The organism is Mesorhizobium sp. NPDC059054 (assembly GCF_042739215.1).
Taxonomy (GTDB): domain Bacteria; phylum Pseudomonadota; class Alphaproteobacteria; order Rhizobiales; family Rhizobiaceae; genus Mesorhizobium.
The window spans coordinates 718,249-773,663 of record NZ_JBHYHV010000003.1 but is presented as its reverse complement, the minus strand read 5'-3'; the positions used below and the strand labels follow the sequence as shown (position 1 = coordinate 773,663).

At 61.5% G+C, this 55,415-nt stretch carries 58 protein-coding genes, 1 pseudogene and 1 riboswitch (2 of these 60 only partly in view); of the genes and pseudogenes, 27 read left to right on the top strand and 32 right to left on the bottom strand.

Annotated features, from left to right (window positions below):
- Positions 1–1,227, top strand: the 3' portion of a protein-coding gene (locus ACFWXH_RS17100; RefSeq protein ID WP_379122173.1) for a thioredoxin domain-containing protein. It extends 792 nt beyond the left edge of the window; only the last 1,227 of its 2,019 coding nucleotides appear in the window; its start codon lies beyond the left edge, outside the window; it ends in the stop codon at positions 1,225–1,227.
- A 168-nt stretch (positions 1,228–1,395) separates the two neighbouring features.
- Here ACFWXH_RS17100 and rho read toward each other — a convergent pair whose 3' ends face one another.
- The 3 genes from rho to hemE form a co-directional block, all read right to left on the bottom strand.
- Positions 1,396–2,658: a transcription termination factor Rho gene (gene rho / locus ACFWXH_RS17095; protein ID WP_152979904.1), complete on the bottom strand. Its 1,263-nt coding sequence runs from the start codon at positions 2,656–2,658 to the stop codon at positions 1,396–1,398.
- A 172-nt stretch (positions 2,659–2,830) separates the two neighbouring features.
- Positions 2,831–3,367 carry a protoporphyrinogen oxidase HemJ gene (gene hemJ, locus ACFWXH_RS17090; protein WP_054311937.1) on the bottom strand — a complete coding sequence of 179 codons (537 nt, stop codon included), beginning with the start codon at positions 3,365–3,367 and terminating at the stop codon, positions 2,831–2,833.
- Positions 3,364–4,392 (bottom strand): uroporphyrinogen decarboxylase, encoded by a 1,029-nt coding sequence (gene hemE, locus ACFWXH_RS17085; RefSeq protein ID WP_379122167.1) that lies wholly within the window; start codon positions 4,390–4,392, stop codon positions 3,364–3,366. The genes hemJ and hemE overlap by 4 nt, the downstream gene beginning before the upstream one ends.
- Before the next feature lie 398 nt (positions 4,393–4,790).
- On the opposite strand from hemE, the gene ACFWXH_RS17080 reads away from it, so the two are divergent.
- From ACFWXH_RS17080 to ACFWXH_RS17060, 5 genes are all read left to right on the top strand, one after another.
- Entirely contained in the window at positions 4,791–5,615 is an 825-nt protein-coding gene (locus ACFWXH_RS17080; protein WP_054311935.1) for a pyruvate, water dikinase regulatory protein, read from the top strand.
- A 109-nt stretch (positions 5,616–5,724) separates the two neighbouring features.
- Complete coding sequence (locus tag ACFWXH_RS17075) at positions 5,725–6,825, top strand: DNA alkylation repair protein (protein ID WP_379122165.1); 1,101 nt, start codon at positions 5,725–5,727, stop codon at positions 6,823–6,825.
- Between the two features lie 79 nt (positions 6,826–6,904).
- A complete protein-coding gene (locus ACFWXH_RS17070; protein ID WP_379122163.1) occupies positions 6,905–7,702 on the top strand; it encodes a MerR family transcriptional regulator in 798 nt (265 codons plus the stop codon).
- 15 nt (positions 7,703–7,717) lie between these two features.
- Positions 7,718–8,632: a hypothetical protein gene (locus ACFWXH_RS17065; RefSeq protein WP_379122161.1), complete on the top strand. Its 915-nt coding sequence runs from the start codon at positions 7,718–7,720 to the stop codon at positions 8,630–8,632.
- A 71-nt stretch (positions 8,633–8,703) separates the two neighbouring features.
- Positions 8,704–10,296: a peptide chain release factor 3 gene (locus ACFWXH_RS17060; protein WP_379122159.1), complete on the top strand. Its 1,593-nt coding sequence runs from the start codon at positions 8,704–8,706 to the stop codon at positions 10,294–10,296.
- Positions 10,297–10,303: 7 nt separating this feature from the next.
- Here the strand turns inward: ACFWXH_RS17060 and ACFWXH_RS17055 are convergent, their stop codons facing one another.
- From ACFWXH_RS17055 to ACFWXH_RS17040, 4 genes are read right to left on the bottom strand one after another with little or no spacing between them, the layout of a single operon-like run.
- Positions 10,304–10,669, bottom strand: a complete 366-nt coding sequence (locus ACFWXH_RS17055; protein WP_379122157.1) for a helix-turn-helix domain-containing protein — start codon at positions 10,667–10,669, stop codon at positions 10,304–10,306.
- Positions 10,666–11,196, bottom strand: coding sequence for a Smr/MutS family protein (locus ACFWXH_RS17050; RefSeq protein WP_379122155.1), 531 nt, complete (start codon positions 11,194–11,196; stop codon positions 10,666–10,668). The genes ACFWXH_RS17055 and ACFWXH_RS17050 overlap by 4 nt, the downstream gene beginning before the upstream one ends.
- Positions 11,193–12,296, bottom strand: a complete 1,104-nt coding sequence (locus tag ACFWXH_RS17045; RefSeq protein WP_379122153.1) for a murein transglycosylase A — start codon at positions 12,294–12,296, stop codon at positions 11,193–11,195. Before ACFWXH_RS17045 ends, ACFWXH_RS17050 begins: the two co-directional genes overlap by 4 nt.
- Positions 12,297–12,305: 9 nt before the next feature.
- Positions 12,306–13,016 (bottom strand): Tim44/TimA family putative adaptor protein, encoded by a 711-nt coding sequence (locus ACFWXH_RS17040; RefSeq protein ID WP_054311927.1) that lies wholly within the window; start codon positions 13,014–13,016, stop codon positions 12,306–12,308.
- A 194-nt stretch (positions 13,017–13,210) separates the two neighbouring features.
- On the opposite strand from ACFWXH_RS17040, the gene ACFWXH_RS17035 reads away from it, so the two are divergent.
- Both ACFWXH_RS17035 and secB read left to right on the top strand, forming a co-directional pair.
- Positions 13,211–13,693 (top strand): FxsA family protein, encoded by a 483-nt coding sequence (locus ACFWXH_RS17035; protein WP_054311926.1) that lies wholly within the window; start codon positions 13,211–13,213, stop codon positions 13,691–13,693.
- 93 nt (positions 13,694–13,786) lie between these two features.
- The gene (secB, locus tag ACFWXH_RS17030; RefSeq protein ID WP_054311925.1) at positions 13,787–14,275 is read left to right on the top strand and encodes a protein-export chaperone SecB; all 489 of its coding nucleotides are present in this window, start codon (positions 13,787–13,789) and stop codon (positions 14,273–14,275) included.
- Positions 14,276–14,348: 73 nt separating this feature from the next.
- Here the strand turns inward: secB and dnaQ are convergent, their stop codons facing one another.
- The 6 genes from dnaQ to ACFWXH_RS17000 form a co-directional block, all read right to left on the bottom strand.
- The gene (gene dnaQ / locus ACFWXH_RS17025; protein WP_379122150.1) at positions 14,349–15,068 is read right to left on the bottom strand and encodes a DNA polymerase III subunit epsilon; all 720 of its coding nucleotides are present in this window, start codon (positions 15,066–15,068) and stop codon (positions 14,349–14,351) included.
- Between the two features lie 96 nt (positions 15,069–15,164).
- Positions 15,165–15,770, bottom strand: coding sequence for a dephospho-CoA kinase (gene coaE / locus ACFWXH_RS17020; protein ID WP_379122148.1), 606 nt, complete (start codon positions 15,768–15,770; stop codon positions 15,165–15,167).
- Entirely contained in the window at positions 15,767–16,606 is an 840-nt protein-coding gene (locus ACFWXH_RS17015; protein ID WP_379122146.1) for a shikimate dehydrogenase, read from the bottom strand. The genes coaE and ACFWXH_RS17015 overlap by 4 nt, the downstream gene beginning before the upstream one ends.
- Positions 16,599–17,198, bottom strand: coding sequence for a Maf-like protein (locus ACFWXH_RS17010; RefSeq protein WP_379122144.1), 600 nt, complete (start codon positions 17,196–17,198; stop codon positions 16,599–16,601). The genes ACFWXH_RS17015 and ACFWXH_RS17010 overlap by 8 nt, the downstream gene beginning before the upstream one ends.
- A 101-nt stretch (positions 17,199–17,299) precedes the next feature.
- A complete protein-coding gene (locus ACFWXH_RS17005; RefSeq protein ID WP_379122142.1) occupies positions 17,300–18,094 on the bottom strand; it encodes a class II glutamine amidotransferase in 795 nt (264 codons plus the stop codon).
- 54 nt (positions 18,095–18,148) lie between these two features.
- Positions 18,149–18,370, bottom strand: a complete 222-nt coding sequence (locus ACFWXH_RS17000) for a DUF6356 family protein (RefSeq protein ID WP_054311919.1) — start codon at positions 18,368–18,370, stop codon at positions 18,149–18,151.
- A 101-nt stretch (positions 18,371–18,471) separates the two neighbouring features.
- Between ACFWXH_RS17000 and ACFWXH_RS16995 the strand changes: the two genes are divergently transcribed.
- The 6 genes from ACFWXH_RS16995 to ACFWXH_RS16970 all read left to right on the top strand — a co-directional run bounded on the left by ACFWXH_RS16995 (position 18,472) and on the right by ACFWXH_RS16970 (position 22,921).
- On the top strand, positions 18,472–18,942 hold the full coding sequence (locus ACFWXH_RS16995; RefSeq protein WP_379122139.1) for an Lrp/AsnC family transcriptional regulator: 471 nt from the start codon (positions 18,472–18,474) through the stop codon (positions 18,940–18,942).
- 3 nt (positions 18,943–18,945) lie between these two features.
- Positions 18,946–20,160: an MFS transporter gene (locus ACFWXH_RS16990; protein WP_379122137.1), complete on the top strand. Its 1,215-nt coding sequence runs from the start codon at positions 18,946–18,948 to the stop codon at positions 20,158–20,160.
- Positions 20,161–20,226: 66 nt separating this feature from the next.
- The gene (dut, locus tag ACFWXH_RS16985; RefSeq protein WP_379122135.1) at positions 20,227–20,712 is read left to right on the top strand and encodes a dUTP diphosphatase; all 486 of its coding nucleotides are present in this window, start codon (positions 20,227–20,229) and stop codon (positions 20,710–20,712) included.
- Positions 20,712–21,371, top strand: coding sequence for an HAD family hydrolase (locus tag ACFWXH_RS16980; protein ID WP_379122133.1), 660 nt, complete (start codon positions 20,712–20,714; stop codon positions 21,369–21,371). Before dut ends, ACFWXH_RS16980 begins: the two co-directional genes overlap by 1 nt.
- Before the next feature lie 245 nt (positions 21,372–21,616).
- Complete coding sequence (locus ACFWXH_RS16975) at positions 21,617–22,432, top strand: isocitrate lyase/phosphoenolpyruvate mutase family protein (protein WP_379122131.1); 816 nt, start codon at positions 21,617–21,619, stop codon at positions 22,430–22,432.
- Positions 22,433–22,540: 108 nt separating this feature from the next.
- A complete protein-coding gene (locus ACFWXH_RS16970; RefSeq protein ID WP_379122129.1) occupies positions 22,541–22,921 on the top strand; it encodes a hypothetical protein in 381 nt (126 codons plus the stop codon).
- A 37-nt stretch (positions 22,922–22,958) separates the two neighbouring features.
- Here ACFWXH_RS16970 and ACFWXH_RS16965 read toward each other — a convergent pair whose 3' ends face one another.
- Entirely contained in the window at positions 22,959–23,201 is a 243-nt protein-coding gene (locus tag ACFWXH_RS16965) for a hypothetical protein (RefSeq protein ID WP_379122127.1), read from the bottom strand.
- A 358-nt stretch (positions 23,202–23,559) separates the two neighbouring features.
- Between ACFWXH_RS16965 and ACFWXH_RS16960 the strand changes: the two genes are divergently transcribed.
- Both ACFWXH_RS16960 and ACFWXH_RS16955 read left to right on the top strand, forming a co-directional pair.
- A complete protein-coding gene (locus ACFWXH_RS16960; RefSeq protein ID WP_054311912.1) occupies positions 23,560–24,552 on the top strand; it encodes an adenosine kinase in 993 nt (330 codons plus the stop codon).
- A gap of 114 nt (positions 24,553–24,666) precedes the next feature.
- The gene (locus ACFWXH_RS16955) at positions 24,667–25,245 is read left to right on the top strand and encodes a histidine phosphatase family protein (RefSeq protein ID WP_379122125.1); all 579 of its coding nucleotides are present in this window, start codon (positions 24,667–24,669) and stop codon (positions 25,243–25,245) included.
- Between the two features lie 14 nt (positions 25,246–25,259).
- Here ACFWXH_RS16955 and ACFWXH_RS16950 read toward each other — a convergent pair whose 3' ends face one another.
- Positions 25,260–26,189: a LysR family transcriptional regulator gene (locus ACFWXH_RS16950; protein WP_379122247.1), complete on the bottom strand. Its 930-nt coding sequence runs from the start codon at positions 26,187–26,189 to the stop codon at positions 25,260–25,262.
- 155 nt (positions 26,190–26,344) lie between these two features.
- On the opposite strand from ACFWXH_RS16950, the pseudogene ACFWXH_RS16945 reads away from it, so the two are divergent.
- A pseudogene (locus tag ACFWXH_RS16945) lies at positions 26,345–27,562 on the top strand (MFS transporter); the annotation flags it as partial.
- A gap of 327 nt (positions 27,563–27,889) precedes the next feature.
- Here the strand turns inward: ACFWXH_RS16945 and ACFWXH_RS16940 are convergent.
- Positions 27,890–28,357, bottom strand: a complete 468-nt coding sequence (locus tag ACFWXH_RS16940) for a hypothetical protein (protein WP_379122123.1) — start codon at positions 28,355–28,357, stop codon at positions 27,890–27,892.
- A gap of 269 nt (positions 28,358–28,626) precedes the next feature.
- On the opposite strand from ACFWXH_RS16940, the gene ACFWXH_RS16935 reads away from it, so the two are divergent.
- Positions 28,627–30,267, top strand: a complete 1,641-nt coding sequence (locus ACFWXH_RS16935; protein ID WP_379122121.1) for an RNA-directed DNA polymerase — start codon at positions 28,627–28,629, stop codon at positions 30,265–30,267.
- A gap of 763 nt (positions 30,268–31,030) precedes the next feature.
- Here the strand turns inward: ACFWXH_RS16935 and ACFWXH_RS16930 are convergent.
- Positions 31,031–33,316 carry an NADP-dependent malic enzyme gene (locus tag ACFWXH_RS16930; protein ID WP_054311909.1) on the bottom strand — a complete coding sequence of 762 codons (2,286 nt, stop codon included), beginning with the start codon at positions 33,314–33,316 and terminating at the stop codon, positions 31,031–31,033.
- Between the two features lie 129 nt (positions 33,317–33,445).
- Between ACFWXH_RS16930 and mutS the strand changes: the two genes are divergently transcribed.
- Positions 33,446–36,187 (top strand): DNA mismatch repair protein MutS, encoded by a 2,742-nt coding sequence (gene mutS, locus ACFWXH_RS16925; RefSeq protein WP_379122119.1) that lies wholly within the window; start codon positions 33,446–33,448, stop codon positions 36,185–36,187.
- A gap of 27 nt (positions 36,188–36,214) precedes the next feature.
- The gene (locus ACFWXH_RS16920; protein ID WP_379122117.1) at positions 36,215–36,676 is read left to right on the top strand and encodes a hypothetical protein; all 462 of its coding nucleotides are present in this window, start codon (positions 36,215–36,217) and stop codon (positions 36,674–36,676) included.
- A gap of 531 nt (positions 36,677–37,207) precedes the next feature.
- Here ACFWXH_RS16920 and ACFWXH_RS16915 read toward each other — a convergent pair.
- Together ACFWXH_RS16915 and ACFWXH_RS16910 are read right to left on the bottom strand one after the other, a co-directional pair.
- Complete coding sequence (locus ACFWXH_RS16915) at positions 37,208–39,115, bottom strand: EAL domain-containing protein (RefSeq protein WP_379122115.1); 1,908 nt, start codon at positions 39,113–39,115, stop codon at positions 37,208–37,210.
- A gap of 309 nt (positions 39,116–39,424) precedes the next feature.
- The gene (locus ACFWXH_RS16910; RefSeq protein WP_379122245.1) at positions 39,425–39,958 is read right to left on the bottom strand and encodes a TetR/AcrR family transcriptional regulator; all 534 of its coding nucleotides are present in this window, start codon (positions 39,956–39,958) and stop codon (positions 39,425–39,427) included.
- A gap of 108 nt (positions 39,959–40,066) precedes the next feature.
- On the opposite strand from ACFWXH_RS16910, the gene ACFWXH_RS16905 reads away from it, so the two are divergent.
- Together ACFWXH_RS16905 and ACFWXH_RS16900 are read left to right on the top strand one after the other, a co-directional pair.
- Positions 40,067–40,936 carry an NAD(P)-dependent oxidoreductase gene (locus tag ACFWXH_RS16905; protein ID WP_379122113.1) on the top strand — a complete coding sequence of 290 codons (870 nt, stop codon included), beginning with the start codon at positions 40,067–40,069 and terminating at the stop codon, positions 40,934–40,936.
- Positions 40,937–41,031: 95 nt separating this feature from the next.
- Positions 41,032–41,418 carry an ester cyclase gene (locus ACFWXH_RS16900; RefSeq protein ID WP_379122111.1) on the top strand — a complete coding sequence of 129 codons (387 nt, stop codon included), beginning with the start codon at positions 41,032–41,034 and terminating at the stop codon, positions 41,416–41,418.
- A 113-nt stretch (positions 41,419–41,531) separates the two neighbouring features.
- On the opposite strand, the gene ACFWXH_RS16895 is transcribed toward ACFWXH_RS16900, so the two are convergent.
- The 7 genes from ACFWXH_RS16895 to ACFWXH_RS16865 all read right to left on the bottom strand — a co-directional run bounded on the left by ACFWXH_RS16895 (position 41,532) and on the right by ACFWXH_RS16865 (position 48,259).
- A complete protein-coding gene (locus tag ACFWXH_RS16895) occupies positions 41,532–41,861 on the bottom strand; it encodes a hypothetical protein (protein ID WP_379122109.1) in 330 nt (109 codons plus the stop codon).
- Positions 41,858–42,643 carry a DUF899 domain-containing protein gene (locus tag ACFWXH_RS16890; RefSeq protein ID WP_379122107.1) on the bottom strand — a complete coding sequence of 262 codons (786 nt, stop codon included), beginning with the start codon at positions 42,641–42,643 and terminating at the stop codon, positions 41,858–41,860. Before ACFWXH_RS16890 ends, ACFWXH_RS16895 begins: the two co-directional genes overlap by 4 nt.
- Positions 42,644–42,806: 163 nt before the next feature.
- Entirely contained in the window at positions 42,807–43,820 is a 1,014-nt protein-coding gene (locus ACFWXH_RS16885; RefSeq protein ID WP_379122105.1) for a FecCD family ABC transporter permease, read from the bottom strand.
- Positions 43,821–43,822: 2 nt separating this feature from the next.
- Entirely contained in the window at positions 43,823–44,749 is a 927-nt protein-coding gene (locus ACFWXH_RS16880) for an ABC transporter substrate-binding protein (protein WP_379122103.1), read from the bottom strand.
- Positions 44,750–44,896: 147 nt separating this feature from the next.
- Positions 44,897–45,685 carry an ABC transporter ATP-binding protein gene (locus ACFWXH_RS16875; protein WP_379122101.1) on the bottom strand — a complete coding sequence of 263 codons (789 nt, stop codon included), beginning with the start codon at positions 45,683–45,685 and terminating at the stop codon, positions 44,897–44,899.
- A gap of 162 nt (positions 45,686–45,847) precedes the next feature.
- Positions 45,848–46,053: riboswitch (cobalamin riboswitch) on the bottom strand.
- A 152-nt stretch (positions 46,054–46,205) separates the two neighbouring features.
- Positions 46,206–47,423, bottom strand: a complete 1,218-nt coding sequence (gene zigA, locus ACFWXH_RS16870; protein WP_379122099.1) for a zinc metallochaperone GTPase ZigA — start codon at positions 47,421–47,423, stop codon at positions 46,206–46,208.
- A gap of 227 nt (positions 47,424–47,650) precedes the next feature.
- The gene (locus ACFWXH_RS16865) at positions 47,651–48,259 is read right to left on the bottom strand and encodes an NAD(P)H-dependent oxidoreductase (protein WP_379122097.1); all 609 of its coding nucleotides are present in this window, start codon (positions 48,257–48,259) and stop codon (positions 47,651–47,653) included.
- Between the two features lie 75 nt (positions 48,260–48,334).
- Between ACFWXH_RS16865 and ACFWXH_RS16860 the strand changes: the two genes are divergently transcribed.
- Complete coding sequence (locus ACFWXH_RS16860) at positions 48,335–48,946, top strand: TetR/AcrR family transcriptional regulator (protein ID WP_379122095.1); 612 nt, start codon at positions 48,335–48,337, stop codon at positions 48,944–48,946.
- A 134-nt stretch (positions 48,947–49,080) separates the two neighbouring features.
- Positions 49,081–49,821 carry an SDR family oxidoreductase gene (locus tag ACFWXH_RS16855; RefSeq protein ID WP_379122093.1) on the top strand — a complete coding sequence of 247 codons (741 nt, stop codon included), beginning with the start codon at positions 49,081–49,083 and terminating at the stop codon, positions 49,819–49,821.
- On the opposite strand, the gene ACFWXH_RS16850 is transcribed toward ACFWXH_RS16855, so the two are convergent.
- Positions 49,775–50,695 (bottom strand): LysR family transcriptional regulator, encoded by a 921-nt coding sequence (locus tag ACFWXH_RS16850; RefSeq protein WP_379122091.1) that lies wholly within the window; start codon positions 50,693–50,695, stop codon positions 49,775–49,777. The genes ACFWXH_RS16855 and ACFWXH_RS16850 overlap by 47 nt on opposite strands.
- A gap of 138 nt (positions 50,696–50,833) precedes the next feature.
- On the opposite strand from ACFWXH_RS16850, the gene ACFWXH_RS16845 reads away from it, so the two are divergent.
- Complete coding sequence (locus ACFWXH_RS16845; RefSeq protein WP_379122089.1) at positions 50,834–51,298, top strand: DUF1348 family protein; 465 nt, start codon at positions 50,834–50,836, stop codon at positions 51,296–51,298.
- 11 nt (positions 51,299–51,309) lie between these two features.
- A complete protein-coding gene (locus ACFWXH_RS16840; RefSeq protein WP_379122087.1) occupies positions 51,310–51,876 on the top strand; it encodes a TetR/AcrR family transcriptional regulator in 567 nt (188 codons plus the stop codon).
- A gap of 18 nt (positions 51,877–51,894) precedes the next feature.
- Here the strand turns inward: ACFWXH_RS16840 and ACFWXH_RS16835 are convergent, their stop codons facing one another.
- From ACFWXH_RS16835 to cueR, 5 genes are all read right to left on the bottom strand, one after another.
- Positions 51,895–52,815: an NAD(P)/FAD-dependent oxidoreductase gene (locus tag ACFWXH_RS16835; RefSeq protein WP_379122085.1), complete on the bottom strand. Its 921-nt coding sequence runs from the start codon at positions 52,813–52,815 to the stop codon at positions 51,895–51,897.
- A gap of 7 nt (positions 52,816–52,822) precedes the next feature.
- A complete protein-coding gene (locus ACFWXH_RS16830) occupies positions 52,823–53,281 on the bottom strand; it encodes an Rrf2 family transcriptional regulator (RefSeq protein WP_379122083.1) in 459 nt (152 codons plus the stop codon).
- Positions 53,282–53,371: 90 nt separating this feature from the next.
- On the bottom strand, positions 53,372–53,872 hold the full coding sequence (locus tag ACFWXH_RS16825; protein WP_379122081.1) for an MmcB family DNA repair protein: 501 nt from the start codon (positions 53,870–53,872) through the stop codon (positions 53,372–53,374).
- 90 nt (positions 53,873–53,962) lie between these two features.
- A complete protein-coding gene (locus tag ACFWXH_RS16820) occupies positions 53,963–54,367 on the bottom strand; it encodes an OsmC family protein (RefSeq protein WP_379122079.1) in 405 nt (134 codons plus the stop codon).
- A gap of 45 nt (positions 54,368–54,412) precedes the next feature.
- Positions 54,413–54,814: a Cu(I)-responsive transcriptional regulator gene (gene cueR / locus ACFWXH_RS16815; protein ID WP_054311969.1), complete on the bottom strand. Its 402-nt coding sequence runs from the start codon at positions 54,812–54,814 to the stop codon at positions 54,413–54,415.
- A 235-nt stretch (positions 54,815–55,049) separates the two neighbouring features.
- Here cueR and ACFWXH_RS16810 point away from each other — a divergent pair, with 235 nt between their 5' ends.
- Positions 55,050–55,415, top strand: the 5' portion of a protein-coding gene (locus tag ACFWXH_RS16810) for a L,D-transpeptidase (protein WP_054311890.1). 246 nt of this gene lie beyond the right edge of the window; 366 of the gene's 612 nt are visible here — the first part of the coding sequence; the start codon lies at positions 55,050–55,052; its stop codon lies beyond the right edge, outside the window.

The following is a 55,415-nucleotide window of genomic DNA, read 5'->3' as shown; positions in this document are numbered from 1 at the left end:
GTGCCACATTTCGAGAAGATGCTTTACGACAACGCCCAGCTTCTGCGGATGGCTAACTGGGCCTATTCAGCAACCGGCGACGAACTGTTCCGGATACGAATCGAAGAAACGATCGCGTGGCTTTCCCGTGAGATGCGCACCGAACACGGAGCGTTCGCTTCCTCCTTGGACGCAGACAGCGACGGCGAAGAGGGTCTTTTCTACACCTGGAACGACCAGGAGCTTGCCAAGGCTCTTGAGACCGACCTCCCTGCCTTTGCCGATCATTACGGTTTGGCCGCTCCAGCCAACTGGGAAGGCAAGCCGATACTGCGGCAGAACGACGAACAGCGTGAACGAGAAGTCGCCAACCATTCAACCGTAGCCGACTTGAAGGCAAAGCTCCTCGCCGAGCGGGCCCGGCGTATCCGCCCGGGACGGGACGACAAGGTATTGGCCGACTGGAACGGGCTGCTCATCACAGCGCTGGCCGAATGCGGTCGAAGCTTTGGGCGAGACGACTGGATCGATCAGGCTGCCAAGGCCTTTGCCGGCATCCTTGCCGCCGCTGAAGGCGGCCGCCTGCCGCACTCCATCCTTGGCGACAAGAAGCTGTTCCCTGCCTTGTCCAGCGACTATGGCGCCATGATCACCGCCGCCGTGGCGCTGTTCGAAGCAACAGGCGACACCAACTATATCGGCACCGCCAAGGAACTGACCGAGCAACTCGGCCGCTGGCATGGCGATGCGGACCATGCCGGCTACTTCCTTTCCGCCGCGGACAGCAATGACGTTCCGGTCCGCATCCGGGGTGATGTCGACGAAGCCATACCGTCCGCGACCGGACAGATCATCGAAGCCTTGGCGCGGCTCGCAACCGCAACTGGCGATCTCGCGCTCCATGAAAAAGCGCTCTCGGTAGCTGAACACGCCATGGGCCGAACGAGTCAGCAGACCTACGGCCAGGTCGGCACCGTCAATTCCTGCGCGCTGGTGCTGGAACCGTTGAAGCTGGTTATTGTGGAAAATCCAGACCAGGCAAACCTCGTTGCGGTGGCGAATCGAAATCCCGACATCCGTCGGATCGATATCGTCGTTCCACTCGGCGGCTCGGCACCATCCTTGCCCGGCGACGTGGTTCCTCCGACGGACAAGGCCGGTGCCTATCTCTGCACGGCTCAGACCTGTCTGCCCGCCGTCACGGAACCAGACGAACTGCAGCGCCTTCTACGCCCGAAAACGGATTGATGTCTCGTTTCTCCGGTAAGGCCTATAGAAGTATAATAAATACAATATGTTAGTAGATTTCGTCTTAATGGGCGGTCCCGAAGTGGTGCCTAGTCACCAGAAACGAAAAGGCGCGCCTTGTTCGGGCACGCCTTTTTAGCTGTATCGATCTCCTTGGAGACAGACCGGTCAGGTGTTCATCGAATCGAAGAAGTCGCCGTTGGTCTTCGTCTGCTTCAGCTTGTCGATGAGGAACTCGATCGCGTCGGTCGTGCCCATCGGCGCGAGGATACGGCGCAACACGAAGATCTTCTGCAGGTCCTGCCGTGCGACCAGCAGGTCTTCCTTACGCGTGCCGGACTTGAGGATATCCATGGCCGGATAGATGCGCTTGTCGGCCACTTTGCGGTCGAGGTGCATTTCCGAATTGCCGGTACCCTTGAACTCTTCGAAGATGACTTCGTCCATGCGGCTGCCGGTATCGATCAGCGCGGTCGCAATGATGGTCAGCGAACCGCCTTCTTCGATGTTGCGGGCGGCACCGAAGAAGCGCTTCGGGCGCTGCAGGGCATTGGCATCAACACCACCGGTCAACACCTTGCCGGATGACGGCACAACGGTGTTGTAGGCGCGGCCGAGGCGCGTGATCGAATCGAGCAGGATAACGACGTCACGGCCATGCTCGACCAGGCGCTTGGCCTTCTCGATGACCATTTCAGCGACCTGCACGTGGCGGGCGGCCGGCTCGTCGAATGTCGACGACACCACCTCGCCCTTCACCGAGCGCTGCATATCCGTCACTTCTTCCGGACGTTCGTCAATCAGAAGCACGATCAGATAGCATTCCGGGTGGTTGGCGGTGATCGAATGCGCGATGTTCTGCAGCAGCACCGTCTTACCGGTGCGCGGCGGCGCCACGATCAGCGCGCGTTGGCCTTTGCCGATCGGCGCCACCAGATCGATGACACGCGCCGACAGATCCTTGGACGGCACTTCGATCTCCATCTTCAGCCGCTCATTGGGATAGAGCGGGGTCAGATTGTCGAAATGGATCTTGTGCCGGATCTTCTCCGGGTCGTCGAAATTGATGGTGTTGACCTTGAGCAGCGCGAAATAGCGCTCGCCTTCCTTCGGACTGCGGATCGGTCCCTCGACCGTATCGCCGGTCTTCAGCGAGAAGCGGCGGATCTGAGAGGGCGAGATGTAGATATCGTCCGGACCCGGAAGATAGTTGGCGTTGGCCGAACGCAGAAAGCCGAAGCCGTCCTGCAGAACCTCGACGACGCCGTCACCGATGATCTCGATATCCTGCGCAGCCAGCTTCTTGAGGATCGCGAACATCAGCTCCTGCTTGCGCATCACGCTGGCGTTCTCGACCTCGAGCGATTCGGCAAACGCGATCAGATCGGTCGGTTTCTTGTTCTTGAATTCTTGGAGTTTCATTTCCTGCATGAGAGGAGCCTAAGTGTAAAAATGGGAAAATGGGCCGGCGAGAGAAAAAGCCGAACGCGACCGAAAGGTAGGAAACTGAATGGGGCGCGTGACGAGGAGAGACCCGTCTTTTACCGTCACACCAAACAAAGAGCAAGGCGCGAAATCACAGGTTCCGCCTCGCTTTCGCCGCTTAGAACGGCTTTACGATCACCAGCACAACAATGATGATCATCAGCAATGTGGGGATCTCGTTGACCATCCGCCAGTGCCTGGCCGGTTTTTCATTGCGATCTTCGGCGAATTTACGCACGGCAGCCGATAGATAGCCATGCACGGCCGACAGCGCGACAACGGCGGCAAGCTTGGCGTGCAGCCAGCCACCCTGGAAGCCGAAGCCCTTCCAAGCCAGCCACAGACCGAAAGCCCAGCTGATTACCATCGCCGGATTGATAATGCCGCGCAGCAGGCGCCGCTCCATCACCTTGAAGGTCTCCGACTGCTGGGAGCCGCGCTCGGTTTCGGCGTGATAGACGAACAGCCTTGGCAGATAGAGCATGCCGGCCATCCAGGAAATCACTGCAATCACGTGGACAGCCTTGGCCCAGGGATAGAAGTCCTCCGGAGCCACCAGGTAAAGCAGCGCCGTCAGAAACAGGAAGACGGCGATCGCGATCGCCGCCCGCCGCAAGGCTTGCCCACCGCTGGCTGCATTGTTGGTATCGGTCATCGGCGGCTCCTCACCTGCTTCACCATCGCCTCGACATGCGCGATCGGCGTCTCCGGCGTGATGCCGTGGCCAAGATTGAAGATCAGCGGCCCGTCGCTCAGCGCATCGAGAATGACATCGACACCTTCCTCGAGAGCCCGTCCGCCGGCAACGAGGCGCAAAGGGTCCAGATTGCCTTGCACGGCACCGCCCTTCTGCAGCGCCTTGGCAGCGGTCAACGGCACGGTCCAATCAAGCCCGAGGCCTGATATACCGGTCCTGGAGCGATAGGAGGCGTAGTTGGCGCCTGCGCCCTTGGGAAAGCCGATGACCGGGACCCCGGGGTGCGCGGCATGCACCTGCCGCACGATTTCGGCCACCGGCTCCACGCAGAAGGCCTGGAACGATGTCTCATCCAGAACTCCCGACCAGGAATCGAATATCTGCACGACATCCGCCCCGGCCTCGATCTGGCGGATGAGGTAGGTTGCCGACTGATCGGCCAGCGTCTTCAAGAGCCTCCTGAAGGCTTCCGGCTCGCGATAGGCAAACAGCCTTGCTGGCGCCTGATCCGGTGTGCCGTGGCCAGCGATCATATAGGTCGCCACGGTCCAGGGCGCCCCGCAGAAGCCAATCAGCGTGGTTTCATCCGGCAGTTTTCGGCGCAGTTGGCGCACTGTCTCGTAAACCGGCGCCAGATTCACGTGAAACATCTCTGTGTTCAACGCATCGATCTCATTGGCCTGGATCGGCGTCAGAAGCGGCCCGCAGCCTTCCTCGAAGCGCAGATCGCGGCCAAGTGCATGCGGCACCACCAGGATATCGGAGAACAGGATCGAGGCATCGAAACCAAAGCGCTCAATCGGTTGCAATGTCACTTCGACCGCGAGGTCCGGATTGTAGCAGAGATCGAGAAAGCTGCCCGCTCGTTTCCTGGTTTCTCGATACTCAGGCAGATAACGGCCAGCCTGGCGCATCATCCATAGTGGAGGCGGTGAAACCGTCTCCCCTTTCAGCACTTCCAGCACAGTCCGTTTGGCAGTCATGAGCCCGCTTTCGAAAGCCTATTTATAACTAAAAAGGATTCTTAAAGAATCTTCTGATTCTACGAGTCTGTTTGAATCGGGGATGCCGAGCTGTCCATCATCGGGCGCCGGAACGCCAGTCTCCATAATGTCGCGCGCTTTTCATCGCGGCTTTGGGAACAGTGGGGAAAACCAGAATCCATATTTGGAATCAAAGCGCTGACTGTCGCGATCTTTTGTCTCGGCTGTGAGCGGCATCCGGTCAGATTCCGTCCTCCCCAGATTTGTCCCCAGCCGGCGAAAAAAGCTGACAGCGACATCAATTGTGGACAAGCGGCCATCTGATACAGTCGCTTTTGCACACCCGCCGGATTGGTCCCAACTTTTCCACACTCACCCACAGCATCGCGCGAGCCCTTGTGAACAAACCGCAAAGCTTCTTTCACCTGCACCTGATTTCCGACGCCACTGGAGAGACCTTGCTGGCTGCCGGCCGCGCGGCTTCGGCGCAATACAAGGATGCGCGCGCCATCGAGCACATCTATCCGCTCATCCGCACCGACAAGCAGCTGATGAAGGTGTTCGACGATATCGAGGAGGAACCGGGCATCGTGCTCTATACGGTCGTGGATCAGGCGCTTGCCCACCGTATCGATGAGCGTTGTGCGACCATGGGTCTGCCTTGCGTGTCGGTGCTGGAGCCGGTGCTTTCGGTGTTCCAATCCTACCTCGGTACACCGGCGGGCCGGCGCGTCGGTGCCCAGCATGTGCTGGACGCTGAATATTTCCGCCGCATTGACGCGTTGAACTTCACAATGGAGCATGACGACGGGCAGTTGCCGCTCGACATGGAACAGGCCGATGTCGTGCTGATCGGCATTTCCCGCACATCGAAAACGCCGACCTCGATCTATCTGGCCAATCGCGGCATCAAGACAGCCAACATACCGATCGTGCTTGGCGTCCCGGTGCCCCAGGCGTTGATCGAAGCCAAAACCCCTCTGGTGATTGGCCTTGTGGCGACAGCCGAGCGCATTTCGCATGTCAGGCAGAACCGCCTGCTGGGTTCGACCACCGGCTTCGATTCCACCGCCTATGTCGATCGCGCCGCGATCAATGAGGAGCTGACCTATGCCCGCCAGCTCTGCGGGCGTCATGGCTGGCCGACCATCGATGTCAGCCGCCGCTCGATCGAGGAAACGGCGGCCGCCATCGTTGCGCTGCTGCGCGAAAAGACGCGGTAAGTTTCCGGATCGCCAGAGGTTCTCCTGCCATTACGTGTCAGCAGGCTTAATGGCGTACCACCGCAATTCAGATTAGGAGCGGATGGTTCGGAAGCCGAGGCAAACAGGCATGACAGAAGCACAGGCAGCGCCGGCGCTGAAGGAAATCTTCGATCGCGCACGGCTTGGCCGATTCGCAAGTGAGACCGCGGCGATCGCACCGGGCTTCGATGCCGAGCGCTTCCTGCTGCTTGCGACCGACAATCTCGACGCCCTCGGCATCATGCAGCGGCTGCGCCAGACCGCTGTCAGTTTCCAGGCAACCCTGCCGACCAACTACGGCGAGGCGCTGGAAGTCCTTCATGCACTCGCTCCACGCATCAATCATGGCTTCGCTTCGATCGTCCTGCCGGAATTCGTCGCGCTTTACGGGCAGGAGCACTTCGACCTTTCCATGCGGGCGTTGCACAGTTTCACCCGCTACGGCTCGGCCGAGTTCGCCATCCGTCATTTTCTGCTGCGCGACTTCGAACGCACGCTGGCCGTGATGGTGAACTGGGCGGAAGATGACAACGAACATGTGAGGCGGCTGGCCAGCGAAGGCTCGCGGCCACGTCTGCCGTGGTCGTTCAACCTGAAAACCCTGATCGCCGATCCCTCGCCAACGGCACCGATCCTTGAAACGCTTAAGAGCGACACCAGCCTCTATGTTCGCAAGTCAGTGGCCAACCATCTCAACGACATCACCAAGGACAATCCGGACAAGGTCATTGAGCGCGTTGGCGACTGGGACATGCAAAACGCCCACACCGCCTGGATCGTCAAACATGCGCTGCGCACACTGGTCAAGAAAGGTGATGCGCGGGCCCTCCACCTTATCGGCAGCACAGGCACGCCGCAGGTAAGCGTCGAACATTTCGCGGTGAAGCCGGCAAGGATTCACCTCGGCGAGCGCATCACGCTCGATGCGCGGATTGCCTCCACGGCAAGCAGCAGCCAGAAGCTCGTGATCGATTATGCTGTCCACTATGTGAAGAAGGCGGGATCGGCTTCGAAGAAGGTGTTCAAGCTCAAGGAAATCGAACTGGCGCCATCGGCAAGGGCAGAGCTTTCCATCAGCCAGGTCGTGCGCGACTTCACCACTCGCAAGCACCATGCCGGCCATCACCGCGTCGAACTGATCGTCAATGGCGAGATTCTGGCCACGAGCGGATTCGATCTCGCACTCTAAGGCCCGAAAAAAGCGACCGACAGGACAGCGCCATTCGGTCGCTTGACCTCGCCCTTGGGGCAGGCCTTAGACAGGCGCCATGACACGGTTTCATCTGCTCGCCGGTCGCTTCAGCGCGGCCACCCGGCTTTCACCCAAAGCGCTGCGGCTCTACGCCGAGCAGGGTCTGCTTGTGCCGGCCCATGTCGATCCGCAGACCGGCTACCGCTATTATGCGGCGGAGCAGGCGCCGCGCGCGCGGCTGATTGCGAGGCTACGCCAGCTCGGTCTGCCGGTGGCACGTATCGCGGCCTTGCTGGAACTGTCACCCCCGGCGCGTGCAATCGAATTGCGTACATGGCTGGAAGCGCAAAGCGAACGCCTTGCCGGTCATGTGGAACTGGTCGAGGCGATGGCGTGCCAGACTGATGCCCCAACCCCACCGCTCTCGATCGCGCTGCGCGATGTTGCCGCCACCAAGATCGTCAGCCGGCGACGAATGGTGACCGTAGTCGATCTCGACGCTTACATGGCGGAGGCGGAAGCAGACATCCGCGCGCATCTTGCCGCTTCGGGCCTTGCCCATGATGGGCCGATGAGTGTCCACCACCACGATCTCACCACGCGCGACAATGAAGGTCCGGTCGAGGTCGCGATTGCCTGTGCGGGTCCGGTCGAACCGGTGGGCGACCTGGTGATCCGCCTGTTGCCGGCCCGCCGCGAAGCGTTCGTTCCGGTGCCTGCGGACCATCAGAACTTCCCGCTGGTGCTTTCCATCTACGACGCACTCGAAGCCTGGATCGATAGGCAAGGCCTGATCGCCATTGACAGCCCGTATGAAATCTATGCCGGCAGCGGCGGCGCCGATTTCGACATCGCCTATCCGGTCAATTTCTGAAGGAAGCTCTCAGCCATGCACATTTCCTATACCGGCTCCGGCCCCTATTGCTATGCCAACGCCTTCACCATGATGTTCGGCGCGGCGGCGCCCTCGACAGCGGTGATAGAGTTCGCCACGTCGAGCCCTTTCGGCATGCAATTGATCGGCGGCAAGCTGCCCTTTTTCGACCCCTATGGCTGGGACCCCGAGCTCAGCTTCGAAGACACGCTTGCCGCGCTTGGCTGGACATCCGAGGCGGTCAAAGGCGGCACGGCGGAAGAGGCCCTGCTCCGGCTCAAGGCTGCGCTTGTCGACGGTCCGGTCTGGGTCGGTCCGGTCGAGATGGGGCATCTCAGACATCAGCCGGGCATGTCCGGTCCGATCGAGGCCGACCACTATGTCGTGGTGCTGGAACTGGACGGCGAAAGGGTACTGATGCACGACCCGCAAGGCTATCCCTATGCCACGTTGCCGCTGGCGGATTTCATGGCCGCCTGGTCTGCCAAGACATTGAGCTACGGAACGCCCTACACGATGCGCACAGGCTTTGTCAGACAGCGGGAGGTTTCCGAACGTGACGCCATAAGCGCCTCCATTCCAGCGGCGCACCGCTGGCTCTCCATGGCAGGTGTGTCGGGCATGCCCGAGGGCAGCCTTGGAAATGGCGCCGCGGCTGAAGCATTGGCTGGATTGGTTGGCCGTGGCTGCGACGAAAGCCTGCGCGCCCATCTCATCCATTTCGCAGTCCGGGTCGGCGCGCGTCGCGCCAACGATGCCGCGGCATGCCTTGCGCGCATCGGGCATGAGGAGGCAGCGCGCATCATGGCCAGTCAAGCCCGCCTGATTGGCTCGTTGCAGCATTCGCTGGTGGTTGGAGATGATGAGCGCGCTGCTGCCGCACTGAGGACGCTAGGGCCGACCTATGGCGAGCTGCTGGCGGTGCTTTAAGGCCGCGTTTCCGTTCGACAGGCGGGTTTGTCGCTGCTAGAAGCCGGCGCAACGAACGGAATTCCTGGAAAATGACCGAAACCATCGAGAAGGCGGTTGCCCGCCGCCGCACTTTCGCGATCATCGCGCACCCGGACGCCGGCAAGACCACGTTGACCGAAAAGCTGCTGCTGTTCGGCGGCGCGATCCAACTTGCCGGAGAGGTCAAGGCCAAGAAGGACCGCATCCAGACCCGCTCGGACTGGATGAAGATCGAGCGCGAACGCGGCATTTCCGTCGTCACCTCGGTAATGACTTTCGAATATGGCGACAACGTCTTCAACCTGCTCGACACGCCTGGTCACGAAGACTTCGCCGACGATACCTATCGCACGCTCTCGGCTGTGGACTCGGCCGTCATGGTCATCGACGCCGCCAAGGGTATCGAGCCGCGCACGCTGAAGCTGTTCGAGGTGTGCCGCCTGCGCGATATCCCGATCATCACCTTCGTCAACAAGATGGACCGCGAGGCGCGCGACACGTTCGAAATCCTCGACGAGATCGAACAGAAGCTGGCGCTCGACACCGCACCGATCACCTGGCCGATCGGCCAGGGCAAGACCTTTGCCGGCACCTATCACCTGGCTGAAAACGCCGTGCGCCGTCACGACGAGGAGGTCGAGCGCACACCCGTGCACGGGCCGGATTCCAACCGCGCTGCAGGCCTGCTGCCCGACAATGATCGTCCCGCCTTCATCGAGGAACTGGAACTCGCGCGAGAGGCATGCCGGCCATTCGATCTTGATGCCTTCCGCCAGGGCCATCTCACCCCGGTCTATTTTGGCTCAGCGCTGCGCAATTTCGGCGTGCGCGACCTGATCGAGGCGCTCGGCGCCTTCGGCCCGGCGCCGCGGGCCCAGGAAGCCGATACCCGCAAGGTGGAGGCGACGGAGCAGAAGATGACGTCGTTCGTCTTCAAGATCCAGGCCAATATGGATCCCAACCATCGCGACCGCATCGCTTTCGTCCGCGTCTGCTCCGGCACGTTGCAGCGTGGCATGAAGGCGAAACTCGTGCGCACCGGCAAGCCGATGTCGCTGAGCGCGCCGCAGTTCTTCTTCGCACGCTCGCGCATCACCGCCGACGAAGCCTATGCCGGCGACGTTGTCGGCATCCCCAACCACGGTACGCTGCGCATCGGCGACACGCTGACCGAAGGCGAGGACATCCTGTTTCGCGGCGTGCCCAATTTCGCGCCGGAAATCCTGCGCCGCGTTCGCCTCGGCGATGCCATGAAAGCCAAGAAGCTGAAGGAAGCCCTGCAGCAGATGGCTGAGGAAGGTGTGGTTCAATTGTTCCAACCGGAAGACGGCTCGCCGGCCATCGTCGGTGTCGTCGGCGCGCTGCAGATCGACGTGCTGAAGGAACGCCTCAACATCGAATATTCGCTGCCCGTCGATTTCGAGATGTCGCGGTTTTCGATCTGCCGCTGGATCGACGCCGACGACAAGCTCGACCTGCAGCGTTTCGTCGAGGCACATCGTGGCGATATCGCCCGCGACCTCGACAACGATCCGGTCTTCCTTGCGCAGCACGAATTTTCGTTGAACTACGAGGCCGAGCGCTGGAAAGCCATCCGCTTCGCCGCCATCAAGGATTATCAGGTGCGCGACAAGGCGGCCTAGAGCGCCGTCATTTCGCGGATGGGATCTCGCGCAGCAGCGCGGTCACGCGCTGGATATCCGTCTCGCTTATCCTGCCGATCTTTTCGGCAAGAAGGTTGGCAAGCTCGGTCGCGGCCGGCGACAGGCCGGCCGTGTCGATCTTCACCTTGGGATGCGAATTCTCGGCCAGCCGCTGCAGGTCTTCCGCATCATCCCAGATGATGTTGAAATAGCCGATGATCTTCTGGATCAGCGGCCAGCTCGGCACGCCGCGCTTGCCGTGCTCGAGTGCTGACAGGTAGGCGGCGCTCACCCCGATCGCTGCGGCCATCTGCTTCTGGCTCACCCCGCGTTCTTCGCGCAGCACGCGGATGCGTTCACCGAGCGGGGTCACGGCCGTGTCCGCCGCAGGCGCACGTAAAGCGCGCCGCCGCCGCCATGATGGCGGGCGGCATGATCGTGGCTGGAAACCAGCATCCGGAAAGCGGGTGTGGAAAGCCAGGCCGGCACGGAGCGTTTCAGGATACCGTCACCGCCGGAGGACGAACCCTTGCCGGTGATGACCAGCACATAGCGCACGCCATTGGCGTGGGCGCGATGCAGGAAGGAAAACAGCAGCGAATAGGCTTCGTCCTGCGTCATGCCGTGCAGATCGACGCGGCCTTCGATCTGCAGCCGTCCCTTGGACAGCTTGTCCAGCGTCGGTTCGTCGAGCGTATGGCGCACCGGCTGCGCCTTCGGCTTGGCGGACGATACGGTGACGATGCTGGCAGGCGCCGGTTCCTTCTGCGGTGGCTTTGGCTCGATCAGATCCGGCAGTTCCGGCGCTGGCTTGCCCTTGAGCGGCTTGGCCGATCGCGCAACGAGGTTCCACAGCACGCGATCTTCTTCGGACAGGTCTTGGTCGCGGCGCCGGCTCATCTTGGCGCCTCATCGAACAGCGAGCGCGGCACCAGGGCGTAGAAATCGGCCACGTTGCGGACCACGCCGGCGATTTCCCCCGCGGCATCGCCGGAACCAGCAAACAGATCTCCTCGTGCCGAACCGGTGATGGCGGAGCCGGTATCCTGCGCGATCATCAATCGTCGGAACGGTTTGTCGTCGAAAGCCGTCAGCGTCGGCGAGTCGATGTAGAAAGGCGTGCCGAATGTGTGCAGCAACCGATCCACCGCCATGGAACGACCAGCCGAGAGCGGCACTTTCGCCGCCGCGATCGGCCCCAGTTCCGGATCTTCCACTGCCGCCAGCCGGAAAAAGATGAAGGAGCGGTTCTGCCAGAGGATCTCGTCGACGCGATCCGGGTTCGCTTTGAACCAGGCGCGGATCGACTGCATCGTCACCTTTTCCAGCGGAATCTCACCTGTATCGACCAGAATACGGCCCGGTCCGGTGAACCGCTGTCCGGATTTTGCGGCATAGGTGACGCGCAACTGCCGGCCGTCGGTCATGTCGAGCCTGGCGGCACCTTGCACGTGAATGAAGAAGACGTCGACCTTGTCGGCGAACCAGGCGATTTCCAGCCCCTGCCCGGCAAGTGCGCCGCGTTCGATGGCGGCGCGGTCGTGATATTCCACGGGGCCCTCCATCGTCTGACGGGCGAATGCAAGGTAAGCGTCCATGCCGGCTGGCCGGTTGGCATCGTCGATGTCGATCAGATCTGCCGGGCGCGACAGCAACGGCCAGCGATAGCGTTCGCTGCGCACAGGCGAAGCCTCGACCACGGGCTCGTAAAAGCCTGTGACCAGACCGGCATCCTTGTCGGGGGAAACATGGGCCGGAGCGAAATGGCGCTCGAAGAACTTCCGCGCCTCGACCCCATTCGCCGGCGCTGCCGTTCTTGCAGCCTCATAGGCCGGCTGGAAGGCCGTGAAATCGATGCCGAGCGAGCCGGTGCGATATGGTTTTACCGGAGCGTGGAAGGCAGAGCGGCGGAAAGCCTCGAAGGCGGCAAGGTGGTCGTCGTCGGCCCAACCGGGCAGATCATCATAGGATCGCGCCGAAAGGAGTGGCGACAGCGGCACCTGCGCGGCTCAATCTTCTTCCTCGGTGGCGACAAGCTTCCAGTTCGGATCGCGCGAACGGGTGTCGCGCGCGAAGGTCCATACGTCCTTGACCTCAGCGACTGTTTCCGGATCGCCATCGATGACGGTGCCGGCCTTGTCACGAGTGGCCGAAATCAATTCGGAAACAATACGCAGCGTCACGTGGGCTTCAGAACCCTTCATCTCGGCCGAAACGATATCGGCCTTGTCTATGCCGACGAAAGAGGACTGGATCTTCTCCGATTTGGCCTCGCGTTCGCCGATGGCGGCAACGAAACCGTCGTAGACCTCGCGCGACAGGAGGTTCTTCAATGTTTTGCGATCGCCGTCGGCATAGGCCATCACGATCATTTCGTAGGCCATCTTGGCGCCGTCGACAAAACCCTTCGGCTCAAAGCTTCCATCGGCGTCCTTGATGGCGCGCAGGCCCTTGTTGAGATCGGTGTCCGGCTTGGCGAAGGCGTCGATATCGGCATAGGCGTCGGGTGCCGGCGCATCGCCCGGCGCGCGCTTGCGCGGCAGCGAAACGACATTCTCCGAAGCCTTGGCGGCATCCTTGTCGCGAGTACGGCCAGCTGTGTAGGGGTCGAACGGCGGACGCTCGTTGCCGGTACGGCGACCGAGCACATTGCGCAGCTGGAAGAAGATCACCACCGCCGCGACCAGGAAGAATATCGTGCCGAAGTCGAAAAATGCCATGTCCTGTGCCAATCACCCTCGAAGCGGCCAACCAACTCAACCGGTCGCGCCTCCGGTTCGCGACTGATCATAACTATAAAAGCATATAGAACGTGCCGCGCCATCATTCAAACGCAAGCAGCGCATACCTATTTGATATAGTGAACGCCAGCGGCGATTGGTCGCTTGGCTAACATACAGCGATTGGGCGGGTTTTGCGTACTTCTTTTCTCCCTTTCTTCATACTGGCGCTTCCTTTGCTGGAGATCGCCGGCTTTGTCGTGGTCGGCAAACAGATCGGCGCGCTGGCAACGGTCGCCCTTGTGCTCGCCTCGACCATTGCCGGCGCCATGCTGCTCAGGCGCCAGGGCTTCAGCACCATGGTCAATGCCCGCGCCGAGATCGAAGCTGGCCGTGACCCCAGCCGTCCGCTGGCGCACGGTGCGATGACGATCTTTTCGGCGCTTCTTCTGATGGTGCCGGGTTTCATCACCTCCATCATCGGCCTGGTCTTCCTGATTCCCGCAGTGCGTGATTACGCCTGGCGCTTCCTGAAGAGCCGCGTTTCGGTGGTGTCTTCCTTCGGCGAGAGCGGTTTCAGGCCGCGCCAGCGTGAAAAGACCATCGATCTCGACACTGAGGATTTTTCGCGCGATCCCAACCCGGATTCGCCCTGGCGGCGGCTGAAGGATGAATGAACAGGCGCCAAATCTTGTCTTGAAGCGCCTGCCGTGATAGCCAACGCCCGATTTCAATAGGGGCCTGCTGGCCCAGCAAGGGGATTTTGGCTCATGGCCGACAACAATGAAGCGCAGGCTAGCAACGGCAACGGAGCGCAGCCGACGCTGAACGTTCTGGCCCAGTATGTGAAGGACCTTTCGTTCGAAAGCCCCGGCGCACCGAATTCGCTGCGCGGCCGCGACAAGGCGCCCGGCATCGCCATCAGCGTCAATGTCAACGCCAATCCGTTGTCCGACGAACAGTTCGACGTCAACCTGACGCTGAACGCCAAGGCTTCCTTCGACAAGGAAGTGCTGTTCAACGTCGAGCTGGTCTATGGCGGCGTCTTCAACATCTCTGGCTTCCCGCAGGAGCACATGCTGCCGCTCCTGTTCATCGAATGCCCGCGCCTGCTGTTCCCGTTCGCGCGCCAGATCATCTCGGACGCGACCCGCAACGGCGGTTTCCCGCCGCTGATGCTCGATCCGATCGATTTCGCGCAGATGTTCCAGCAGAAGCTGGCCGAGGACCAGGCCGCTTCCAAGGTGATGGTCAGCTAAGCTGACCTCCCGATATTCGATGAAAAACCCGGCCTCGCGCCGGGTTTTTTGTTTGATCTGTCGGATGTTTGAGCTATTCGGCCGCTTCCGAATTACCGCCAGCAAGTTTCGCCCACAGCGCTTTTTCGCCAAGCGATTCGACCAATCGCTTGTGGGCGTCACGTTCGGCCTCCGTCAGCCGCGAGGCTAACGGGATCGGCCGCATTGCAATCGTGAGCTCCACCTCGGTGCCGCCGCGGCGACCGGCCTGGGACAGGCCACCATCCAGCCCAAGTGCTGCCTGCTTGCCGCCGATCAACTCGACATAGACTTCCGCCAGAAGTTCGGAGTCGAGCAAGGCGCCGTGTTTGGTGCGGTGGCTGTTGTCGATGCCGTAGCGACGGCAGAGCGCGTCCAGCGAATTGGGGCCCATCGGGTGCTTGCGGCGCGCCAGCGCCAGCGTATCGATCACCCGCTCGGATCCGACAGCCGAATGCCCAAGCCGGGCAAATTCGGCATTGATGAAGCCCATATCGAAGCCGGCATTGTGCGCGATCAACTTGGCGCCGTCGATAAAGGTCAGGAAAAGATCGGCAATTTCGGAAAAAGTCGGCTTGCCGACCAGTTGCGCCGCGCTGATGCCGTGTACGGCCTCCGCCTCGGCGTTGATCATGCGGCCTTCCGGATTGATGTAGTGGTGGAAGGTATTGCCGGTTGGGAACCGATTGACCAGCTCGATACAGCCTAGCTCGATGATGCGGTCCTCGCGCGCATCGAGCCCGGTGGTTTCTGTATCGAAGATGATTTCGCGCATCGGCGACACTCCGCGGCCTGGACCATCCCATCCAAAGAGACGTCGGCGCTTGTTCGTTCGGATCGAAAATGGAGTCCGGCCGGCCTTCCCGCAAGATCACCCGGCGTGATTGCTGCCATTTTCCCCTGATAGCTCGGCAATGATCGCCCCGATGGCCTTGCGGGTGACTTCAAAGCCGCTGCCGGTGTCGACCACATAGTCGGCTAGACGCCGTTTTTCGGTGTCCGAGACCTGTTTGGCGAGAATCGATTCGAATTTCTCCTCAGTCATGCCGGGTCGTGCCAGCACGCGCACGCGCTGCTGTTCGGCAGGCGCGCTCACCACCACCACCTTGTCGACGCGGCCACGGCCGCCCGTTTCGAACAGCAGGGGAATGTCGAGCACGGAAAGCGGAGCTCCAGCGTCCCGGTGACGAGCGAGGAAGGCATCGGCGTCGGCACGCACCAGCGGATGGATGATGCCTTCCAGCGTTTTCAGCGCGGTGGCATCGCCCAGAACACGCTGGCCAAGCAGCGCGCGGTCGACCGTGCCGTCTCGGGTCACGCCTGGAAAGGCCGCCTCGATCAACGGTGCCGCCTTGCCGGCATAGAGCCGATGCACCGCTTCGTCGGAATCATGCACCGGCACGCCAGCTTCGCGGAACATCTTCGCGGCGGTCGACTTGCCCATGCCGATGGAGCCGGTGAGGCCGAGAACGATCAAGGCCTGGCTCCCAGATCGGCGACGATGATGGCGCGCAATTCCGGTGTCACTTCCGGCCGCTTGCCGAACCAGCGTTCGAAACCGGGCACCGCCTGATGCAGCAGCATGCCCAGCCCATCGACCGTTTTCAGCCCGCGCAGCCGCGCGGCGGCCAGCAGCGGCGTTTCCAGCGGCACATAGACGATGTCGGTGACGATCGCATGCGCCGGCAGGCTTGCGGGATCGGCAGGCAGGCCCTCGTTGCCATGCATGCCGAGCGCTGTGGTGTTGATGAGCAGGCCGGAATCGGCGGTGAGTTCCGCGATCGCTTCGCTGCCATGTGCCGAAACGCCCGCGCCGAACTGGTCACGCAGCTCTTCGGCGCGCGCTTTCGTGCGGTTGACGATGCGGATGTCGCCGACATCGCGCTCCTTCAGCGCATGGACAATGGCACGCGCTGCTCCACCGGCACCCAGAACCAGAGCGGGGCCATTGCCGGCCCAGCCAGGTACATATTCATCGAGATTGGCCGCGAAACCATGCGCATCGGTGTTGCCGCCACAAACTTCGCCGTCTTCGAGCCAGAGCGTGTTGATGGCGCCGATCTGCTCGGCCGCGGCGTCCCGGCGTTTGACGGCCGCGAACACGTCTTCCTTGTGCGGGATGGTGACGTTGCCGCCGCTGAAACCCCTCTCGGCAAGCGCCGACAGGAACGCTGGCAGATCGGCGGGCGCGACATCGATGGCTTCGTAGCTGCCGGCAATTCCGTAGGCTTTCAGCCAATGTCCGTGGATCTTCGGCGAGCGCGAATGAGCGATCGGATGGCCGATCACGAATGCCTTGTTCATCTCAGCCATCGATGGCACCGAGCGACCTGAGCTCGGCAAGCAGCGGCAGGAGCGGCAGGCCGACGATGGTGAAGTGGTCGCCTTCGACTTTCTCGAACAACTGGATGCCTTCGCCTTCGATCTGGTAGGCGCCGACGCTGGAGAGTGCTTTCTTGCCGACGCGCGCCAGATGACGGCCGATGAAGGCAGGATCGAGCTTGCGCATGGTGAGATTGGCGATGCCGACATGGCGCCACAGCACCGTGCCGTCGCGCACCAGCACGGCGGCGCTGTTCAGCTGATGCGTTTTGCCCGACAGCGCCAGCAGATGGCGGCGCGCGCCTTCCATGTCGGCTGGCTTGTGGAAGACCTCGTCACCCAGCGATAGCGTCTGGTCGCAGCCCAGAACCAAAGCCCCGGGAAGGCGCTCGCTCACTTCGATAGCCTTGGCCTCGGCCAGGATCGCCGCGACGTCCTCCGGCGAAGTGCCGCTGTCCTTGAGCGGCGCTTCCAGCGCGCGCTCGTCGACCTTGGCCGGCACGGCTTCGACATCGATGCCGGCATTCTTCAGCATGGCCAGCCGAAACGGGCTGCCTGACGCCAGGATGAGTTTTACGGGCATTGTACCTCCGCAGGCTTGTTAGCCTTCGGCTATAACATGCCGCGTGCTGTTGGAAGGATGAAATCCTGAACCGCAGCCTATCTTTCGACCGAACCTGCTTCCTATTCCGCCGCCGCGAGTTCTTCCGCTGTTTGCATGAAGGGGCGGATGACGATGCCTGCCTTCGTCATGGTCACGAAGCTCGCCGACGGTATAGCCTGCCATGCGGCGCCTTCGCGATCGAACGGCTCGGAGACGATACAGCGCCCCCCGTGAAAAGCGGCGGTGTAGAGTGTCGGCGCATGGCCGTCGGTCGAATAGCGCACGGCATGAACGGTTTCGCCGTTGGAGAAGGCTGCGGTCAGTTTCAGCGCCGGATCGACGCCGGCGCGGTGTGCGGCTTCGAGCACACGTCTGGTAGCCCGTTCGAGCGCGCCTTGCGGATCGGTGTCCAGTCCCTCATCGATCATCAGGAAGAAGAACAGTTCGGAATCGGTCGTGCCTTCGATCTGGTCGTAGAGCAGATCCGGTAAAGCTGCTTCCAGCGCACGACGAACGCGGTCGAAACCGCCGATCTGGCCATTGTGCATGAACGACCAGCGGCCGGAAACAAACGGATGGCAATTGGCGCGGCTGGTGGCGCTGCCGGTCGAAGCACGCACATGCGCCAGAAACAGTCCGGCACGTATCTGCCTGCACAGGCTTTTGAGATTGGGATCCGACCAGGCCGGCAGGATGTCGCGATAGAGGCCGGGCTCAGTGCGGCCGCCATACCAGGCAAGGCCGAAACCATCACCGTTGGTGGGCGATTTCGCCTCCTGCGCGCAATGGCTCTGCGCGATCAGCGAGTGACACGGAGCGCTGACGATGTCTTCGAGGAAGACTTCTTCGCCGAGATAGGCCGCCCATCGGCACATGCGTCAACATCCTCAGATATGTCTGAAGAATGGCCGGCCAACCCGGCCCTGGGATCACGCCTGCGGACGCCGGTTGTGCGTACGCTCGTAGAGCTGGCGGATGATCCCGCTTGCCGTAGTCTCGAACAGGAAGGGTAACAAAGCATGAATGAGCGCGGCCGAAGCCGCCAGGAAGAGCTTGCCGGCGAACCAGCCGGCAAAGCGCATGTGCTCGAAATAGCTTTCGTCGACCGAATGCGGATGGTCGGTGAACAGGCGGGCGATGCGCGTCGTCATGGTGATTCTCCCATTCGTTGCGCCATCCTCTCACGCCATATCGGAGCTTTGATCCCAAATTATCCTTGTAGAGCACCATTTGTTGGGACAATTATCCCAATATGGAATACGAACTCGATACGATCGACCGAAGAATCCTCGCGGTACTGCAGCGCGACGGCACCTTGTCGGTCGATCAGATTTCGGACCGGGTCGGCCTGTCGCGCAATGCCTGCTGGCGTCGGGTCAAAAGGCTGGAGGATGAGCGCGTCATCACCGGCAGGGTTGCGCTGGTCGATGCCGACAAGCTTGGCCTCGGTCTTTCGGTGTTCATCATCGTGCGGACCTCCAGCCATGATCCGGACTGGCTGGCGAAGTTCCGGGCGGCTGTGACGTCCTTTCCAGAGATCACAGGCGTCTACCGCATGTCCGGCGATCTCGACTACGTGCTCCGCGCCCGCGTCGCCGACGTGAAGGCCTATGACCGTCTCTATCAGCGCATGATCGCCAAGGTGCCGTTGTCCGACGTGTCCGCGTCCTTCGTCATGGAGGAAATCAAGGAAACGACCGTCGTGCCGGTGGAGGTTCGCTAGGCAATGAATACAGCAGACAACGCCGTCGCACCCCGCGGGGGTCTTCCAGCCGGCGTCTGGGCGCTCGGTTTCGTGTCGATGTTCATGGATATCTCCTCGGAGATGATCCACGCGCTGCTGCCGGTCTATATGGTAACGGTGCTCGGCACGTCGAGCCTAACCGTGGGCATCATCGAAGGCATCGCCGAGGCAACGGCCTCGATCACCAAGATATTCTCCGGAGCGCTGAGCGACTGGCTGGGCAAGCGCAAGCTGCTCGCCGCACTCGGCTATGGGCTGGCCGCGATCACCAAGCCGATCTTTCCGCTGGCGCCGTCGATCGGCTGGCTGGTTGCCGCGCGTTTCATCGACCGCATCGGCAAGGGCGTTCGCGGCGCCCCGCGCGATGCGCTGATCGCCGATATCACGCCGCCTGAACAGCGCGGTGCCGGCTTCGGCCTGCGGCAGTCGCTCGACACCATCGGCGCCTTCGCCGGCCCGCTGCTGGCAATCGCCTTGATGTGGGCGACCGCCGATCATTTCCAGGCCGTTTTCTGGATCGCCGTCATCCCGGCCTTTGTCGCCGTTGCCTTGATCGTCTTTGCCGTGAAGGAGCCCGAGCGGCCGGCGAGCCTGCGCCGTGTGCGTATGCCGCTGCGGCGTTCGGAGCTGCGTCGCCTGGACGCGACCTTCTGGCTGGTGGTGACCGTTGCGGCGATTTTCACGCTCGCTCGTTTCAGTGAAGCTTTCCTCATCCTGCGCGCGCAGTCGATCGGCCTGTCGCTAACGCTGGTGCCGATCGTGCTGGTGGTGATGAACCTGGCCTATTCGCTGTCGGCCTATCCGGTCGGCGTACTCGCCGACAAGGTAAGCCGTCCGATGCTCCTGGCCGTCGGTCTCGTGCTTCTGGTGGCGGCCGACGTTGTGCTTGCCCTGGTACCCGATACCACCGGTCTTCTCATCGGCGTCGTTCTGTGGGGGCTGCATATGGGCTTTACGCAGGGGCTGCTGGCAACTCTGGTTGCAGACGCGGCGCCGGCGGAACTGCGCGGCACGGCCTTCGGCATGTTCAACCTGATCACCGGCATCGCTCTGCTTGTTGCCAGCGTCCTGGCGGGCTTCCTGTGGGATCAGATCGGCCCGCAGGCCACTTTCCTGGCTGGCGCCGCCTTTGCTCTTGTGACGCTTGTCGGCCTACTGCCCGTGCGGGCCCGGCTGTCGATGCCCAATGGTCAATGAAAGATTCGCGTTGAAATACCGGTAACCGGTTGACTTGATGCACTGCTCGCCCGATAGGATCGCGCCATGCAACCGACACCTCAAAATCAATCCGTCTTCGGCCAGACGGTCGGTTTCGTCCGCCTGCCGCATGGCGAGGGGCTGGCGCTGCCGGCCTATGAAAGTGCCGGCGCCGCCGGCATGGACCTCAGGGCTGCCGTTCCCGAGGATCGGCCGCTGCTCATCCTTCCCGGCCGGCGCGCGCTGGTACCGACCGGCCTGGTCTTGGAAATTCCCGAAGGGCTGGAAGGTCAGGTTCGTCCCCGCTCCGGCCTCGCATTGAAACACGGCATTACCTGCCTCAACACGCCCGGTACGGTCGACAGCGACTATCGCGGTGAGGTGAAGGTGCTGCTGATCAACCACGGTGATGAAGAATTCTATGTCGAGCGCGGCATGCGCATCGCCCAGATCGTCTTCGCACCCGTGGTGCAGGTACGCTCCGAAGAGCGCAGCCTCGCCGGCGGCACTGAGCGTGGCGGCGGTGGTTTCGGATCCACCGGAACCGCGTGATGCTGCTGCCCGGACTGGTCATCTTCGACTGCGACGGTATCCTGGTCGATACCGAGAATATGGCCAATGAGCGCCTCGCGCTGTGGCTCACCGAAGCCGGCTATCCCGTCGACTTCAACTATTGCCGCAAGCAGTTTTCCGGTCGCTCGATGATCTCCGTGCGCAACGAGATCCTGGAAGTGGCGGGCATCGATCTCGGCGAGGATTTCGCCGACCGCTGGAACGTCGGCCTGCCGGATCTTTTTGCGAACGGCGTCGACGAGATTCCATATGTGCGCGACGTGATCGATGCCGTGCGTGCGGCCAACGTTCCCTATTGTGTCGCCTCTTCGGCACGCGTGTCCAAGATGCACATAACGTTGGGTGTCACCGGGCTGCTTCCTTTCTTCCAGCATGCCATGTTCAGCTCTACCATGGTCGGGCGCTCGAAACCGTTCCCGGACCTGTTCCTGCACGCCGCCAGGGAAATGGGCGTGGACCCAGCCGATTGTATCGTCATCGAGGATTCGGTGGCTGGTACCAAGGCCGGCATTGCCGCCGGCATGCGGGTCTTCTCCTACCATGGCGATCCGCATTCCGATCCCGAAGGTTTGGAAAAGGCGGGCGGCGTGCTGTTCTCGGACATGCGTGATCTGCCTGGGCTGGTCCCACTGCGCTGAGCGCCCTTTATCGTTCTCACCTGCTGCCAGCGCATTGGCAGGAGTGTTCCGCATTGGCCGCCTGAACCAATTGCATTTGTTTGCTGGGCCCGGGCGGGCTCGCTAGGGTTGCGATCCTGAAATTTGCCACAGCTTGTTGTTTGGATTTTTGCAGTTCGCTCGGCGCTCTGGGTCGAGCGGGTTACGAACGTCGAAAATCATCAGATCTGAACTGTGGCCGGCACGTCTTTTGTGGAGAGACTTCGATGGATAAGGGCAAGATTTTCCGGAAACTGCACGCCGAAACCTTTGTCATTCCCAACCCGTGGGATCTCGGGTCGGCCAAACTGCTGTCCTCGATGGGCTTCAAGGCGTTGGCCACCACCAGCGCTGGCTATGCCTTCTCGCGCGGCCTTCCAGATGGCGCGATCGGTTTCGAGGAGATGATCCAGCATTGCCGCGAGATCGTTGGTGCCACCGACCTGCCGGTTTCGGCCGATCTGGAAAAGGGCAAGGGCGACAGTGCCGAAAGCGCCGGCGAGACCATTTTCGCTGCCGAGGCGGCCGGGCTGGCCGGCTGCTCGATCGAGGACCACACAGGCGATGCCGAAAGGCCGATCTATGATTTCACACAGGCCGTAGAGCGGGTCGCCGCTGCATCGGAAGCCGCTCGAGCCTTGAAGCGGGATTTCGTCTTCACCGCTCGCGCCGAGAACTTCCTGCATGGTCGTCCCGATCTCGACGACACCATCCGCCGCCTGCAGGCTTATGAGAAGGCGGGCGCCGACGTGCTTTATGCGCCGGGTCTTTCCGACATCGCGTCGGTGCGCGCGGTCTGTCAGGCCCTTGAAAAGCCGGTCAACGTGCTGTCGACGGCGGATTTCACTGTCCCGGCGCTGGCACAGGCTGGCGCCAAGCGGATTTCCGTCGGCTCGCAGCTCGCTTGCGTCGCCTTCAGTGCGCTCGAACGGGCAGGTCGCGAGCTGCTCGATATCGGGTCTTTCACCTTCAATCGGTCCAACACCATGACCTACAAGAAGATGACCGAGCTGTTGTCGTCGGGCGGCGTGGCGCAAAACTAGAACAGGCCTGCACACGGCCATCGTTGCAGAGGTCGGCGCTCGCGCCTACTATGGCGACCGCGCCGACTTCATCGTCAAGGCGGATGGCGTGCCAAGGGTCCTGCTCAGATGAACGTTGCGATACGTGCCGTGTTTTTCGCCGCCGCGCTGTCGGTCGGTTCCGGCTCGGTGGCGCTCGCCGACACCAAGGGCGAGTTTGCCGTGCTGGTCGAGGCATTGCACAACGAGATCGCCGGCTGCTGGATGCCGCCGGATATGAGGGGTGCTAAACCCGGGCCCGTGATCATCAAGGTGCGCCTGAAGCGCGATGGGTCGCTGGCTGCAAAGCCGACGGTCGAAAATCCACCCAAGGCCAAGGAAGCCAAATTGCTCGCAGCCAGCGCCGTGCGCGCTGTCGAGCGTTGCGCGCCCTTCCGCAGCATGAAGCGCACCCGCGTCCCTTACGAGCGATGGCGTGAACTGAAGCTGAATTTCGCGCCGATGTTCTGAGGCATCTTTTTCACTTTCTGATTGCCACTGTGCATCGTTACCGGTTCCATCTGCGATAGATGAGCATTGGGGGGTGAAGCATGCGAACCTGCATCTGGTATGTTGTGGCAATCTCGGCGATATGCGTTTTGACGCCGACGGCCCACGCTGAGGAAAAACCGCCTCTCGCAAAGGGAAAAATCAGCAACGCAGCTTTGGATGCGATGAGAGACAAGCTCTCCAGCTGTTGGTCTATCCCAGATTCACCGAATTTGGACTCGTTGACGGTGAAAGTGGTCATCGAGTTGAAGCCAGACGGCTCGCTTGCGAAAGCCCCAAGAATTCAAAGTCCGAAACCGGGTAAGGAATTTCGGGATTTTGCGAATAGCGCGATACGAGCTATTCGGAAATGCGCTCCATTTAATATGTTCAGCGCCGATTACCTTGAGAATTTGGGCGAAATCATTGTTACCTTCGCCCCTTCGGCAATACCTCCCACTTCACAGCAATAACTTGCAAAAAATCGGCATTCCGCTAGACCCGCGCCCGGCCGGCGTGGCAGAAAGCCGGGGTTTGGGCCGTCAGAGCGCCGCGCGTCCCTCGGACGCGCAAAAAGGATGCTCTAAAACTTTGATTTGGAGCCTCGCGCGGAGACCTGAATGCCGGATTATGACGTTCTGTGCATTGGCAATGCCATTGTCGACATCATCGCCCAGTGCGATGAAGCCTTCCTCGCCGACAACGGCATCATCAAGGGCGCGATGAATCTGATCGACGCCGATCGTGCGGAACTTCTCTACCGCCGCATGGGGCCGGCCGTGGAAGCCTCCGGCGGCAGCGCCGGCAACACGGCGGCCGGCATTGCCAGTTTCGGCGGTCGTGCGGCCTATTTCGGCAAGGTCTCCAGGGACCATCTCGGCGAGATCTTCACCCATGACATCCATGCCCAGGGCGTTGCCTTCGATACCAGGCCGCTGACAGGCACGCCGCCGACGGCACGTTCGATGATCTTCGTCACCCCGGACGGCGAGCGCTCGATGAACACCTATCTCGGGGCCTGTGTCGAGCTTGGCCCGGAGGATGTCGAAGCCGACAAGGCGGCCGGTGCGGCAGTGACCTATTTCGAGGGTTACCTGTGGGATCCGCCGCGCGCCAAGGAAGCCATCCGGCTTACTGCCCAGCATGCGCACGCCGCTGGCCGCGAGGTTTCGATGACCTTGTCGGACAGTTTCTGTGTCGACCGCTATCGTGCCGAATTCCTGGATCTGATGCGCTCGCGCACGGTCGACATCATTTTTGCCAACAGCCACGAGATCAAGTCACTCTATCAGACTTCGTCTTTCGACGAGGCGTTGGCACAGATCCGCAAGGATTGCCGCATCGCTGCCGTGACCCGGTCGGAAAAGGGTTCCGTCATCGTCAATGGCGATGACACTTTCGTCATCGAAGCCACCAGGATCAACGAGCTCGTCGACACGACCGGCGCCGGCGATCTCTATGCTGCCGGTTTCCTGCACGGCTACACCAAAGGTCGCGATCTCAAGACCTGCGGCGACCTCGGCTCGCTGGCCGCAGGCCTGGTCATCCAGCAGATCGGCCCGCGCCCGCGCCAGAACCTCAAGCACGAGGCCGAACAGGCAGGATTGGGTTAAATCCAGAGCGGGTCCGGTTTTTCGGAAACGCTCTAACTCTTTGTCTTGCGCAATTCCGGGCGAAAAACCGCTACGCACTTTTCCTGGAATTGCTTGACCAGCGAGGATCCGGTCATGGCTAGCCCCTACCCCGAAATCACCCTGGTGCGGCATGGCGAGACCGAATGGAGCGCCACCGGCAAACATACCGGCCGCAGCGACATTCCACTGACTGCCAAAGGCGAGGACGCTGCCCGCAAACTTGCTGAGCGGCTGCGGGACGGGACCTTCAGCGCTATCTGGACAAGTCCCTCCTCGCGCGCCCGGCGAACGGCGGAATTGGCCGGTTTCGGTGCTGCCGAAATCAAGCCCGACCTCGCCGAATGGGATTATGGCGCTTACGAGGGCCTGACGACCAAGGAAATCCTGGTTGAGCGCCCCGGCTGGAGCCTGTTTCGTGATGGCTGCCCGGATGGGGAGAGCGTGATGCAGGCTGGTGCCCGTGCTGACCGCGTTGTGACTGCACTGCGCGAGGCGAGCGGCAATGTGCTGCTGTTTTCCTCCTCGCATTTCCTGCGCACGCTCACCGCTCGCTGGCTCGGCCTGCCGGCATCGCAGGGCGCGCTGCTCGTGCTCGACACGGCAAGCATCTCCATTCTCGGTTACGAACATGACATGGGCGAACCGGTGGTGCGTCGCTGGAACCAGACCTGATCTGCCGCTGCCGACTATGAAGCTGCTGGCTCCGGCCGGGCAAGCACCTCGCAGCGGTCGGTGAACAGCTGTTCCGACAGGAAATCCACGAACACCCTGACCTTGGGCGACAATTGCCGGTTGGACGGCCAGAGCAAACGGAACTGACCGGGCGCATCGAGATAGCGGTCGAGCAGTGTCACCAGTTCGCCTCTAGCAATCGGCCCGCGCGCCAGAAAGTCCGGCATGCAGCCGATGCCGAGCCCAGCCAGTGTGGCACCGCGCAGCGCTTCCATGTTGTTGCAGGTCAGCACGATCCTGGGGCGCGGTTCCGCCTCGCCGGCCGGCAGGACAAGCGGCCAGTCGTAGAGCTTGCCGCTGTTGGGAAAGCGGAAGCGGACCGAGTGATGGCCGTCGAGATCGCGCGGACAGGCTGGCGTGCCGTAGCGCTCGAGATAGGAAGGTGAAGCGCACAACAATTGCTGGAAGGGCCGTAGCGCCCGCGTCATCAGCCGGGAATCCGGCAGGTCGCCGCTGCGCAAGGCCACATCGACGCCCTCGTCGATCAGGTCGACGATGCGGTCGTTGAAATCGAGATCGAGCTCGACCTCCGGATAGCGCCGGGTGAATTCCGGCAGCACCGGCAGGAAAAGGTGGTAGCTCACCACCGGTGCGCTCACCCTCAGGCGCCCGCGCGGCGTCTCGATTGCCTCGGCCAGCATCGCCTGGGCGTCGTCGAGATCGTCCAGCACGCGCCTGCAGCGCTCATGGAAAAGCCGGCCTTCTTCGGTCAGTCTCAGGCTGCGCGTCGAGCGTTGCAACAGGCGAACCCCCAACTGCTCTTCCAGCTTGGTCACTGCCTTGCCGACCGCCGACGGTGACAGCCGCAGCACCCGTCCGGCGGCGACGAAGCTGCCGAGATCGGCCGTGCGCACAAAAGCGGCAAGTCCGCTCAATCGATCCAGCGAACGATCCATTCGAGCGTTTTTCTCCATTATGACCGGAATAAGAGCCGTATTTAGCTCCAATTAGCGCAAATCTATCATGAACGGGTCATTCAACAAGCCCACCGGCCAGTCGCGCAAAGCGAGGCTGCCGGGGCAGAAACCCCGTGGACATCATGTCAATTTCGAAAAAGGCCCCAGGCGCGGCCGAAAAAGCGCTTGTTCTCGTCGCGGTATGCCTGGCGGCACTCTCCATGCCGCTGACCTTCACCGGCCCAGCCGTGGCGCTTCCGGCAATCGGCCAAGCACTCGGCGGCAGCCCGATCGCGCTCAACTGGGTGACCAACGCCTTCATGCTGACCTTCGGCTCCTCGCTGATGGCGGCCGGCGCGCTGGCCGATGCCTATGGCCGCAAGCGCATGTTCCTGACGGGCGTGGCCGCCTTCGGGCTGTTTTCAGCGCTTGCTTCGGTCTCGCCCTCGATCCTCTGGCTCGACCTTGCCCGTGCCGCGCAAGGTCTGGCGGCAGCCCTTGCCTTTGCCGGCGGGGCGGCAGCGCTGGCGCAGGAGTTCGAAGGGGCAGGGCGCATGCGCGCCTTTTCCATGCTCGGCACGTCCTTCGGCATTGGCCTCTCTTTCGGCCCGATCACCTCTGGCTTGCTCATCGATGCCTTTGGCTGGACCTCGATCTTCCTGCCCGTGGTTGCCGCCGCCACATTTTCCTTCCTCATCGCTGCTCGCTTCATGCGTGAAAGCCGCGATCCCGCCGCAACCGGTCTCGACTGGCCGGGTGCGGCAAGCTTCACCGCCGCGCTCGCTTTGCTGACCTACGGCTTCCTCAAGGCACCGGAGGCCGGCTGGAACGATCTGGCAGTCATCGGCCTGCTGACCGGCGCCATGCTGTTCTTCGCTGCCTTCGGCATCATCGAGCGCAAGGTGGCGCGGCCGATTCTGGACCTTTCCCTGTTCCGCTATCCGCGCTTCGTCGGCGTGCAATTGCTGGCGGCGGCGCCGGCCTATGCCTTCGTGGTGCTGCTGGTGCTGCTTCCGGTCCGCTTCGTTGGCGTCGAAGGCATGGGCGAGATCGCCGCCGGCCGCCTGATGATCGCGCTGTCGGCGCCGCTGCTGATTCTGCCGCTTGTCGCCGGCTGGCTCACGCGCTGGCTGCCGGCCTCGGTGCTGTGCGCCACCGGCCTCCTCGTCTCAGCCGCCGGCCTGTTCTGGCTGTCCGGTGTGCCGGCCGGTGCGACTGCCGCGGCGTTGCTCCTGCCCATGCTCACCATCGGCGTCGGCATCAGCCTGCCCTGGGGGCTGATGGACGGGCTCGCCGTTTCGGTGGTGCCGACCGAGCGCGCCGGCATGGCCACCGGCATCTTCAACACCACGCGCGTCGCCGGCGAAGGCCTGGCGCTGGCCGTGGTCAGCGCGGTGCTGTCGGCGCTGACGGCAGGCCACCTCGCCGCAGCCGGGCTTGGCCAGCCCGAGAAACTGGTAGCCGTCGCGCAGCGTCTCGTCACCGGCGATCTCCCGGCAGCGCAAACGCTGTTGCCGGGTACCGGCCAACACCAACTGGTGGCTCAGTATGGCCTCGCCTTCTCCAGTCTGCTGGTCGTGCTCACCATCATCACGATCGTCACGGCGGTCGTGGTGTTCCTGTTCATGGGGCGGAGAGCGGGAAGGGAAGTGGTGGCCGAAGTTGTCGCGTGAAGAAAAGAGTCGGGACTACCCGACCGCCCAACCCTTCTCGCGCAGCGCACCGGCCACTTCCCTGCGCTGGGCGAGCTTGATGTAGAGCAGCTCTACATCGTCATGGTCGCGCACGAGGAGACGCTTGTTCGAGATCATCGCCGTGCGCACCTGCGAGCGCGCGAAGCGGTAGCGCTTGTCGCCTCTCTGAACGATCAGTTCGTCGGCCGAAACACTCACCGTTGGTTCGTCATGCACGATCAGGAAGCCGCCGCCCAGGCCAAGCAGGCCGCCTATGATGGCGAGCGCCCAGGGCGACAGTTTCTGGCCGATCGTCAGCGCGAGATTGAGCGGTTCTTCCCACGGCACCCAGGGCAGTTCCAGCAGCCAGCCGGCAAGGTCGGGTAGAAAGGCCACGAACGCCCCGCCGCCGATCACCGTCGCAATGAAGACGGCGAGCTGATCGGTGCGGTTCATTTCGAAGACGATGGGTTCGTCGTTCATGGCCCTAGAAAATGAGAAACAGATGTTCTGCCTCTGTCAATTCGCCTTGCGTTGAAACTGGTGGTTAGCGTCGTCACGGGAGAGTGGAGCAAATTGAACCGTCAGTCGATGACCTGAATCGTCTACATCCAGCATTAAAGGTTCGGAGAGCTGGATCTTGCCTTCGATCTCTCAAGAGCAACAGGATTTGTCTCTATACTTCAGAGTTTGCTCGGAATCCGAATTACGATATTCAATCTCTGGACGCGGCCGGGTGGAGACATTTTTTCATGAGCATTGCTGCCGATTTTAGGAAGGCCGCAGAATTGTCGGTCGACAATGTGGCGCGCCACGGCGACACGGACATATTTCCGTTTCCTTTCGAAAATTATGCATTTTCAGACCTTAGAAACAAATTTGTCGAGCTTGTTTTAGAATACAACACGAACTTCGAAAAATTTATAAATGATTATCCACCTCAGCATGTGAACTCTCTGACACCGGCAGGATATTTTGGCTTCCGATGGGCAAGTCAAATCGATCCAATTTGGAATTTACACTTCCTAGCTTGCGTTATTGCTATAGCGCCGGACATAGAAGTTGCTCGGATACCTCTCAAAGAGGAGGTAGTATTTTCATATCGCTTTAATCCAAATTACGAAACGGGCGACCTGTTCGACAAAACAGTCAGTTGGGCCAACTTCATCGAAGCCTCGGTGGAAGAAGCTGCCCAGCACGAATTCGTTGTTACTTGCGACATTTCCGAATTTTATCCTCGGCTGGGGCACCATCGATTAGAAAATGCTTTGCTTCAGATCGATAAGTCGGGACACGTCTCGAAAAAAATAATGAAATTTCTGTCAAATTTCTCCAACACAAGGTCCTTCGGATTGCCGATAGGCGGTTCAGCTGCAAGATTACTTTCCGAAATCACAATAAATCAGGTAGACAGATTACTTTATTATAAAAATATTAAATTTAAAAGGTTTGCGGACGACTATCATATATTCGCTTCGTCAAGAGAGGATGCGTACAGCAAGCTCATGTTTTTGTCGGAAAAGCTTTTCGACAATCAAGGTCTCTCAATGCAAAAGGCCAAGACGCGTATTATGAGTTCGGCGGAATTCCGTGCAACTAACCCATTGGCAATTGAAAGAGCCCAGGTTGATCCAGAGCAAGCTGGTGCAGATGCTGCAGAGAAACACTCTCGTACGGCTATCCTACGTTTCTCCCTCAATTTTGATCCTTATTCACCTACTGCCGAGGAGGACTATCAGGAACTTCGGAAGGAGATTCAGAAATTTGATATCATAGGTCTTCTCAAGAGTGAGTTGTCAAAGAGCCGTGTCCACACTGCTTTAACGAAGAAATTGATATCTGCAGTAAAGCACTTGGATGTTAGGCAGCGCGAAGAAGCTGTGCTTTCCATCTGGAAGAATCAGGAAATATTATATCCAACCTTTGCATCAGTTCTCGTCCTCATGGATTCGGTGATCGATTCGATGACGGTCGAGGGTAGAAGAAAAATAATAGATGCGATACTGGAACTGATTAATAAGGAATCGTATTTGCTAAGAGCTGATACGCACATGTGCTATGCCATAAGAGTTCTTGCGCATGAGAATATGCCCGAAACCATTGGCGCACTCCAGCAGTTGTATGAAACGCGTCTTTCTCCAATTGTGAGAAGAGATATAATACTGATCCTTGCAAGATGGAACGAATGGTATTGGATATCTGATTTGAGAAATAAATTTCGTTCCCTAAGCGGAGCGGAGCGGCGTGCCTTTATAGTCGCATCACATGCTTTGAAAGACGAGGGGCGCCATTGGCGACAAAGTACAAAGAGGGAATTCGATCCGTTTGAGAAATTGATAGCAGAATGGGCGGATTCTAGGACTCAAACTCCCAACTGGAGAATACCTGTTTGATAGATGCGGCAACGTTCGCCAGCTTATTTAACGCATTCTGGAGGTCTGCTGCCCCAACATGCGAACTCTTTGTTAGAGATGTTAATATCGGTAAAATTAGTCGATTTGATATACCGTTAGCGGGCAAGCATTCGCCTCTAGTTGCACCGTTTATAGCGGAAACCGGTTTTTCAAGATTCGCATTGATGGCTAGTCAGCCGGAGTTAGCGAGCGACTCTGATAGACTATACGAACTCGCTCTACGGCAAGCAGAGAAGCGGCTGCGTGGATATCAGGATGCAGACGCCAACCCACCGACTTTGACAGCTTCTGACAAGTCAGATGCCATCGCAATATCAGATCGTTTGGCGATTTTTTTTCGGCACCCAACGAAACCAATTGTATTGCGCCCGTTGTTTTCAGGTTGCGGCTTTGTAGACAACTCTGAGGGGGACATTAGATGGGGATCGACACTTTTCGAGGTGAAATCAGTCGAGCGGACGTTTCGAAGCGTCGATATATACCAGCTATTTACATACTACAGCCTCTCTGTTTCGGAGGGAAATAGTGACATAGACTCTGTTGGTATAGTTAACCCCAAGAGAGGGGTTAGCTTTGAAATTGACATAGAAGATTTAAGTAGGGAAATCTCGGGACTCAGCGCGTCAAATCTTGCCGATGTGGTTATTCGAGCGATATCAAGTGGAGATATTTCTCGGTAGTGAATTCATAATATCTGAAAAATAGAAGCTAGGATGCAAATCCATAGCCACTCTGCTCTTACTCAAGTCCCCGCCGAATACGCCGCGATGGCCGCCATATTGACGATATCGCTGTCCTTGGCGTTGAGCCCGACGATCTGCACCGGCTTGTTGAGGCCGACCAGCAGCGGGCCGATTACGGTCGAGCCGCCCAGTTCCTGCAGCATCTTGGTCGAGATCGAAGCCGAGTGGAACGCCGGCATCACCAGCACATTGGCCGGCCCGGTCAGCCGGCAGAATGGGTATTGCGCCATCACGCGCGGGTTCAGCGCCACGTCCGCGGCCATTTCGCCGTCATATTCGAAGTCGACGCGACGCTTGTCGAGGATGCGCACCGCCTCCTGCACACGCTCCGAGCGTTCGCCCTGCGGGTGACCGAAGGTGGAATAAGCAAGCATCGCCACGCGCGGCTCGTAACCCATGCGGCGGGCGAAATTGGCTGCCTCCTCGGCGATGTCGGCAATCTGCTCGGCATTCGGCATGTCGTGCACGGCGGTGTCGGCAACCAGCACGGTGCGCCCCCTCGCCAGCACGATCGACACGCCGATGACGCGGTGGCCGGGTTTGGCGTCGATGACACGGCGCACGTCGTCGAGCGCTGTCGAATAGTTGCGCGTCACGCCAGTGACGATGCCGTCGGCATCGCCCAACGCCACCATGCAAGCGGCAAAATGGTTGCGGTCGTTGTTGATCAGGCGCTGGCAATCACGGAACAGATAACCCTTGCGCTGCATGCGCTCATAGAGGAAGTCGGCATAGATGGCGTTCTTGCGCGACAGCCGCGCATTGATGATCTCCAGCCCCGGCTTGTCCAGCTCGATGCCGGCATGGCGGGCGTTTTCCTTGATGACGTCGTCGCGGCCGAGAAGAATGGCGGTGCCCAGCTTCTGGTTCACATAGGCGACCGCCGCGCGCATCACCTGTTCCTCCTCGCCCTCGGCGAAGACGATGCGCTTGGGCTGGCGCCGCACGCGGTCGTAGATGCGCTGCAGCGTCGAGGCGATGGGGTCGCGGCGGGCCGACAGTTCCTGTGCGTAGCGGTCGAGGTCGAGGATCGGCTTCCTCGCCACGCCGGTTTCCATCGCCGCCTTCGCCACCGCGATCGGGATAGCCGAGATCAAGCGTGGATCGAATGGCACCGGGATGATGTAGTTGGGGCCGAACTTCGGCCGGTTGCCCTGATAGGCTGCGGCGACATCGTCCGGCACATCCTTGCGGGCAAGTTCGGCCAGTGCCTGGGCAGCGGCAACCTTCATGGCGTCGTTGATGGTGGTTGCCCGCACATCCAGCGCGCCGCGGAAGATGTAGGGGAAACCCAGCACATTGTTGACCTGGTTCGGATAGTCCGAACGCCCGGTTGCCATGATGGCGTCCGTGCGGATCTCGGCCACTTCCTCCGGCGTGATCTCGGGATCCGGGTTGGCCATGGCGAAGATGATCGGGTTCTTGGCCATCGACTGCACCATCGCCGTCGTCAGCGCGCCCTTGGCGGAAAGGCCGAAGAACACGTCGGCTCCGTCCAGCGCGTCCGCCAGCGAGCGCGCTTCGGTTTTCACCGCATGCGCCGACTTCCACTGGTTCATGCCTTCGGTGCGACCCTGGTAGACGACGCCCTTGGTGTCGCACAGGATGACGTTTTCCGGCGAAAAGCCCATCGACTTCACCAGCTCGATACAGGCGATGCCGGCGGCACCGGCGCCGTTGCAGACAAGCTTGGTGGTCTTCATGTCGCGGCCGGTGATCGCCAGGGCGTTGATCAGGCCGGCGGCTGCGATGATGGCGGTGCCGTGCTGGTCGTCATGGAACACCGGAATGTCCATCAGCTCGCGCAGGCGCTGCTCGATGATGAAGCATTCCGGAGCCTTGATGTCCTCCAGGTTGATGCCGCCGAAAGACGGGCCGAGGAACTTGACGCAGTTGATGAACTCGTCCGCGTCTTCGGTCGCCACTTCGAGATCGATCGAATCGACATCGGCGAAACGCTTGAACAGCACCGACTTGCCTTCCATCACCGGTTTGGAGGCCAGCGCGCCGAGATTGCCGAGGCCGAGGATGGCGGTGCCGTTGGAAATGACGGCGACCATGTTGCCGCGTGTGGTGTAGTCGAAGGCGCGCGACGGGTCTTCCGCGATCGCCTTCACCGGCACGGCGACGCCTGGCGAATAGGCAAGGCTCAGGTCGCGCTGCGTCGCCATCGGCTTGGTCGGCACGATCTCCAGCTTGCCCGGCCGCCCCATGGCGTGGAATTCCAGCGCCTCCTCGGAACTCACCGAAGGGCCTTGTCCGTCCTGTCCATTCCTGCGGGCCATGCTTTGTTTCTTCCCCTTCGGCGTGCCTGAGGCGCACTCAATTTCTTTGTGGAGCGTTCGGGATTAAGGCTACACTTCGGGTGAGTAAAGCGCCAAGCAATTGCCTTCGGATTTTTTGGAAACAGTTTCTTGAACGACGAAACCCCCATCGCAACGGAAGACAGCGCGCCGCTGGCGAGCGGTGCTGCACCCGTGCCGTCCACGGCCGGCGCCACGCCGATGATGGAACAGTATCTCGAGATCAAGGCGGCGAATGCGGATTCGCTTCTGTTCTACCGCATGGGCGATTTCTATGAGCTGTTCTTCGAGGATGCGGAGAAGGCAAGCCAGGCGCTGGGCATCGTGCTCACCAAGCGCGGCAAGCACCAGGGCGCCGAGATCCCGATGTGCGGCGTGCCGGTGCATGCGGCGGACGACTATCTGCAGAAACTGATCGGGCTCGGTTTCCGGGTTGCCGTCTGCGAGCAGATCGAAGATCCGGCAGAAGCCAAGAAGCGCGGCTCGAAATCGGTGGTCAAGCGCGACGTCGTCCGTCTTGTCACGCCGGGCACCATCACCGAAGACAAATTGCTGGCCCCGTCGGAATCGAGCTTCCTGATGACACTGGGCAGGATCAAGGGTGGCACCGAACAGAGCTTCGCACTGGCCTGGATCGAAATCTCCACCGGCGTCTTCCGGGTAGCGGAGACCAATGCCGAGCGCCTGCTGGCCGACATCTTCCGCGTCGATCCGCGCGAGCTGATCGTCGCCGAACCGGTCTTCTACGATCCCGAGCTGAAGCCCGTTTTCGACGTGCTCGGCCGTGTCGCCAGCCCGCAGCCGGCCAGCCTGTTCGATTCTGCCTCGGCAACGGCACGCATCGCCCGCTTCTTCAACGTGGCGACGCCGGACGCCTTCGGCTCGTTCAGCCGGGCCGAGCTTTCCGCGATCTCCGGCGCGATTGCCTATGTCGAGAAGACGCAGAAGGCAGAGCGCCCGCCGCTGTCGAGGCCGGAGCGTGAGGAAAACGGCGCGACGCTGTTCATCGACCCGGCAACGCGCGCCAACCTGGAACTGCTGCGCACGCTTTCCGGCAGCCGCGACGGCTCGCTGTTCAAGGCCATCGACCGCACCGTCACCGGCGGCGGCGCGCGACTGCTGGCTGATCGGCTGATGGCGCCGTTGACCGATGCGGCCGCAATCGGGGCGCGGCTCGATTCGGTTTCCTTCTTCCGCGACGAGACGCGTCTGGCCGAGGCGTTGCGATTGGCGCTCAAAGGCGTTGCCGACATGCCGCGCGCGTTGTCGCGACTGGCGCTGAACCGTGGCGGCCCGCGCGACCTCGGCGCATTGCGCGCCGGCTTCCTCGCCGCCGGCGACATTGCGCAGGTCTTTGCGCGCGTCGCGCCACCGGCCGAACTGGCTGCGGCGCTTGCCGCGATCGGCGCCCTGCCAAAGCCGCTTGCCGAACATCTCGCCGGAGCCTTGGCCGACGAGCTGCCTTTGCTGAAACGTGACGGCGGCTTCCTGCGTAGCGGCTACGACGCCGAACTCGACGAGATGCGGGCGCTGCGCGACGAGACGCGCAAGGTCATCGCCGGCATGGAACGCGACCTGATCGAAGAGACCGGCATCCGCTCGCTCAAGATCCGGCACAACAATGTGCTGGGCTACTACATCGAGGTTACGGTCAACCATCAAGCGATCATGACCGGTACCGATGAGGCCAAGGCGCGCTTCATCCACCGCCAGACCATGGCCAACGCGATGCGCTTCACCACGACTGAGCTGGCGGGGCTGGAGACCAAGATCGCCAACGCTGCTGACCGTGCGCTCGCCATCGAGCTTGCCGCCTTCGACCGGCTGCTTGCCGAAGTGGTCGGCGAAGCGGATGCGATCCGTGCCGGCGCCGACGCATTGGCCGTGCTCGATGTGTCGGCCGCGCTCGCCGCTTTGTCGGTGAGCGAGAACTGGTGCCGGCCGCAGGTCGACGCCTCGCTCGCCTTCGAAGTGGTCGGCGGGCGTCATCCGGTGGTGGAACAGGCGCTGCGCCGCACCGGAGAAGGACCGTTCGTCGCCAATGACTGCGATCTCTCGCCGGAGGGGGACGCGAAGAACGGCGCCATCTGGCTGCTCACCGGTCCGAACATGGGCGGTAAGTCGACCTTCCTGCGCCAGAACGCGCTGATCGCCATCCTGGCCCAGACCGGCTCCTTCGTGCCGGCGGCAAGCGCGCACATCGGTGTGGTCGATCGGCTGTTCTCGCGCGTCGGCGCCTCCGACGATCTCGCGCGCGGCCGCTCGACCTTCATGGTCGAAATGGTCGAGACTGCCGCCATCCTCAATCAGGCGGGCGAGCGCGCGCTGGTCATCCTGGACGAAATCGGTCGCGGCACCGCCACCTTCGACGGGCTTTCGATCGCCTGGGCGGCCGTCGAATATCTGCACGAGAAGAACCGCTGCCGCTCGATCTTCGCCACGCATTTCCATGAGATGACGGCGCTCAGCAACAAGCTTAACCGGCTTCACAACGTCACCATGCGGGTCAAGGAATGGGAAGGCGATGTCGTCTTCCTGCACGAGGTCGGCAAGGGGGCGGCCGACCGCAGCTATGGCGTGCAGGTGGCACGGCTTGCCGGCTTGCCCGAGGCGGTGGTGGCGCGCGCCAAGCAGGTGCTTCACCAGTTGGAGGAAGGAGAGACCTCCGGCAAGGCCGACCGGCTGGTGGACGACCTGCCGCTGTTCTCGGTGGCGGTGAAGCGTGACACGCCCAAACCCATCAAGACCGATGCGCTCGGCGAGGCACTGGACACCCTCAGCCCAGACGAGATGACGCCGCGCGAGGCGCTGGAGGCGATCTATCGGCTGAAGGGGCTGATGAAGCAGGGTTGAGACGAAGTCCTGGAAGGTGGAAGCCGGATGTACGTTCTCAAACCGGGGATAAAGAAGGACCTTCCGAGACAATGGGCACTGCCGGACCGCATCTTCTTCGGTCATGGGGCGTGCCATATCCTGGCTGGGGTCTATCTGGAGCAGCCGCCACTTCCCGGGTTTCATGCCGAGCGGATTGTTCCGATCGGGAACTTAGCCGGCAATCACGTCTATACGACGGACGGCGTCATCGTCTTCGATTATCATGGCTACTCTCATCGAAACCGGCTTCTGGAACACCACGGGCGTAGCTGGTCGACACAGCACCCCGGCTGGTGCTGTGAGATCGAAAAGGTCGATTTCAGCTTGCTCGATACGGCAGCGCTGAACGCACGGAAAATGAGGGGGCCGGATCAATATCTGCATGATGCCATTCCGCGTGCCCGCCGGTTCCTCGAGCGCATCGATCATGCGAATGCCTTCGCGAAGGTGCTTGCCAGAGTGCAATGAAAGCCGCGAGGTGCCTGGACCAAAACCCAAAAAAAGCATTCCGGGAACAATTCAGATGCGGCTATGTTAATTGCGGTGGCGGGGAGCGCGTGTTGGAGGAAGCAATGGATCGACGGCTATTTCTGACGGGAATACTTGGCCTCGCGGGTGCCGCGGTGGTCGCGACGGCAATACGTCCAGGCCAGGCAGTCGCGGGCGTGCCTGTGGGGCGCGGCGGCATATTGGACGAACTCGAAAAGTCCGATGCAGAGGCGGCTGTGCTCGACGATGAGGCTGAGGCCGATGTCGAGCTCGTTTATCACCGCCCGGGGCATCGGCCCGGCCGTCGGCCTTACCGCGGACATTGGGGTGGGCGCCCCCGGTGGCGGCGTGTGTGCCGCCGCGTTTACCGTCGCGGTCGCTGGCAGGTTCGTTGCTGGCGCGAGCGCGTCCGGGGCGGTTGGCGGTAACAGCGAAAACCCCGGCTTCGGCCGGGGTTTTGTTTTGTGCGCGAATGCGGCTTAAACCATGCTTGATCGATGCCCCTCTTTATCAAGCAGAAGAAAGGGCGAGATCGTCCCCGTGATCCGCGATGACTTTTCGTTCTATCGAAGCCGGCAAAATGTTTTCTCTGCGGCCTGGGCGTCCCAGGTAATAACCCTGTGCCTCATGACAGCCTTCGATGCGAAGGATTTGCAGTTGAGCGGCGGTTTCCACACCCTCGGCCAGAACGGGAACTCCAAGGCTTTGTCCCAGCGCGAGCACGGAGCGGACAATGGCCATGGCCTGAGCGTTGCGTTCCATCTCCCGCGTGAAGGAGCCGTCCAGCTTGATCTTGTCGAAGGGGAAGCTGCGCAACGTATCGAATGACGAATAGCCGACTCCGAAATCATCGATCGAGATCTTCACGCCCAGCGCTTTGATTTGCCGCAGAACATGCAAGGCACGGCTCTTGTCGGCAATGAAAGTGGATTCGGTGATTTCGAGTTCGAGCCGGTTCGGCGACAATCCGGTCTCGACAAGGATGTCGCGGATCAGTCCGGCCAGATCGTTATGGACGAACTGGACCGGCGAAAGATTGACCGCGATCTTGGAGGGCCTGCCTAGCCTGCCCGCATCCCTGCAGGCCGTTCGCAAAACCCATTCGCCGATGGTGAGGATCAGACCGGTCTCTTCCGCGATGGGGATGAAAACGGCAGGCGAGATCGCACCACGGCTTGGGTGGCTCCAGCGCAGCAGCGCTTCATATCCAAGCACATCGCCGGACTGGACGGATTTTTGCACCTGATAGTGGAGTTCGAGCTGTTCGAGTTCGATGGCATGGCTGAGATCCGATGCCAAAGCGTGATGCTCGCGTGCCGCCGTGTCCATTTGGGGTTCGTAGAAGCAGAGCGCGCGGGTGATGTCGGCCTTTGCACGGTACATGGCCAGGTCGGCATTGCTGATGAGGACTTGCCGGTCATGGCCATCATCGGGGTAGAGCGCGACCCCCAGGCTTGCGCCCGCAGCAAGATCGACATTTCCGATGCGAAGCGGCTGCGAAAAGGCGTTTTCGAGGCGCGTCAGGAAGTCGTCGAGCTGATGGCGGTCGACAAAGCGCTTGACGCACATGAACTCGTCGCCGCCGATGCGCGCGGCAAATTCGTCGTCTTCGAGAAGATCGCCGAGACGAAGGCCGATCGTCGCGAGTGTTTCATCGCCAGCCTGGTGGCCGCGCAAGTCGTTGATTTCCTTGAACCGGTCAAGGTCGATGCCGATGATAGCGACCTTTGCAGCCGTGTGATGCGCTTGTTCGAGTTCACGGTCCAGACGCTCGATGGCACTGGCGCGATTGGGCAGGCCGGTCAACGAATCGGTCAGCGCCAGCTTTTGCAGCCGATCGAATGCTTCCTGCGAACTCTGCTCGTCGATCAGGTAACTGATGACGCCGGCGCCTAGGACCAGCATGCCGACGCCGACAACCGCGAAGGCCGCCAGCGTCGATGAGGCGGTGTTGTCGACGGCTGTCGAGAACGGCGTGACCGAGATGGCGGTCATACCGGTGAAATGCAGCGAGGCCACGGCAAGCACGAAGAAGGCGACCGGTACATATGTGGTCTCGCCCCAGAGCGGTTTTGCCGCTTGTCTCATGGCAATTCCGCCGAACAGAACCGACAGCGCCACCGATGCCGCTACATAGTCGGCACTCCACTCGATCAGGCCGTCGACGCGATAGGCCAGCATGCCGCTGTAATGCATCGCCGAGATTGCTATACCCACCACGCCCCCGCCGATCTCTGCGGCCAGGGGGAAGCGGAAACTGAGGGACAGCCAGAAGCCGTAGGCACAACCGGCAACCGCTATCAGCAGCGACAGCATCGTGAATGTCGGATCGAAGGTGACGGGGGCGTCATGCTCATAAGCAATGACGGCGATGAAATGCGTACACCAGATCGAGGACCCCGCGGCCTGGGCGGCCAAGAATATCCACCCGGCTCGCGGCCAGCCGCCACGCACCTCGGCTTGTCGGAAAAGCCGGAACGTAACCCAACTGCCGGCTATGCAGACGAAGACGGCGAGCAGTACGAGCCACGGATTATGTTCTGTGACGAGGCATGAGACGACACGCATGAACAACGCCCCCCCGGCGCCATTATGTCAGGACAATCGTCGTTTGGTTGTTGCCGCATCCAAACCGCAACTGTCGTCTCGAAGACGTTGCCAAGCAAACGCTAATATTCTGATAGCGGCGATAGTTAACGTGACAGGTCCTTTGCCGGGACACTGAATTCATACGCCGACGCTTTTGGCGACGAGCGAAGAAAACACGTCGATCGCGTTCGTCTCCGCGATGCGGCCATCTTGCTGTTCGCGTGCAATCGCTTCCGCGGCGCCGAGCAACCCGACACAGGTAAGCCGTAGGTCTCCTTCAGCCAGACTGGAAAAGGGCTGCAAGGCCAGGCACATGATCTCGATGTACTCGTCGAGCATGGCGCGCTGCCGTGCCGCCATTTCTTCGCTGCCCTTGAGAGCAGCCGAAATGGCTGGCGCTTCTGGCCCCAGATTGGCGAGGCAGTTGAAGTAAGCCTTGCTCATGAGGTCCGCTGTTGCACCAAGTTCATGCGGGCTGGTGCCCAGCGCATTCCGAAGCACCTGCACATACTGGTCTTCGAGTCGCTGGAAAAGCGCGAGAAGCAGCCCGGCCCGCGTCGAAAAATGATCATAGGCTACCGGCCTGCTCACCCCCGCTTTCGCTGCAAGCGTGACGAGGGACAGTGCATCCGCACCCTCCTCTCGAACGATCGCCATCGCCGCATCGAGCAGTTGTTCACGGCGCTTGTCTTTCGGCAGCTTGACCAGGATTCTTCCCTCGCTTGATTTCTACATTTTGTAAGTTACATTTCGTAGTAACAAAATTCAAGTAGGTGCACTATGAGCGACGTAACCATGATCGGCCTTGGCGAAATGGGCAGCGCGCTTGGTCGCGCTTTCCTGGCAGGCGGAAAATCGGTCACCGTCTGGAACCGCACACCGGCCAAAGCCGCAGCGCTGGAACGGCTGGGAGCCGTACGGGCGTCCACGGTTGCCGGGGCAATCGCTGCCAGCCCGGTGGTGGTGATCTGCCTGTCCGATTACGCAGCGGCCTCCGGCGTGCTTGGCGAGGACGGGGTGGCTGAAACGCTCGATGGACAGCTGATTGTACAGCTGAGTTCGGGAACGCCGGATCAGGCGCGTGAACTCAAAGCCCAAGCGGTTTCGAGCGGTGCGAACTATCTCGATGGTGCCATCGGCGCCTGGCCGAGGCAGATCGGCGGGCCGGAGGCCGGGCTTCTCATCGTCGGCAACGAAGATGTGTTTGCGTCGGCGGAGCCGCTTCTGAAGCTGCTGGCCGGCGGCCTCAGCTACGTGGGTTCCAACATCGGTCATGCCAAAGCTTTCTCCAACGCCGGGCTGGCCTATTTCGCAGCACATTGGATCGGTTTCAGCCACGGCGCCGCAATCTGCGAAGCAGAGGGTATCGACGCCGGCACGTTCGGTGAGGTTATGGCGGGCATGGCACCGTTTTTCGGCGAGGATATGCGCCACATGGGGCGCGTCATTGCCGAAGACCGCTTCGGCGATCCGGAAGCCACGATCAAAACCATCACTTCCGATATCGGTTGGCTTGTCGAGTCATCACGCGACCTTAAGATCGGAGTTGAGTTTCCGAAGTTCGCCGCGAGCATCTTTCTGCGTGCGAAGGATGCGGGATTTGGCGGCGAAGAGCCCAGCGCGCTGATCAAGGTGTTGCGGAAGGCTTGATCGGGGCTGGAACGACCAATCCGCTCTGACGTCGGCAACCGGGACGCCGATCACTGCGTTGTCCATCTCGGGCGCCGAACCATCATGGATATGAAATGACCCGCGATGAACTTATCACCATTTATCGCCTCTACATCGATTGCCTGAACAGGCAGGATTGGAACGCTCTCGGAGAGTTCGTTCATGACGATGTCCGTTACAACGGAGCCCTGGTGGGTCTTGCCGGTTACCGTTCGATGCTGGAAGGCGATTTTCGTGCGATTCCAGACCTTCATTTCCGGATCGAGTTGCTGATCGGCGACCCTCCCCGCATCGCCAGCCGCCTGCGCTTCGACTGCACCCCGGTCGGCATCCTGTTTGACCTGCCCGTCAACGGCAAGCGTGTCCAGTTCGAAGAGAACGTGTTTTACGAGTTCGCCGGAACGCGGATCGAAAGGGTCTGGTCGATCATCGACAAGGCGGCAATCGCGCGACAGCTCTGACCGCATCGACTGATGGGAAGGATTGAAGTGGCTTATGACGCCACAGCCTTCATCCATGCACGAATTAGGCACTCATGGCCACGCCGGATGCAACCTCCGCCGTGGCCATTTCGTCAAATAGCGGTCCGCACCAGCCTCAGCCACGGGGTCAGATGAAAGGCGCTCATCAGGAGATACATCACCATCATACCGCCGAGCGGCATGCCCATCGTGGACGAGCACATCTCCGCTGGCCCGCCCATGACGCCGGTCAGCAATGCCATGGCCGCAAATGTCGGCGACGCCGCCAACGCCAGCCAGTCTGACGCCATCAGCGCGGGTGCGTCGTTGGCCGCAGGCACGGCTGCATCGCTGGCGGCATTCGCTCCGTCGATAGCTGAGCGGGCGCTGGTCCGGCGAGGTGCCTCCTCGTCGGACCAGATGGAGCAGCAGGAGCGGCTCATGGCTTCGCACTCGTTGGTTTGGCACGCATCGCCTCTTCGCCGGCGTCGGAAATCTCGACCCACCCTTTATCGGGTTCGGCTTCGGAAACGTAGCTGTCGTTCCAGTTCCACCATTTGTAGGTCGGCGTCTGCGGATAGCCTTCAGGCGAATCCTCCCAGGCCTCCTGGCGGCCGAGCGGCGTGATGTCGAGGTAATTCCAGGTGCCGCCCATCTGTTCGTCGGCGCGGTCGGCGATGAAATAGGTGCGGAAGATGCGATCGCCATCACGCAGGAACACGTTGTGGCCGTGCCACTCGTCCACGCCGAAATCGGCGTCGAAACTGTCGACGATTGTGACCCAGGGGATGCGATCCCATCCCATCCGCGTCTTCACGCGCTCGATGTCCGGCTGTGGCGCGCGTGACGCGAAGACCAGTGTCGTATCGCGCGCATTGAGATGGGATACATGGGCGACCTGGTCGGCCACCATGGAGCAGCCCCGACAGGCGTGCTCTGGCCAGCCATATACGCCGGGCTCGAAGAAGGCACGGTAGATGATCAGCTGGCGGCGACCGTCGAACAGGTCAAGAAGGCTCGCCCGGCCGTTCGGGGTCTCGAACACATAATCCTTGGTCACTTCTACCCAAGGCATACGGCGGCGCTCGGCAGCCAGCGCATCGCGGGCATGCGTATGGGCCTTTTCCTTCACGAGCAGTTGCTGGCGCGCCTGTTCCCACGCCTCGGGCGTAACCACCGGCGGCTTGTGCATGGCGGCCAGGATATCGTCGCGTTTATCGGTCATGAGTTCTGTTCTCCTCTTCCGGGCGAAGTCTCGCGCCTCGAGGTCGAAGCGCGATGACCTTCGCGGTTCATCGCTTACTGTCGTCGGACAGTGTGGCTTCGGAAGCCGAACAGTGTGAGTAACAAGTGTGGCGCTATTCCGGATCGACGGAATAGGCCCCGGCTCAGAACCGTTTGCGCAGCAGGGTGGCCACCACGAACAAGGCGCCGATCGAGCTGGTGATGATGCCGATCGGCAGTTCCTGTGGCGGCAGCAGCGTGCGCGCCAGAAGATCGCTGGCAAGCAGCAGCACAGCGCCAAAGACAGCGCAGACGATGGCCAGCCGCAGATGCAGCGGGCCGGCGAAGCGGCGCGCGACATGCGGGATCATCAGTCCCACGAAACCGATGACGCCGGCGACGGAAACCAGGATTGCTGTCGCGAGCGCCGCGGCAAGGAATGTCAGTGTCCGGAAGCGCGCCACCGGAACGCCGAGGCTTTCGGCGGTGGTTTCGCCAGCCAGGAACGCGTCGAGCCAGCGATGATAGCGCAGCGTGAAGGCAAGGATGACGGCGGCGCCGGCGAGGGCCAGGCCGATATTGCCCCAGCGGGCGAGACCCAGCCCGCCCATGGTCCAGAACAGCACCGAATGGGCTGCTCGCTGATCTCCGGCAAAAACCAGATAGTTGGTCAGCGCCGTGAACAGGAAAGATACGGCAAGGCCGGCAAGGATCAGCCGCTCGGGTCCCTGGCCGCGAATGCGGGCGACGAGCAGAAGCACCACGACGGCGGAGAGGATGCCGCCGACAAACGCTGCGATCGGAAGCGTCCATACGCCAAGACGGTCGCCGAAAACCGTGATGACTGAAACCGCGCCGGCGGCAGCGCCCGAGGAAAGGCCGAACAGAAATGGATCGGCGAGATCGTTGCGCGTCACTGTCTGCAGAAGCGCGCCGACGACGGCAAGGCCGGCGCCGACGCAGATGGCGAGAATGGCGCGGGGTAGCCTGAGGTCGACGATGATCTTCTCCACCGGCGCTGTAACGCTCCCGGCGTCCAAGCCGACGGCATGCGCAAGCGCTGCGATCACGTCGCCGAGCGCAATGACGGTCGAGCCATAGGCGATGGACAGCAGCGCCAGCAACACGACGAGCGCCAGACCCGTGCCGATGGCCAGACCGTACGACCCGCTGGGCACGTTCAGAAAGCCTCTGGGTGCATTGCCTTCGCGATCTTGTCGATGGCTTCTATGTTGGCCGGGCCAGGCGTCAATTCCGCGTAGCGAAGAGCAACGAAACGCTCGTTCTTCACCGCATCCGTTTCTTTCATCGCCGGGTGCTGCTTGAGGAAGTTCAGCAGTTTCCGGTAGCCCGCCTCGTCCTGGTAGTCGAGCAGGATCAGGAATTCCGGGTTTCTGGTCGCAACCGTTTCCCAATCGGTATTGCCCCAATTGGTTTCCAGGTCGTCCATGATGTTCTTGCCGCCCGCCGCTTCGATCATCGCACTCGGGATCGCGAATTTGCCCGCCGTGAAGGGTTTGTCCTCGCCGGAATCATAGAGGAACACGCGTGTGCCGCTGCGGGCGCCGACCTTGGCGGTGATGGCGGCGAGCCTTTCCTTCCATCCGGCGACAAGGGTGTTGGCCTCGGTCTCCTTGCCGAAGATCTTGCCGAGTTTCTCGACGTCGCCGAACAGGAGATCCATCGAAGCTGCTGGCCGGTTCTTGTCGAGATGGACGCAGCTCTCGCTGAGCACCAGCGTCTTGATGCCGTGCGGAGCCAGAATGTCGGGCGTCACGTCGCCACCGGGTTTCATGCCGTAATACCAACCGGCAAAGAAGAAGTCGGGCTCGACCGCCAGCAGGTTCTCCAGTGTCGGATATTTCGGTGCAAGTTCCGGGATCGAGCCCTGCGCTTTCTTGAACGCGTCATCCACCTTGTACCAGCCGGTGATGCCGGTCAGGCCGACGATCTCGGGTTGTAAGCCCAGCGCGAAGGCCATTTCCGACATGTTGAGATCGTTGATCACCGCACGTTTCGGTGCGGCGTCGAAGGTCAGCGGAATGCCGCAGCTCTCGACAGTGACCGGGAAGGCAAAGGCAGTTGATGAAAGAAGCGTGGCGGCCAAGCAGGTTCCGCAAAAGCGTCTCACGCTTTTACGATAGGAACCTGCGACAAAATAAAAAGTCAAGCTGACGAAGCGTTGGCGAAGCCACGCAAGTCTGCTTGGGCAAAGGGCGAGGCGTTTCATGGCGGCTCCGTTGGGGAAATTGATTCAGCGGGAGAGGCGGATCGGAACGTCGAAGACCGTCAGTTCGCGGTCCTGCTCGTCCGGGTGAGGAAGTCTCAGCACATCGATGGCAAAGACCTCGCGCACCAGCGCCGCCGTCAGCGTCTCACGCGGGGTGCCGAGCGCGACGAGGCGCGCCTTGCTCATCACCGCGACATGAGTGGCGAAGGGCGCAACCAGCGGCAGATCGTGCAGCACCGTGACGACAGCGATGCCCAGCCTGGCGACGAATTCGAGCAATTCGCCGCGAGCGCGGGGGTCGAGATGGTTTGTCGGCTCATCGAGAAATAGCACATGCGGCTGCTGCGCGATCGCGCGTGCCAGCTGCGCACGCTGGCGCTCACCGCCAGAAAGCGAACCCATGCGACGCTCCCGCATGGCGAGCAGGCCGGTTCGCTCCAGCGCGTCGAGCACCACATCGCGGTCGTCGCTGCGGCGACGAAGCCCTCTGTGCGGGATGCGGCCAAGTCCGACATAGTCGCTGACGGCAAGCTGTACATCAGGCTGGTCGGATTGGCCGACCACGGCGATACGGCGTGCCCGCTCTGCTGTCGGCAGCCGGTCGAGCGATTCGCCGTCGAGGCTGACCAGGCCGCTGCTTGGCTTGAGCATGCCGCACAGCATGCGCAGCAGCGTCGACTTGCCGGCGCCGTTCGGACCGATGATGGCAAGCCTTTCGCCGGCGCGGACATCAAGGCTGACGTCTTCGACGAGCGTGACGCCTGTTTCGGGCCGACAGCAAAGGCCGCGCGCTTGCAGGACAACGCCGCTCACGAAAGAACCCTCCGCGGGCGCGGCAGGCAGTCTAGGTGCGACGCATCATAGCGGCGAAAAACGGCAAAACCTTCCAACCGATCCCTCATTCGATCAGGTGCGGAAGGATGGCCAAAATGACGGCAGGGCCGCCCTTGTAGCGTCCTCCCGGCACACCCCGTCCGGTCAACTCGCTGCGATGGCAGGTCTCCTGGCTCGCGGATCGTTGCGCTGTCCTGCCTTCCCGGCGCTTGGCCAGTGGCGTCTTCGGACTTTGCTACCGCTTACAGTTGCGGGGGCAGCCACGGTCTTGGTTCTTGCGAACTTCACCGTATTCCCTTTTCACCCCGAACCTTTCGATTCGGAGCACCATCGCCGCGAACCCTATTGTGACCGCCATCGCCTGGCAATGGCGATTCTTTGCCGAGGACCTGGCTCGTCGCGGTGTGCCGCTCGGCCGGCGGGACGTAGCGGGCAAGCCGCGGATGGCAGTCGCAGGCATGATGGCGCCCCTTGAACAGGGCGAGCAAGGATTTGACGATCATGCCGCTTGCCCGCTCCAGCTCGGAAACGGGTCGTGCAGGTCACGCCACAGTTCCGGTGCGAAGACGGGCTCATCCACCAGGCAGGCATCCAGTTCGGCGCGAATGCGGTTTTCGTTCATCGGATCGCAGCCGATGAAGACCAGTTCCTGCCGGCGGTCGCCCCACATCGGATCGAGATAGGGTTCCATCGCCTCTTGCCATGACGGGTTGTCGGGCCAACGGTTGCGGGGAACCGCTGCCCACCAGAGCCCGCGCCTGCCGGTCCGCACCAGCGCGCCGGCCTGGCTCAATTCGCCGACGTGGTTTGGACGCGTGGCCAGCCAGAAGAAACCCTTGGCGCGCACCACTCCTGGCCAAGGCTGGCCGATGAACCTCTTCAACCTTGCCGGATCGAAAGGGCGACGTTCGCGATAGACGAAGGAACGGATGCCGTATTCCTCGGTTTCGGGAACGTGATCCTTGAAGCCATTCAGTTCCTTGAACCAGAGCGGATGTTGTTCGGCCTTCTCGAAATCGAATCGTCCAGTGTCGAGCACCTTGTCGAGCGGCACGCGGCCGAAATCCGTTTCGATGAGCTCAACCTGCGGGTTGAGCGAGCGTATGATCCTGCGTGCCAGATCGAGATCTTCTGCGGGCGTGTCCGAAACCTTGTTGAGCACGATGACATCGGCAAACTCGATCTGCTCGACCAGAAGATCGACGAGCACGCGCTCGTCGGACGTGCCCAGCGCTTCACCGCGGTCGCGCAGGAAATCCGATGAGGAATAGTTCCGCAGCAGGTTCGCGGCATCGACAACCGTCACCATGGTGTCGAGGCGGGAGACATCGGAGAGGCTGGCGCCGGCCTCGTCACGGAATTCGAAAGTCGAGGCGACGGGCAGCGGCTCCGAAATGCCTGTCGATTCGATCAGCAGGTAGTCGAACCTGTCCTGTACGGCGAGACGACGCACTTCAGCCAACAGATCGTCGCGCAGTGTGCAGCAGATGCAGCCATTGGTCATCTCGACCAGCTGTTCATCGGTGCGCGACAGGTTGGCGCCGCCGTCGCGCACCAGCGCGGCGTCGATGTTGACCTCACTCATATCGTTGACGATGACAGCGACCCGGCGGCCGTCGCGATTGTGCAGGATGTGGTTGAGAAGCGTGGTCTTGCCGGCGCCGAGAAAGCCGGAAAGGACGGTTACGGGAAGACGCCTTCGATTGTGCGTGGGCATGACTGTTTTCCAGAGGCTTTGGTGGGGACGAACCCGGGCGTGGTTCGTCTTGAGGAGGAGTGACCAAATTCGTGGAAGGTCACTGCTGAATTGTTACGTTGTAACATAACATAGCCGGAAGGCAAGCAGCATGTGTTCGAGGAGAGCAACGGTTCCGTTCAGCAGGGTTGTCGATGTTGGCTGCCGCATGGGAGCTTCCTCCTGAAGATCCCATGCGGCGAAGAATTCTACGCCGCGGCGCGCTGCTGTTTCAGGAACAGCCTGCAGCCGATGGCGCGAGCCTGGGCAGGAAGTTGCGCGGGATCCTGCGCTTCCGGAAAGAGCAGCAGTTCGGAGGTGACCACTCTGGCGCCGCAGTAGTCGAATATGCCGTGGTCGATCTGGGTCTTCATGGCACCGAAATAACCGTGCCTGGCATAGGTGCGCTGACTGGCGCCGCCGATCGCCACCAGATGTACGTTCAGCCGTTGCAGCTTCTTCGTCAGCTTGCCACCCGGCGGCTCGTCGTAAGCCCAGCCATTCATGAACACGCGATCGATCCAGCCCTTGAGCAGCCCGGGCATCGACCACCAATAGACCGGATAGACCAGCACCAGTGTGTCCGCGCGATCGATACGCGCCTGCTCAGCCGCGACATCGTTGGCAGCCGGCGCTTGGCCTTGAAAGGTGGCGATGTCGGATTTGTTGAAGTTCGGATCGAAACCCTCGGCAGCCAGATCGGCGATTTCAAAACTGTTGCCGGGCCCGGAAGCGGCGACGCCCTCGCCGACACTGTTGGCAATCACGTGGGTGAGCGAATTGGGATCGGGATGCGCGACGACGATGAGCGCGTGCATGACAAGGCTCCTGGGATGTTGCAGCGAAGGATTTAGGCTTATATACTTTTAGTAAGTTACTTTTGGTATATAGTGATGTCAAGCGATCGCGTGAAAAATCCATCTGCGCCTCCACGCCGCCAGCGTCTGTTGCGGGAAGAGCGGCATCGGCAGCTTCTCGATGTGGCCTGGCGCATTGCGCGCGAGGAAGGCACAGAGGCGCTGACGCTTGGTTGGCTTGCGGAGCAGGCGGCGGTGACCAAGCCAGTGGTCTACGATCACTTCGCTACGCGCTCGGCTCTGCTGGCGGCGCTCTATCAGGAGTTCGACGCGCGCCAGAACCAGGTGATCGATGCCGCTCTGGCAGCGAGCGAACCCACGCTCGACGGACGCGCCTCGGTGATCGCTTCCTCCTATGTCGACTGCGTGCTGGAGCAGGGTCGCGAGATCCCCGGCGTGGTTGCAGCCCTTGTCGGCTCGCCGGAGCTGGCGACCATGAAGCGCGAACACGAGGCGGTGTTCCTGGAAAAATGCCGGGAAGCGCTGACACCTTTTTCGCGTGGGATTACCACTGCGCGCCTGTGCGGCATGCTGGGAGCGGCCGCCGGTCTGTCCGCTGCTGCAGCCTCCGGCGAAATCACCGCGCGCGAAGCCAGCGACGAACTGTATCAGACGATCCGGGCCATGGTGGCGCGCAGCGTCGGCTGAACGCTTTCGCCTAATGTTATCATCGGAGTTTCCGATGGAGACATTCGTATCTTCCCGTTTCCCTTTGCGCGCTCTGGCGCAGACAACTCCGCGCCAGAGCCACTCCATTGGTCGGTGGCCGCAATGGAGATTTCATGAACACACCAACTGTAAGCATCGCCGAGCACGTCCTTGTCGTGGGCGGCAGCTCCGGCATGGGATTGGCGCTCACAACGCAGCTTCTGTCGGAGGGAGCCGAGGTAACGATTGCAGGGCGATCAAGAGCGAAATTGGACGAGGCAAAGAGCAGCCTCGGCAATCCACCCGCCTTGCGCACCGCAGTCGCTGATATCGCCCGGGAAGATGAGGTCAGCCGGCTCTTTGCCCATACCGGTCGACTGGATCACATCGTTTCAACTGCCGCCGACATCGGTGCTTCCTACCGCCTGCTGCCGGAACTCGATATCGCGGAAGCGCGCAAGGTGGTCGATTCGAAGTTCTTCGGGCCGCTACTGCTGGCCAAGCATGGCGTGCCGATGTTGTCCAAAAAGGGCTCGATCACCTTCACGTCAGGCATCAATGCCTATCGCCCGGCGGCGCGCGGTTCGGTGACCGCGGCGATGAACGGCGCGCTTGCCTCGCTGGTGCGCGCGCTTGCCGTCGAGCTTGGCCCGATCCGGGTCAACGCCGTATCGCCGGGCTGGGTCGACACGCCGATCTGGCTGCACGTCGCCGGCGATGCCAAGGCGGCGACGCTGGATGCCATGGCCGCTCGCCTGCCGGTGGGTCGCATCGGCCGGCCGGAGGACATCGCCGATGCGATCCGCTTCCTGATGCGAAACGGCTTCGTCACGGGGACGGTGCTGCACGCTGAGGGAGGGCATCGCCTGATTTGAATTTTTGGCGCGCGGCCTCCAGGAAAAGACGCACCGCCGGCCGCTTGCCACGCCGGCCGTGCCAGATCATGGAAACGGGGACCGACGAACTGCCGCCGGTCCACGGCAGCGTCACGATCCGCCCGTCACCGGCCCTGGCGGCAACCCGTGGAATAAGGGCGCAGCCGGCACCTTCCGCCACGAGTTTCTGGATCGCCGCGATCGAGCCGAGCTCAACGGCAATGCGCGGTCGCGTGTCCTTTTTTGCGAAAGCGGTTTCGAACATCTGGCGGTAGACACATCCCTGCTCGGTCACCAGGAAGGGCTCGTTGTGCAGGTCATCGGGGCCTGCGGCGACTTGTCCAGCGAGCCTGTGGCCGGGCGGTAGCGCGACGACCAGTTCCTCTTCGGCCACCACTTCGTGTTTGAGCTCTGGCGTCTCGGCCGTCTCGCCGAAAGCGAAAGAAACATCGAGGGCGCCGCTCTTCACGCCACCGCGCAGGTCACCGCTGCCGGCGCTCTTCAATTGCAGCCGCACCGCCGGATGCTGGGCGCCGAAATGCGCCAGGAGCGGTGGCAGGTAGCTGGCGCACAGCGTTTCGAGACCGCCAATCGCCAGCGTGCCTGCCGTTATGTTTGCAGCTGTCGCCACCGCCGCCCGCGCTTCGTCGGCGCGGGCCAGAAGGTCGTCGGCATGATCGAGCAGCCGCTGCCCTGCTTCGGTCAGTTTCAGCTTGCGTCCGCTGCGGTCGAAAAGCACTGCGTTCAGATCGGCTTCCAGCGCCTGGATCTGTTCGCTCACGCTCGACTGGGCAAGGTGGATGCGCTCCGCGGCCCGCGTGATGTTGAGATCGGAAGCGACGGCGACGAACGTCTTCAAATGCCTGAGCTGCATGGCTTATCCGTAGCATTGCCATGAGGGCACGGCCAGCGCCGGTCGTGGTCGACACAGGAAGACGACTCTCCCTTGACTCCATTGTACCGATTGGTACAAATACACCTGTTCCTGAAATGAGCCGATGGAGAGATCACGATGAGCCGTCCGCCGCTGCCACCATTCAATGCCGAGACCGCCGCCGAGAAGGCGCGCAAGGCGGAGGACGCCTGGAACAGCCGCGATCCCGAAAAGGTGTCGCTCGCCTATACCGAGGAGAGTGAATGGCGAAACCGCGCCGAGTTTGTCAAAGGCAGGCCGCAGATTGTTTCCTTCCTCACGCGCAAATGGGCGCGCGAGTTGGACTATCGTCTGATCAAGGAAGTGTGGACCTGGAACGAAAACCGCATCGCTGTGCGCTTCGCTTACGAGTGGCGCGACGACAGCGGCCACTGGTTCCGTTCCTACGGCAACGAGAACTGGGAATTCGACGAGGCCGGGCTGATGCGCAGGCGCGTTGCTTCGATCAACGACCTGCCGATCGCTGAGACGGAGCGCAAATTTCACTGGCCGCTCGGCCGCCGGCCCGACGATCATCCGGGCCTCACGGAACTCGGTCTCTAGAGCGGAATGCGATGCGCAGGATCGCTCCGGGTCGGGATGAGTTGATAGCGGCGATTGCCGAGGTGTTTCGCGCGCACGGCTATGCCGGCGCCAGCCTGTCGCTGATCACCGAGACGACCGGGCTCGGCAAGGGCAGCCTCTACAACTTCTTTCCCAGCGGCAAGGATGAGATGGCGGCGGCCGTGCTGGCGCATATCGACCGCTGGTTCGAGGACGAAGTGTTTTCGCCGCTGCGGGAAGTGGAGAGCCCGCAGGAAGGCATCGCCCGCATGCTCGCGGCAACGGATGCTTACTTCCATTCCGGCCGTCGCGTTTGCCTGGTCGGGGCCTTTGCGCTGGACGATGCGCGCGACCGTTTCGCCGCCGAGATCAGGTCCTATTTCGGGCGCTGGGTGGCGGACCTTGCCGGCGCGTTGCGGCGAGCTGGCCGGGAAGCAGCGGATGCCGGGCGACTGGCGGAGGAAAGTGTCGCGGGCATCCAGGGCGCGCTCACGTTGGCGCGCGCCTTCGATGATCCTGCGGTGTTTTCACGTGCCATGACGAACATCCGCGCACGGCTGGATGTTGGCCGCGCCTGATCGGTCTGGACGGCCTCCTCAAGCCGCGTCCAAGCCTTCGAAGATCAGGCTGTGATGGACGGCCGCACCGGCGGTGACACCGTCGGCGGAAGCCCAGGTGGCGTTGTGCATGCCGCGCGCCGCATCGCCGGCGGCAAAGACGCCAGGTACGCTGGTCGCCTTCTTGCCGTCGGTGACGATGATCGGACCGAAGAACCCGTCTTCGAAGGCGCAGCCCAGCCGTTCGGCCAGCGGGCTGGCCATCACTGTGCGCGGGGTCAGGTAGATGGCCGTCGTGGCAAGCCGACGGCCGTTTGAAAGCACGACAGCCTCAAGGGCTTGCCCCTCGCCATCGAGGCTCGTGATCGGGGTTGGCTCGACGGTTACGTCACGCCGTGCGAGCTTTGCCAGCACACCGGCATCCGGCATAGGCTGGCCGTTGAGGAACAGTGTCGTCGGTCCCCACTCTGTGATCATCAGTGCTTTTTCCGCACAATGCGGTGTGGTTGCCAGCACGCCGAGCGGAGCTCCGCCGAACTCGTAGCCATGGCAATAGGGACAATGCAGCACGCTGACGCCCCAGCGTTCGGCCAGTCCTGGCAAATCGGGCAGAATGTCGGTGATGCCGGTTGCCAGCACCAGGCGGGAGGCCCTCAGCGTCTGCCCCGAAGCAAGGGTAACTGCAAAGGCACCTTCCTGCCCGGAGGCGTCGACAGCTTCGTCCGCGATGAAATAGACGTTCGGGTAAGCGGTGAGTTTTTCGCGGGCGGCAGCGATCATGCGCGCCGGTTCGGCGCCGTCCTGGCCGAAGAAGCCGTGCGAGGCGGCGGCAAAGCGGTTGCGTGGCTTGCCGGCATCGATGACGGCCACATTGCGCCGTCCCCGCGCGAGCTGCATGGCGGCGGACAGGCCGGCATAGGAGCCGCCGATCACGGCGGCGTCGAATGATTTTGCAAACATCTGCACATCAGGCTGCATGGGGATTGGCCTTCTTTGTCTTATTTTGCTGCCAGCGCTCGTGGAAATCGGCCGCCAGATCGGCCAGCGTCACTTCGCCGAGCCGTTGGATCAGCAGCGCTTCCGCTTGGCGGAACGCGTCGTCCAGCGCTGCATTGACAGCCTGCTCGACCAGACAGTCCGGCGTCTCCTGCCGGTTGCCGAGCGCAAAGACCATCGGCTCGCCGAGCGCCGTGTAGACGTCGCGAAGCGAGACGGTGCCAAGGTCACGGCTGATCGTCCAGCCGCCGCCGTGGCCGCGCTCGGAATGCACTATGCCCATGTCGCGCAAGCCGGCCATGATGCGCCGGATCACCACGGGATTGGTGCTCAGCGTCTTGGAAAGCTGTTCCGAGGTCATCGGTCGGCCTTCCTCGGCCATGTGGAGCAGGACGTGCAGGACGCCGGAAAGTCGACTGTCTCGTTTCATGCAACTTTATATGTTACGAGAAAGTGCAAGAGTCAAGGTTGCGCGAAATGGCGGGAAGTCAGTTGTGTTTCAGGAGACGGCCGGCAGGTGCTATTCGCTTTCGCCATCCAGCGCCGGCACTGAAACGCCGGCCAGCTCGGCAGCCAGCAGTCGGGCAGCCCCGGCGCGTGCGATCCTCAGCATGAGTGCCTTGCGGGTGGCTGCGGCAATGCGGTGTTCCGGTGCGTCGCGCAACACTTCGGCGCCGTAGCCGTCGGACAGGATGAAGCCGCATTCCTCGGGAAAGATCCCGGCCGGCACGCCTGGGTGTGTGGCGAAGAAGAAGCGGTCGCAATGCAGCCGGTAATCCGGCCATTTGCGGTCGACACGGAAATCCTCGATGGAGGATTTGACCTCGATGATCCAGATGTCGCCCTGGCGGGTGAGCGCGACGAGATCGGCGCGCCGCCCGGTCGCCAGCGACAATTCCGGCAGCACATGCGCTCCCATTTCGGTAAGCAGCCGCTGTACGCCGCGGCGCACCAGCATGGCGCGCTCCGACTGGCGGCCGTCGATCAGGGGATTCTGCGATACCGGTGAGACGATGGGCATGACCCATCATGCCCGATTCCGTTCACGGTTTGAACCCGTCTTCACGAGTCAAAGATGACGACAACAGCCACCCGGTTGCACACCGGTCGGCTAGGCCACGGTTTCGATCCCCACGGGAAAGCCGCGGCGAAGCGAATTGCTGACCGTCGAATCTGCCGCCGCCCGGTCAATGACGGCCTGCGGGTCGGATCCATCGAGCGTTTCGCAGGTCACCTTCATTGTCGCCGCCGTCGCCAGCAGCGGCTCGCCGTCCAGTTCGAGCACGACGCTGACTTCGATCTTGCCGAGCTTCGTGCCGAGCTGGTGCGCGACATAGCGCAGATCGTTGCAGAAACAGCCGCCAATCGAGAGTGCGAGCAGCTGCGCGCCGTTGAAACCAAGTCCTTTTCCGCCGGCCCTGCCCTCGGGTCTGTCGACGACGATGGTGTGGCCCCCAACCCAGCCGATTGCTGCCTCGGTACCTTCGATATTGCGCAGTTCGACCGTGGCGATCATTGATGTCCCCCCTGAGATGGCCCGCAGGCGCAGTCGCCGCTTTGCTCAGCCGACCGTCTCGACCTCTCCTGCCATCTCTTCCAGGATCGGGCAATCCGGGCGGTTGTCGCCATGACAGGCGTGGATCAGCTTGTTCAGGGTCGCGCGCATGGACTGCAGTTCGCGCACCTTTTCCTCGATCGCCGCAACATGCGCCGCCGCGATCGCACGGACGTCCTGGCTGGCCCGCTCGCGGTCCTGGTAAAGTGCCATCAGCTGGCGGCAGTCTTCGATGGAAAAGCCAAGATTGCGGGCTCGCTTCAGGAAAGCCAGGCGGTGTACGTCGTCACCCGAATAGTCGCGATAGCTGTTGTCGCTGCGCTCGGGCGAGATCAGCCCGATCTCTTCGTAGTAACGGATGGTCTTGGCTGGCAGTCCGGAGCGGCGGGCGGCATCGCCGATGTTCATGATCTCGTCCTCTGGCGGCCTCAATCGGGATTGTTTTTCAGGCCGCTTTCTTTGTTTTTGCTCGATAATCCCGTGGCAGATGTTGCCGAAATGCCATAGCTGGCGCCTTACCGGCAAGCACACCCCTCCATATAAGCATCGGCTGCTTGGCAAGCAAAAGAAATGCCAGCATGAATGCGTTAACGATTTTTACCGAATCGCCGCGGGTCAACGGGACGGAGCGTAGAAACGGTTCATGCGTTTGAAATCTGCCATTGTAGTCGCGGCGTTGGCCGCTTCGCTTGCTGGCTGCAGCACTGTGGGCCAGATGCGGCTCTTCTCCAACGACTACGGTGGCGTCAGCGATGCTGGCTACCAACTGCCGCGCATCCCGATCGAAAAAGTTCCGCGCAAGTACCATCGTCAGATCGTCGCCTACGATACAGCTGAAAAGCCGGGCACGATTGTCGTCGATACCGGCAACAAGTTCCTCTATTTCGTGCTGCCTGAAGGCGAAGCCGTCCGCTACGGCATTGGTGTCGGTCGCGAAGGCTTCGAGTGGAACGGTACGGCGCGTGTCGCGATCAAGCGCGAATGGCCGACCTGGACACCGCCGTCACAG

Coding starts and splice junctions, on each gene's coding strand:
- rho (WP_152979904.1), bottom strand. CDS start 2,658: ATGCAGGAAATGAAACTCCAAGAATTCAAGAACAAGAAACCGACCGAT.
- hemJ (WP_054311937.1), bottom strand. CDS start 3,367: ATGACCGATACCAACAATGCAGCCAGCGGTGGGCAAGCCTTGCGGCGG.
- hemE (WP_379122167.1), bottom strand. CDS start 4,392: ATGACTGCCAAACGGACTGTGCTGGAAGTGCTGAAAGGGGAGACGGTT.
- ACFWXH_RS17075 (WP_379122165.1), top strand. CDS start 5,725: ATGACAGAAGCACAGGCAGCGCCGGCGCTGAAGGAAATCTTCGATCGC.
- ACFWXH_RS17070 (WP_379122163.1), top strand. CDS start 6,905: ATGACACGGTTTCATCTGCTCGCCGGTCGCTTCAGCGCGGCCACCCGG.
- ACFWXH_RS17065 (WP_379122161.1), top strand. CDS start 7,718: ATGCACATTTCCTATACCGGCTCCGGCCCCTATTGCTATGCCAACGCC.
- ACFWXH_RS17060 (WP_379122159.1), top strand. CDS start 8,704: ATGACCGAAACCATCGAGAAGGCGGTTGCCCGCCGCCGCACTTTCGCG.
- ACFWXH_RS17050 (WP_379122155.1), bottom strand. CDS start 11,196: ATGAGCCGGCGCCGCGACCAAGACCTGTCCGAAGAAGATCGCGTGCTG.
- ACFWXH_RS17040 (WP_054311927.1), bottom strand. CDS start 13,016: ATGGCATTTTTCGACTTCGGCACGATATTCTTCCTGGTCGCGGCGGTG.
- secB (WP_054311925.1), top strand. CDS start 13,787: ATGGCCGACAACAATGAAGCGCAGGCTAGCAACGGCAACGGAGCGCAG.
- dnaQ (WP_379122150.1), bottom strand. CDS start 15,068: ATGCGCGAAATCATCTTCGATACAGAAACCACCGGGCTCGATGCGCGC.
- ACFWXH_RS17015 (WP_379122146.1), bottom strand. CDS start 16,606: ATGGCTGAGATGAACAAGGCATTCGTGATCGGCCATCCGATCGCTCAT.
- ACFWXH_RS17010 (WP_379122144.1), bottom strand. CDS start 17,198: ATGCCCGTAAAACTCATCCTGGCGTCAGGCAGCCCGTTTCGGCTGGCC.
- ACFWXH_RS17005 (WP_379122142.1), bottom strand. CDS start 18,094: ATGTGCCGATGGGCGGCCTATCTCGGCGAAGAAGTCTTCCTCGAAGAC.
- ACFWXH_RS17000 (WP_054311919.1), bottom strand. CDS start 18,370: ATGACGACGCGCATCGCCCGCCTGTTCACCGACCATCCGCATTCGGTC.
- ACFWXH_RS16995 (WP_379122139.1), top strand. CDS start 18,472: ATGGAATACGAACTCGATACGATCGACCGAAGAATCCTCGCGGTACTG.
- ACFWXH_RS16990 (WP_379122137.1), top strand. CDS start 18,946: ATGAATACAGCAGACAACGCCGTCGCACCCCGCGGGGGTCTTCCAGCC.
- dut (WP_379122135.1), top strand. CDS start 20,227: ATGCAACCGACACCTCAAAATCAATCCGTCTTCGGCCAGACGGTCGGT.
- ACFWXH_RS16980 (WP_379122133.1), top strand. CDS start 20,712: ATGCTGCTGCCCGGACTGGTCATCTTCGACTGCGACGGTATCCTGGTC.
- ACFWXH_RS16975 (WP_379122131.1), top strand. CDS start 21,617: ATGGATAAGGGCAAGATTTTCCGGAAACTGCACGCCGAAACCTTTGTC.
- ACFWXH_RS16970 (WP_379122129.1), top strand. CDS start 22,541: ATGAACGTTGCGATACGTGCCGTGTTTTTCGCCGCCGCGCTGTCGGTC.
- ACFWXH_RS16965 (WP_379122127.1), bottom strand. CDS start 23,201: ATGACCACTTTCACCGTCAACGAGTCCAAATTCGGTGAATCTGGGATA.
- ACFWXH_RS16960 (WP_054311912.1), top strand. CDS start 23,560: ATGCCGGATTATGACGTTCTGTGCATTGGCAATGCCATTGTCGACATC.
- ACFWXH_RS16955 (WP_379122125.1), top strand. CDS start 24,667: ATGGCTAGCCCCTACCCCGAAATCACCCTGGTGCGGCATGGCGAGACC.
- ACFWXH_RS16940 (WP_379122123.1), bottom strand. CDS start 28,357: ATGAACGACGAACCCATCGTCTTCGAAATGAACCGCACCGATCAGCTC.
- ACFWXH_RS16935 (WP_379122121.1), top strand. CDS start 28,627: ATGAGCATTGCTGCCGATTTTAGGAAGGCCGCAGAATTGTCGGTCGAC.
- ACFWXH_RS16930 (WP_054311909.1), bottom strand. CDS start 33,316: ATGGCCCGCAGGAATGGACAGGACGGACAAGGCCCTTCGGTGAGTTCC.
- ACFWXH_RS16920 (WP_379122117.1), top strand. CDS start 36,215: ATGTACGTTCTCAAACCGGGGATAAAGAAGGACCTTCCGAGACAATGG.
- ACFWXH_RS16905 (WP_379122113.1), top strand. CDS start 40,067: ATGAGCGACGTAACCATGATCGGCCTTGGCGAAATGGGCAGCGCGCTT.
- ACFWXH_RS16900 (WP_379122111.1), top strand. CDS start 41,032: ATGACCCGCGATGAACTTATCACCATTTATCGCCTCTACATCGATTGC.
- ACFWXH_RS16895 (WP_379122109.1), bottom strand. CDS start 41,861: ATGAGCCGCTCCTGCTGCTCCATCTGGTCCGACGAGGAGGCACCTCGC.
- ACFWXH_RS16890 (WP_379122107.1), bottom strand. CDS start 42,643: ATGACCGATAAACGCGACGATATCCTGGCCGCCATGCACAAGCCGCCG.
- zigA (WP_379122099.1), bottom strand. CDS start 47,423: ATGCCCACGCACAATCGAAGGCGTCTTCCCGTAACCGTCCTTTCCGGC.
- ACFWXH_RS16865 (WP_379122097.1), bottom strand. CDS start 48,259: ATGCACGCGCTCATCGTCGTCGCGCATCCCGATCCCAATTCGCTCACC.
- ACFWXH_RS16860 (WP_379122095.1), top strand. CDS start 48,335: ATGTCAAGCGATCGCGTGAAAAATCCATCTGCGCCTCCACGCCGCCAG.
- ACFWXH_RS16855 (WP_379122093.1), top strand. CDS start 49,081: ATGAACACACCAACTGTAAGCATCGCCGAGCACGTCCTTGTCGTGGGC.
- ACFWXH_RS16850 (WP_379122091.1), bottom strand. CDS start 50,695: ATGCAGCTCAGGCATTTGAAGACGTTCGTCGCCGTCGCTTCCGATCTC.
- ACFWXH_RS16845 (WP_379122089.1), top strand. CDS start 50,834: ATGAGCCGTCCGCCGCTGCCACCATTCAATGCCGAGACCGCCGCCGAG.
- ACFWXH_RS16840 (WP_379122087.1), top strand. CDS start 51,310: ATGCGCAGGATCGCTCCGGGTCGGGATGAGTTGATAGCGGCGATTGCC.
- ACFWXH_RS16835 (WP_379122085.1), bottom strand. CDS start 52,815: ATGTTTGCAAAATCATTCGACGCCGCCGTGATCGGCGGCTCCTATGCC.
- ACFWXH_RS16830 (WP_379122083.1), bottom strand. CDS start 53,281: ATGAAACGAGACAGTCGACTTTCCGGCGTCCTGCACGTCCTGCTCCAC.
- ACFWXH_RS16825 (WP_379122081.1), bottom strand. CDS start 53,872: ATGCCCATCGTCTCACCGGTATCGCAGAATCCCCTGATCGACGGCCGC.
- ACFWXH_RS16820 (WP_379122079.1), bottom strand. CDS start 54,367: ATGATCGCCACGGTCGAACTGCGCAATATCGAAGGTACCGAGGCAGCA.
- cueR (WP_054311969.1), bottom strand. CDS start 54,814: ATGAACATCGGCGATGCCGCCCGCCGCTCCGGACTGCCAGCCAAGACC.